Here is a 51,613-nt window from a genome sequence, read left to right as displayed (position 1 = left end):
GGTGATGGATTGCGCGCTGGCGCCGATCCAGCAGCGCAATCTCGAGAAGGAATTGCACACCAAGGTGCTCGATCGCACCGGGCTCATCCTCGAAATTTTCGGCCGCCGCGCCAAGACCAAGGAAGGCGCGCTCCAGGTCGAGCTTGCTCATCTCAACTACCAGCGCTCGCGCCTCGTGCGTTCGTGGACCCATCTGGAGCGCCAGCGCGGCGGTTTCGGCTTCATGGGCGGTCCCGGCGAGACGCAGATCGAGGCCGACCGCCGCCTAATCCAGGAGCGCATCACCAAGCTCGAGAGTGAGCTGAAGAAAGTACAGGCAACGCGCCGTCTGCATCGCGCCGGCCGCCAGCGCGTGCCGTACCGCGTGGTCGCGCTGGTCGGCTACACCAATGCCGGCAAGTCGACGCTGTTCAACCGCCTGACGCGCGCCGACGTCCAGGCCGCCGACATGCTGTTCGCTACACTCGATCCGACCCTGCGCGCGCTCAACTTGCCGCATGGCGGCAAGGCGATGCTGTCGGACACGGTCGGCTTCATCTCCAATCTGCCGACCCAGCTCGTCGCGGCCTTCCGCGCCACGCTGGAGGAGGTGCTGGAAGCCGATGTCATCCTGCATGTCCGCGACATCTCGCATGAGGATGCCGAGGCCCAGCAGAGCGACGTCGACGCCGTGCTGCGCCAGCTCGGCATCAACCCTGACGATTCCGGCCGCATCATCGAGGTCTGGAACAAGATCGACCGCTACGAGCCTGAAAAGCGGGAAGAGCTTCTGAACATCGCGGCGCGCCGGCCCGAGGACCATCCGGCGATCCTGGTCTCTGCCGTATCAGGCGAGGGCATCGACGCGCTGCTCGCTGCGATCGAAGAGCGCCTTGCCGCCAAACGCACCACGCTCGACCTCTCCATCGACGCCGCCGACGGCGCCGGCATCAGCTGGCTGCATCGCAATGCCGAGGTGCTGGCGAAAGAGCTGCACGACGGACGCTTCGACATGACCGTGCGGGTGGACGAGACCAAGCGGGATATCGTTGTGAACAGGTTCGACGCCGTGCCGCATCTGCCGGCGTGAGCGGCACGGCGTAGCTCGGGATGGAGCGTAGCGCAATCCGGGGTTCTCGCCTCTGGACGGACTGCTCGCGGATTGGGCAGGTCCGGATCAGACGGCGGAACTTATCGCCAACTCTTTCGCGGAGTGGCCCGCCAGCTGATCGCAGCGGAGGGCGAAAACAACTAGCAGATAGGCAGCTCAATCGGACAGTTCGAGACACATGAAGCGGTTGTGCGGGCTCGCTTGATAGTCGGCGAACGGCTCACAAGAGACGAAGCCTGCGCTGCGATAGAGCGCGACGGCGGGCGCGTGCAGCGGTGCTGTGCCGGTCTCCAGGCTGAGACGCGCGTAGCCGTGTCTGCGCGCTTCGGTAATGATGTGCTGCAGGATCGCGCGGCCAACGCCGGTTCCGCGCGCGGCAGGGGCGGCGCGCATCGATTTCACCTCTGCATGCACATCGTCCAGTTGCTTGAGAGCGCCAAATCCAGCTAGGGCATCGCCGTGCCAGACGGTCCAGAAAGTGACGGCCGGATCCGAGAGACCACTCGCATCCAACGCCTGCGCGTGCTCGCCCATGACGCTGCGCAACTCTTCCAAATGATGCTTCAACAGATCGGCGACGTGAGGCGCCTTCGGGTCGTCCTGCCTGATGTCCACTGCGTGTCCTTGTATCAGCTGGCGGTCTTCGCCTCGTTCCATAGCGCGTCCATCTCCGCCAGCGAGGCCTGCTCCAGCGTGCGGCCCTGCGCCTCCAGCGCTTGTTCGATATAGGCAAAGCGTCGCTCGAACTTCGCATTGGTCGCGCGCAGCGCGGCTTCCGGATCGGCCTCGACATGGCGGGCGAGGTTAACGAGCGCAAACATGAGGTCGCCGGTCTCTTCGGCGATCTCCTGCTTGTCGTTGCGGTCGAGCGCGGCCTCGATCTCGTCGGCTTCCTCGCGGATCTTTTGCAGCACCGCGCGCGGATCGTTCCAGTCGAAGCCGACGGTAGAGGCCTTGCGCTGCAGCTCCATGGCGCGCGTCAGCGCGGGCTGGCCCGCCTTCACGCCCGACAGCAGCGATTTGTGCGGCGGCTCTGCCTCGGGCGGCCGGCGCGCGGCGCGCTCGGCTTTCTCCTCGGCCTTGATGCGGTCCCAGACTTCCTTGACGTGGGAGGAGGCAAGATTGCCGTCCTTGTCGGCGAAGACGTGGGGATGCCGCCGGATCATTTTTCGCGTGATGGCTTCGACGACATCTCCAAAAGCGAAAGCGTTTTGCTCCGAAGCCATCTGGGCGTGGAACACCACCTGCAACAGCAGATCGCCGAGCTCCTCGCGCAGATCGTCGAGATCGTCGCGCTCGATAGCGTCGACCACCTCATAGGCCTCCTCGATCGTGTAGGGCGCGATCGTCGCAAAGTTCTGCTCGAGGTCCCAGGGGCAGCCGGTCACTGGCGTGCGCAGCGCCGCCATGATCTCGATCAGGCGGGAAATGTCGCGGGAAGGGGTCATTGCAGCCGGTCTCCTGGGTCTCAAACCTTATGCCAAGAGCGGCTGGCCAGTCCCAGCCGGGCGCAGCGGAACAGGTCGATTTCCACCGATTGGCGCGGTGGGCCTGTAGTGCTAAAGCCCGGCCCATGAGTGACGCATTTTCATCACAAACCGCGCTGGTGCTGTTCTCCGGCGGCCAGGATTCCACCACCTGCCTCGCCTGGGCGCTGAGCCGCTTCGCGCGCGTCGAGACCTTGGGCTTCGAGTACGGCCAACGCCACGCCGTCGAGCTCGATTGCCGCCAGCGGCTCTTCGACGGCATCAAAACCTTGCGCTCTGACTGGGCGGCAAAGCTCGGCGAGAGCCACACGCTGTCTATCCCCACGTTGGCCGCGGTGTCGGAGACCGCGCTGACTCGTGATGTCGCGATTGCGATGGGCGCCGACGGGTTGCCGAACACCTTCGTGCCCGGCCGCAATCTGGTGTTCCTGACCTTTGCGGCGGCACTCGCCTATAGGCGTGGCATCACCCACATCGTGGGCGGTATGTGCGAGACCGACTATTCCGGCTATCCAGACTGTCGCGACGAGACCATTCGCGCCATGCAATCAGCACTCTCGCTCGGGATGGCGAGAAAATTCGAGCTGCATACGCCGCTGATGTGGATCGACAAGGCCGCGACGTGGAAGCTCGCGCATGACCTCGGCGCCGAGGGACTGGTCGACCTCATCCGCGACCAGTCGCACACCTGCTATCTCGGCGAACGCGGCGCCCGCCATGACTGGGGTTATGGGTGCGGCGAATGCCCGGCGTGCAGCCTGCGGGCGAAGGGGTGGCGGGAGTATGTGGCGGGGAGGTAGGGTGTCTGGCTCCGCTGCCGCCATCGCCACAACTGTCATCCCCCGCGCAGGCGGGCGATCCAGTATCCCAGAGACCGTGCTTGAGCCGAGAAGCCGCGGCGTACTGGATTCCCCGCCTTCGCGGGGAATGACAGCGTAGGACTTGGCACGAGAGTGCCAATCACCAGCTTACCGAAAATCCTCCGCCTTAAGCTCGATCGGCTTGCCGTGCGGCGTGCGATCAGCGGCATGGTCCCAGGCATCGCGATAGCGGCGCAGCGTGTCCATCGAGGCGACGCCCTTGCGCGCGACGAGGCCTTCCAGCGTGGCGAGCCAGTGCAGATAGTAAGTCTCGCCCGTATCAGGATCGCCGGCGGCCTGGGCGCGCTTGATCTGGTCGGCGAGCGCGGCGGCCCATTCCGGCCAGGTGAACACGCCGCGGTCGTGCAGGGTCAAGGCCATCGCGAAGGCATGCGCTTCCCAGGGCGCGCGGAACACCGGACCGTCGTCATCGCGCGGGATGCTCGGAATCGCCGCGGTGGCCGCGGCCGCAGCAGCGCTGCTCATCACGCCGGATCCAGGTAAGGCTCGAACGCATCGATCGAGACCTTCAGGGTCGGATCACCGTCCGCACCCCAGAGGTCGCGGCCTTCGAACACCACCGTGTAAAGCCATTGCGGATTCTCGCCGCGCTCCATCGCCGCCGTGTCAGGAAACACGTGGCAGCCGTGGTTCAGCTCGACCACGCCGACATGGCCGCGCACGTAGCGCGGCAGCCGGGTATGCGTGGCCGGGTGAATGTTTTTCGCGCGCACGCGATCGCCGATCTTGAATTTGGCGGGCGCAGGGGCAGGGCGGGCAAACTTGCCGCGCACCATGATGCGCTCGACATTGGCGAGATCGAACTTGCCGTGCTTGAGGGCCTTACCAGGCTGCATGGCATGACCGGCGGCGACCTCCTCGCGGGTGAGATAGCCCTTGTCGATCAGCATCTCCTCCAGGCCGAGGAACCACTTTTTGTAGTAGGAGCTCGACAGGTAGACGTCCGGCGGCAGCGTCTCGCGATAGTACCGCGAGGTGTCGATGTTGAAGGCGCCGGCCGCGCCCATCGCCCGCACCATTGCCAGGACGCGGGATTCCCACGCCTCGTGGAACATCGGCTCGTTCGGCTCCGGCTCGACCTTGCCGAACCCGTCCATGCCGCCCATGTCATGCACGCCGTTCACGACGCCGCTCCGGGCGTTTTGGGGAAACCGGTGCCAATCATGGAGTCGCGCGTGACGAGCTCGGCGAGCTGCTCCTCGCTCCAGCTTTCGGTGCCCGCTGGGCGCATCGGCAGCACCAGGAAGCGCGTCTCGGCGGTCGAGTCCCAGACTCGAATCTCAGTGTCTTTGGGCACACTCACGCCGAAATCGGCGAGGACGCCGCGCGGGTCCTTCACCGCGCGCGAGCGATAGGGCGAGGCCTTGTACCAGACCGGCGGCAATCCCAGCATTTCCCAGGGGTAGCAGGAGCACAGCGTGCACACGACCATGTTGTGACGTTTGGGCGTGTTCTCCACCACGACGAGATGATCGCCCACGCGGCTGACATGGCCGAGCGTGCCGATCGCCTTGCTGCCGTCCTCCAGCAACGCCTTCTTGAAATCAGGATCGACCCAGGCCTTGGCGACGACGCGCGCGCCGTTATGCGGGCCGATCTTGGTTTCATAGGCCTGGATGATGGCGTCGAGCGCGGCCGGCTCGACATAGCCCTTTTCGGTCAGAATTGTCTCGAGCGCGCGCACGCGCAGCTCGGTTTCCGACAATTCCGAATGATCGTGATCGTGGTGATGGTGGTCGTGGTCGTGGTCGTGGCTCATGGGCGAAAGATTAAGCGCAATGGTCCTGTCCTGTCGAGCATTCGTTGCGGTGCGGTTGGTCCATATTCGTGACGCCGTTTACGCGCTACGATCAGGCAAAATTCAGCTTTGGAGATTCCCCATGAAGGACTTCATCAAGATCGAGAGAGGCCTCGGGCCAGAGGGGCGGATCGCCGTGGTGCGGTTCGATCGGCATGACGGCATCAATGCGTTGTCGCCCGAGGCGCTGCGCCAGCTCACCGCGGCGGCGCGCAGCTTCGAGGATGACTCGGCGACATCAGTCGTGGTGCTGACAGGCAATTCGGGTGCCTTCAGCGCCGGATTCGATTTGAAAGACGCCGAAGGACGATCGCGCAAGGAAATGGATCTCGGCACGCTCAGGCGGCATCTCAAGCTCGGGCCGCGCCTGACGCACGCTTGGCAGGAGATGGAGCAGATCACCATCGCTGCGATCGAAGGCTTTTGCATTGGGGGCGGCGTGGCGCTTGCGGTCGCGCTCGACTTCCGCGTGATGGGGAGCGATGCGCATTTTCGGGTGCCTGAGATCGGGCTCGGCATGAACATGAGCTGGCAGAGCATTCCACGCATGCTGCATCTGATGGGACCGGCCCGGACCAAGCAGGCGGTGATCCTGGCCGATGAGCGCATCTCGGCCGACGAGGCCTATGAATGGGGCCTGGTCGAGCAGGTCGTCGACCCCGGCCATGCCTTCGATGCCGCCATGGAACTGGCGCGCAAGGTGGCCGCACAGCCGCCGCTCTCGGTCGCAATGACCAAGCTGACCGTCAACCGGCTCGCGCATGCGCTGGACGATCTCGCCAGCCACATGGACGTCGACCAGTTCGCGCTGGCGAGCCTCAGCGAGGACCACAAGGAGGGCGTCGAGGCGTTCCTGGGCCGCCGCAAGCCGCGGTTCAGGGGACGGTAGATCCGGGCCCATTGATCCCGGCACGGACAATCCGTATACGCCGCGCGGGGGACGGCCCGGCTTACGGGCCGCGCGAAACCGGGACGATCGAGGGGAGGGCGCATGACCGCCAGTTCGCAGGCAGCTGAGGCGAAGGGCTTTCGCTGGAAACTTGTCGCGCCGCTGGCGGTGTGGTTGGCGATCTATCTGGTGCCGGTGCCGGCGGGCCTCAACGTCAACCAGTGGCACTACTTCGCCGTGTTCGCGGCCGTCATCACCGGGCTGATCCTGGAATCGATGCCGGTCGGCGCGGTCGGCCTGATCGGGCTCACGGTCGCGGGCGTTGGCGGCTATATTGATGCCGATCCCAACAAATCATTGCGCTGGATGCTGGCGGGCTTTGCCGAGAGCACCGTATGGCTGATCGTCGGCGCCTTCGTGTTCTCGATCGGCTACCGCAAGAGCCAGCTCGGCCGGCGCATTGCGTTGGTGCTGGTGCGGCGCCTGGGGCGAAACACGCTCGGGCTCGGTTATGCGGTGGCGATGTCCGATTTCCTGCTCGCGCCGGCAACGCCCTCCAACACCGCGCGCAGCGGCGGCATCGTCTATCCCATCATCAGCAACATCCCGCGCATCTACGGCTCCGAGCCGGGGCCGACCGCGGGCAAGATCGGCACTTACGTGATGTGGACCGCCTTCGCGGCCACCGCGATCACGAGCTCGCTGTTCTTCACCGCGCTGGCGCCGAACGCGGCCGCGCTCGCGATCGCCAAGAAGACGGTCGGGGTCGATGTGAGCTGGGGCCAGTGGTTCGTCGGCTTCGCACCGCTCGGCATTTTGCTGATGATTCTCGTTCCGCTGCTCAGCTACGCGATCTGCCGTCCCGAGGTGAAGCGCAGTCCGGAAATTTCCGAATGGGCCGCCAAGGAACTCGGAGCGATGGGCCCGATGTCGCGCAACGAATGGATCATGCTGGCGTTGATCGTGCTGGCGATGTTTCTGTGGATCGCGGGCTCGAGCCCGGACATCCATGTGCCGGTCCTCGGCTCCAACTTCGTCAACGCCACCACCGTGGTGTTCATCGTGATCTCGCTGATGTTGATCACCGGAGTAATCGAGTTCGCCGACATCGTCAGCGAGAAGAGCGCCTGGGAGGTGTTCTTCTATTTCACGTCGCTGCTGACACTAGCCTCCGGCCTCAACGAGATCGGTTTCATCAAATGGTTCGCCAATGAATTTGCGAAACCGCTCACCGGGCTTGCGCCGTCGACCGCGATGATCCTGCTGGTCGCGCTGTTCTTCTGGATCCACTATTTCTTCTCGAGCATCACCTCGCATGCCGCGGCCGTGCTGCCGGTCGTGCTCGCGGTCGGATCCGGCATCCCCGATCTGCCCGTCGCGACGCTGGCGATGCTGTGCATGTATTCGCTCGGCCTGATGGGCGTGATCTCGCCTTACGCGACCGGGCCGGCGCCGATGTATTACGGCAGCGGCTATATCGGGAAGGGCCAGTTCTGGGGCTTCGGCCTGATGTTCGGGGTACTCTATTTCGCCGGGTTGCTGCTGATCGTGCTTCCCTGGCTGCAAATGCGATGAGCCGGACAGGGGACTGATACCCCCGCAGACGAATTTTCTTTCCCGAGGAGGGATTGGGAAAACTTGGCCTAATCCTCCGCAAATATCTGACATTGCAAGGAAGACTGGAAAAGGCAAAGGTGTGCTGCATTGCAGCGCCGCCATCGAGCGCCTGCCTCTGTTCCATCCTCCGTCGCCTGGATAGCGACCTGGTTCGCGTGCGCCTGTCGGGCGGGCGCGCTAGATGTCGTCCATGAACGCCCTTTCCATGAATGCGCACCCATTGCTCGTGATCGGAGAACCGATCGAGACCCAGCACGCCGCGGCTCAGCCCGAGGCGATGGTCCGCTTCGAGAACATCTCGAAAACCTACCCGGCCTATCGTGGTAAGCCGGGCGTCAAGGCGCTGCAGAATGTCGATTTTGCCATTCCCCGCGGATCCATCACCGGCATCATCGGCCGCTCCGGCGCCGGCAAGTCGAGCCTTGTCCGCCTCATCAACGGCCTGGAGAAGCCCAGCGCGGGCCGCGTGATCGTCGATAACAGGGATATCTCCGCGCTGACGGGACGCGAGTTGCGGCTCGCGCAGCGCTCGATCGGCATGATCTTCCAGCATTTCAACCTGCTGTCCTCGCGCACCGCCGCTGACAATATCGCGCTGCCGCTCGAGATCGCCGGCTGGCCCAAGGCCGACATTCGCGCGCGCGTGACCGAGCTGCTTGCGCTCGTCGGCATCGCCGACAAGCACGACCGCTATCCGTCCGAGCTCTCCGGCGGGCAGAAACAGCGCGTCGGTATTGCTCGCGCGCTGGCAACGCGGCCGAGCGTGCTGCTGTCGGACGAGGCGACCTCCGCGCTTGACCCGCAGACGACGCGCGCGATCCTCGATCTGCTTGCGAACATTAACCGCGAGCTTGGTGTGACCATCGTGCTGATCACGCATGAAATGTCCGTGGTGCGCCAGCTCGCCAGGGAAGTCGTGGTGCTCGATGCCGGCCGCGTCGTCGAGAGCGGGCATGTGGCCGACCTCTTCACCCACCCCAAGCACCCAATCACGCAGTCATTCCTGTCCGAGGTGACCGGCGACAGCCTGCCGGTCTCCCTGGCGAGCCGGATCGTACAGGAGCCTGGTCGGCATGCGGTGATCCGCGTCCAGGTGCGCGGGGCAGGGGCCGGCGACACGCTGGTTGCGCGGCTTGCCCGCGAGCTGGGCCTCGACGTTTCGCTGCTGACGGCGCGCATCGACGAGATCGGCGGCCAGCATGTCGGCGCGCTGGTGCTCGGCATTCCCGGCGGGGACGGCGCCGCGGCGCGCGCGCTGGCCTGGCTGTCTCAACATCAACTCTCGGCGGAGCGTCTCGGCTATGTCGCCTGAACTCATCAACCTGATCCTCCAGGCGACGTTCGAGAGCCTGTACATGGTCGGCATCGCCGCGCTGCTCGGCACTGCCATCGGCCTGCCGCTCGGCGTCTTCCTCGCCACCAGCCGCAAGGGCGAGCTGTTTGCGGCGCCCATCGTCAACCGCGTGCTCGGCGCCGTCGTGAATGCGACGCGCTCGACGCCTTTCATCATTCTGGTCGTCGCCATCATCCCGTTCACGCGGCTGATTGCCGGCACCTCGATCGGCTCCACGGCGGCGATCGTACCGCTGACCATCGCCTCGGCGCCGTTCATCGCGCGGCTGGTCGAGGCGGCGATCCGCGAGGTCGATGCCGGCCTGATCGAGACCGCGTCCTCGTTCGGCGCTTCCCCGATCCAGATCGTGTTCAAGGTGCTGATCCCCGAGGCGCTGCCGGGCCTGGTGCTCGCGCTCACCCTCGCGATCGTGAGCCTGCTCGGCTACTCCGCCATGGTCGGCGCGGTCGGCGGCGGCGGGCTTGGCGATCTCGGCATCCGCTACGGCTACCAGCGCTTCATGCCGGAGATGATGTTGGCCGTCGTCGTCGTGCTTATCGCGCTGGTGCAGCTCGTGCAGAGCGCAGGCGACTATCTGGCGCGCCGGGTCAATCGCCGGCTGCGGCACCGCTGAGTGCAAGCTTTACCTTGGCTACCGCTGAAGAGCTCAGGCAGAGGCGTCCGCGTGCGGCTCGGTTGGTGACGATGCGATCGAGGCCGGACCTGCCACCAGACCGTCGAGATCCACCAGCAACAGGTCGGCCATGTGGGTGAGCTGGTGGAGCGGGATGCTGATCTCGCCGCTCTCGGCGCGTGAGATGAACTCGGGCGAGACGCCGACGAGATTGGCAATTTGGGTCTCGGTATAGCCACGCGCCTCGCGCGCGGCTCTGACCTGTGCGCCGATGTGGCGCCTGTGCAAAGCCTGCTCTTCCTCGGTCATCATGAGGGCCTGCTCCTCCGCGCTCGCGACGCCATCGGCGAAGGCGACGCCGAGCAGCCGCCGCTTCTGCCAGGCGATGCGGCAGGCCTTGCGCAGGCCATCGGCGAAGATCAGCGTGGCCTGTTTTGGAAACGCCAGCGACCAGTCGAGCTTCAGCCGCGCGCCCGTGCCCGAAACGTCCGCGATCGTGCAGGGGATGCTCACGACGCCCCTCGCGCCATCGAACTCGATGATCCCCGTCCTGGCCGTGGATTGCCTGGTCGCAGCGCGCAATTCGCTCATGGACGTCGCCCCCGGATATCAGGCCCTATGGAAAATTCCCCAGACGTTCTTACCGTTGGGTTTCCCAGGGCTCAATCGAACCCGCAAGCCATGGTGAAGGATTGGTTCTGAACCTTCCGGCCCGGCAACGCCACAAAGACTGGAGATCACTCCCAGCCTTCCGGACGGTCGCGATGAGATCGCTTGCCTTGCTCTGCCTGCTCGCCTTCGCCATGCCCGCGCACGCGGCATCTCCCGAGCAGCACTATCTCGACCTGCGCGATCGCTACATCGCCAAGTTCTCGAAGGCCAAGGAGGGCGACGAGACCTCCAGGCAGCACGAGGCGGCGCTCAATGAGCTGACAGGGCTCCTGCGCGGCCTCGTCGGTCCGGTCGCGATCAAGGGGCTGCCGGCCGACGGCAAGTCGAACGTCGACACGCTGTTTCGGGACGACATCGGCTTCGGCCATCTCGACGGGCTCGGCTTCGCCACCGAAGGCGACAAGCAGCAGGCTGTGGTGACCACGACCTCGCTGCTCAAGCACTGGCTGCGCGAACACGGCAAGGACGGCATGCCGCAGGAGATCGACGCGGCATTCCGGTCGGACCGATTCTACTATCAGGCGATCCAGGACGCCGCCTTCGCCAAATATGCGGAGTTGCCGATCACCAAGCCCTCATCTGCAAGTCTGGCGATGGCCGTGCTCGGCCTCCGCGGCAATGGCGACCTGAAGGGGCCGCCGCATGAAATCGACGTCGTCGCGGTCCAGGGCGAGAAAGTCTACTTCCTCGCCGTCACGGACGCCGTCAAGACGTCAGAGATTCCAACTTGCGAGAAGGTCTGGAAGCAGATGATGGCAAGAAAGACCCCGCAGGATTCGATGGCGAAGGAAGACCAGGCGATGGACGCCTACACCAAATGTTTTGCCAGGGAAGCGCCGACCCAGAGCTGGTTCGCCGCGGCCGTCAAGAAGGCGCAGAGCCAGCTCGAGCTGCTGCCGTTGCGTTGACTTGGGTCAAGTGTAAGTCACCGCTGCGCCGGTAACTTTCGACTGCGGCCGACGTCGACGGGAGATGCAGGTGGATTCCGAACAAATATCGCGCAAGCAGACCATTGCGACGGCCATCATTTTTCTGGGTGGCATGCTGCTCGTAGCGTTTCAGTTCGTCTCGACGGCGTACAATTCGATCGAGACCATCCCCTACAGCCAGTTCGAGCAATTGCTTGCCCAGGACAAGCTCGCCGAGGTGTCGGTCGGGACCGACACGATCCAGGGAAAATTGAAGGATCCGCTTCCGAGCGGAAAATCGGCATTCGTCACCGCACGGGTTGATCTGGCTTTGGCCGAGAAGCTTGCGACCAAGGGCGTGAGCGTGACCGGCATTCCATCCGGCGGCGGACTGCAAAGCCTGCTGTCCTGGATTTTCCCTGTCATCGTCTTCTTCCTGATCTGGTTCTGGCTTGGTCGCGGTGTGGCCGGCGGCCAGGGCTTCGGGGGACTGATGGCGATCGGCAAGTCCCGCGCCAAGGTCTATATCGAGAAGGACATCAAGGTCACCTTCGCCGACGTCGCCGGCGTCGACGAGGCGAAGTTCGAGCTGCAGGAGGTCGTTTCGTTTCTGAAGGACCCCAAGAGTTACGGCCGTTTGGGCGCTCACGTGCCGAAGGGAATTCTGCTGGTCGGGCCGCCCGGCACCGGAAAGACCTTGCTGGCGCGCGCGGTGGCAGGCGAGGCCGCTGTCCCGTTCTTTTCGATCTCCGGCTCGGAATTCGTCGAGATGTTCGTCGGCGTTGGCGCTGCGCGCGTTCGCGACCTGTTCGAGCAGGCCCGCAAGGCCGCGCCCTGCATCATCTTCGTGGATGAGCTCGACGCGCTGGGACGCAGCCGCGGCCCATTATCTGTCGGCGGCTACGACGAGAAGGAGCAGACTCTCAACCAGCTCCTGTCGGAGCTCGACGGGTTCGATCCAAGCGCGGGCGTCATCCTGCTCGCCGCCACCAATCGCCCCGAGATCCTGGATCCCGCGCTGCTGCGCGCCGGCAGGTTCGATCGGCAGGTCCTGGTCGACCGGCCGGACAAGAACGGTCGCGTGGCCATTCTCAAGGTGCACGTCAGCAAGATCCACACGGGAGAGGATGTCGACCTCGAGAAGGTCGCCGCCCTCACCACGGGCTTCACCGGAGCTGATCTCGCCAACCTGATCAACGAGGCTGCGATCGCGGCGACCAGGCGGAATGGCGAGGAGGTCTCGTTCGCGGATTTTGTCACGGCGATCGAGCGGATCGTGGCCGGCATCGAGAAGAAGAGCAGGGTGCTCGGCAAGAACGAACGGCGCAGGGTCGCGTATCACGAGATGGGACATGCCCTCGTCGCCGCCAGCCTGCCGGGCGTCGATCCCGTGCAGAAGGTGTCGATCATCCCACGCGGGATTGGTGCGCTGGGATACACCATTCAGCGCCCGACCGAGGACAGGTTCTTGCTCACGATCGAGGAGCTGAAGAACCGCATTGCCGTGCTGATGGGAGGACGCGCATCCGAGCGCCTGATTTTTGACGGGGCCATTTCGACCGGCGCCGCCGATGATCTTCAACGGGCCACCGAAGTCGCCATCGAGATGGTGACAAAATACGGCATGGACGAGACGGTCGGGCAACGCACCTATGCGCCAAAACCGCAGGCCTTCATGGCTGCCACCCAGGATACCATCGTTGCGGCGGCGGAAGCGACCGGCCGCGAGATCGATCTTGCGGTGCGCAACCTGGTCGAGGAGGGCGACCGTCGTGCCCGCGACATTCTGCAACGGAAGCGAGCAGACCTGGATGCCGGCGTCGAGATGCTGATCGCGAATGAAACGGTCACGGCGGAGCAGTTTGCGCCGCTGCTCGGCAAGAACATCGAGACGGCAGACCGAACATCGCCGCGGAGTGCAAGAGCGATGTCGGTTTCGGCCACTTCCACGAGTTAGGGTGCGCCGCGCTCCGTTCTCCGCGCCGCACGATCCAAGAGCCGCTACGCGGCGAGCTCGGTGGATTGGCCGGCGTCATCGATGAGGTGCACGCGATCGATATCGACACGCGGCAGCAACGATCGAATCTTCTCTTCCGGCATGAAGCTGAAGGCCGTCGACAAGGCGTCTGCCGCGGTCGCGCTGCGCGACACTGTCGTCACGCTGCGATAGCGGTCAGCGCATCCGCCGGTTCGCGGATCGAATAAATGGTTGAACTGCGCCCTGGGATCGAACCTGAAGCCGTAATTGCCCGAGGTGGACACGGCGCGGTCGACGATCGGCAGCACCGCTTTGGTCTGGCCCGAGACGTCAGGATCGGCGATGCCGACCTCCCACGGTTGTCCGTCGGGTCGCGCGCCAATCGCGCGAGCTTCCCCCATATCGACCAGGCTGTGGGAGACGCCGTGGGCCCGCAGCAAGTCCACCACCTTGTCCGTGACATAGCCTTGCGCGATCCCGTTCAACGTGACCGTCGTGCCGCGGGGCATGACGACGCGGTCGCGGCCGACCGTGATGCGGTCGTTCCCGACGCGCGCCAGCGCGGCCTGGATCGCCGCCGCTGCCGGGCCCGCCGGATCCGCGTCCTCTTGCGCGAAGTGGCTGGCATAGAGCTCCCACAGCGGCTGCACGGTCACATCGAACAGTCCGCCCGTCAGCCGTGAGTAGTGCTGCGAGGCCGATAGCAGATCGACCATCTCGGCGGCGGGATCAACCAGAATACCGGTGCGATTCAATTCGACCAGGGCGGAGTCCTTCCGGTACAGGCTGAACAGTTGCTCGAGCCGGCGCGCTTCGGCGCAAGCCACCGCGATCAATCGCTCCGCCCGGCTGCGCTCCTCGTCGTGAATCTCTAGAGTTGCGACCGCACCCAGCATCGTGCCTCGCCAGACGGTCGGCGCGACCTCGGCGCGAACGGAGCGTCCGGCGAACAACAGGCCGAGGCCCGCCGCTGCGGCACTGATCCGGATGAAGCGTCGGCGTGTCGGCATCTGCATCATGGTTGCCCTTTCGGTCGCTCGCCCGGCAGCCCTTCGGTTGCTTCGGGGGCCGCGTCAATGTTGGCCGTCGCCGACGCCAAGACATAGTCGCGGGGCACATCGTCGAAGCTGACGATCTTGCCGCCATTTTCGCCGACGAACCTCTCGGCTGCGCCGCGGTCGGAGAACGGAACGGCTTCATCGCCGCCCATGCCGCTTCTGATCCGGCTTTCGATCACGAACAGCGCCTTGTGGGCTTCGACCCAGTTGTCGGGGCCGGGCTTGTCCCAGCTCGGCGCTTTGGCCATGTCGGAGACGTAGATCGCCTGAATGTCCTTGGGTTCATCCGGCAGACGGGTGAACGCAAGCGTGTCGCGCACCGAAGAGAACCAGACGGGCTCCATCAGGCTGGCGACGAAGATATGCCCCTTCGGCCCGGGGTGCTCGAGCACGTTCATGCCGCAATAATGGCCGATGTCCTCCGCGGTCATCCGCTGCGGCGGCGGAATTGTCGCGGCCTGTTTCTCGTTGCAGCCCGCAAGCACGAGCGGCAGCAACATCGCGCAAGCGATCGCCCAATGCCTCATAGCTCTCTCCGCGAAAAAGCGAGCGCGGCCAGCGCCAGCGGAACCATGGTCCAGCAGAGCAGGGCGGCCAGAAGAACTGGTACCGTCAGCGACGTGCTCTGCGCGAGGCCGGCCATGCCGGCAAAGGTGCTGACATTGGCGAACCCGGTGAGATTGATCAGCCGGTAGGCATCGGTCGGATTCGACAGCAGCATGGCGTTGAGCGCTGTCGCGGAGATGTTGCGTCCCTGGTCGAGCGCAAGCACGCCCAGCAGCGCCATGTCGTAGATCAGCACCAACAGCAGCCACAGCCCGATGCAGATGCCGGCCGCGGTTCCCCGGTCGCGCACGAGCGCGCTGACCAGATATCCGATCGCCACGAAAGCTGCGCCCAGCAGCACGGAGGAGCCGATCATCGCCATGAAGGCCAGCAGGCTGTCGCTATCGATGTGGCTGCCCGTCGCCGCCAATGCCCCGACGGCAAGCCCATAGCCGAGACAGGTCGCGAAGGCGAGAACGGCGAGATGACCCAGGAACTTGCCGAGCAATACCTGCCATCGCGCGACCGGATAGCTCAGCAGCAACAGCATCGTTCCGCGCTCCATCTCGCCGACGATCGCGTCGTGGGAGATCAGAAGCGCGATCAGCGGAACCAGAAAGATGGTCAGGCTCGACAGGCTGACGACGACAACGTCGAGCGCGCGAACGCCGACGTTCCCGGTTGGCGCGCTGCCGAGAAAGCTCAGCGACAGCGCAAGCCCGGCGAGCAGCAGCGTCGCCGCGAGCACCCAGCGATTGCGAATCGCCTGGTGGATCTCCTTGGCTGCGACGATCAGGACATTCATGATGCCTGCTCCGATTGCCTGAGGAAGTGAGCGTAAAGCTCATCCAGGGACGGGGGGACCACATCGACGTCCTCGACCGAATTGCCCGAGGCGGTCGCGCGGTGCAGCAGCTCGATCTTCCGCTCCGGCGCGGCGTCGATCTCGACGATGTGGCCATTGAGGCGGCGGCAGGTCACATCCTGCGGGGCCCAGCGCGGCAGCTCGCTCGGGGCGAGACCCGAAACCTTGAGGCGGATCCTGGTGGGGAGCTGGGCGAGGCGGCGAAGCTCTGCGATCGATCCGTCCGCGACCTTGATGCCTCGGTTCATGATGATGACCCGGCCGGCGCGCTCCTCGAGCTCGGTGAGCGCGTGAGATGACAGCAGCACGGTCGCACCGTCCGCGGCAAGCCGCTGGATGACATCGTAGAAGGTCTGACGCAGCTCTGGATCGAGTCCGGTGGTCGGCTCGTCCAGCAGTAGCACCCGCGGGCGCCCGATCAACGCCTGCGCAAGCCCCAGGCGCTGGCGCATGCCCTTCGAATAGGTGCCGACCCTGCGGCGGCTGGCGGCTCCCAGTCCGACGGTGTCGAGCAGATCGAGCGCCCTCGCCACCGGCTCGCGCTTGAGCCTGGCGTAGAACGCCTGCGTTTCGCGGGCGGTCAGAGCGGCATCGAATGAGACGTTCTCAGGCAAGTAACCGAGCTGGCGGCGGCCGGCGAATTCGCCGGCGGCTGGATTATCGCCGAGGACCTCGATGGAGCCGCTGGTCGGCCGTATCAGCCCCAGCATCAGTTTCATGAGCGTGGTCTTGCCGGCACCGTTGTGGCCGATCAGGGCCACCAGCTCGCCCTGGCTGAGCTCGAACGAGGCGCCGCGGACGGCTTTGACGCTTCCGTAATCTTTCGTGACGTCGGAGATGCGCACCGTCTTTGTCATCGTGCCTCCTTGGCCGTGCGGCGCGGAGGCGGGGAGATGAGAGGGTGGCTATCGATCACGCCTCCCGGCAGCAGCGCCGGGAATTGTGCCTGCGCCCAGCGGATCACCTGGACGGCGGGGCTGTTGATGAGGACCTTTGCTGCCGGCGCGGTCCACAGCACGCGATCGATGAGGTCGTTCGGCCGGTATGCGGTATCGGCGATTCCATCGCCGTTGAGGTCGAACGCCGGATTGTCGCTCCAGTAATTGCCGCGCCCGCCGGTCGACCAATCCAGGTTGCGGGTGCCGACATATTTCACCTGGTTGGCGTTGTTCACGAAGGCGTTGCCCGTGATCTCGTTGCCTTCGGAGCCGGCGGTGAAGTGCACGCCGATGGCGCAGTTCTCGAACCAGTTGTTGCGGAACTTGTTGTGATTGGCGTTGTAGATGAACACGCATTTCTCAGGGCCGTTCCGAAGCGGGCCCGCCCGCACCGCGGCCGGAAGCATGCCTCGCTCGTCGTCAGGGCCGTTGTCCGTCGCGTCCGTTGTCGAGCTCAGTGGGCCGCCTGTGACACGGTTGCCGTCGATCTCGGCGTAGTTCGCATAATTGAACAGGAATCCGTGGTCGCGATCGTGATCGGAGATGTTGCCGCGGATCACCAGCCGGTTCGAATACATGATGGCGTATCCGACATGGTTGCCGATCGAGACGTTGCCACTGACTTCGCTGTCATTGGTGTACATGTAATGGATCGCGAAGCGGACCTGGTCGAAACGATTGTTGATGAAGCGGTCCTTGCTGCTGGAGACCGAGAAGATGCCGTCGCGGCCGTAGCGGAAAGTGTTGTCATCGATGGTGACGTCGGGAGCATTCCAAAGCGAGATGCCGTTGCCGGCCTCGCTGAGACGTCCGCCGCGCAGTCCCTCGATGTCGTTGCGAGCGACCCGTGAACCGCGGGCACCGTGCACGTAGACGCCGAACAGGTTCTCCACCAGCCGGTTGTCTTCGATGGTGGCGCGTTCGGCCGTCTTCTGCAGGAAAATTCCGGAGTTCATGGCCTGCAGATCGCGGCCGGACCCCCGGATGGTCACGCCGCGAACCGTGACGCCCGGCGCGGTGACCGTGACGACGTTGTCGGCGCCGTCCCCGTCGAGCACCGCGCCCGGCCTGCCGACCAGCTGCAACGGACGATCGATGCGAACCGAGCCGTGATAGTCGCCGGGGGAGAGCTCGACGACGTCGCCGGCGCGCGCGTTATCCAGCAACGCCTGCAACGGCTGCCCCGGCGTAGCGGTCAGGGTCTCCGCGCTGGCGAAGCCGGACACCCCGGCGGCGACCAGCGCCGCCGGGAACATGCGCAACAAGACGTTCACGAGCTCGCTCCCGTCAGACCGACTTCGGCTCGACCAACATCCGGCCCTTCATCTCCATGTGCATGGCGTGGCAGAACCAGGAGCAATAATACCAGTAAACTCCCGGCTTGTTGGCCGTGAACGTAACAGATGCGGTGGCCATCGGCCCAATTTCCATCTGGATGCCGTAGTTCACGATGCAGAAGCCGTGGGTGAGATCCTCGACCGCATCGATATTGGTAATGTAGACGGTGACCTCGTCACCCTGCTTGACATCGAACTTCTCGAGGCCGAACGCCGGCGCGGTCGAGGTCATGTAGACGCGCACCTTGTTGCCGTCGCGAATGACCTTCGAGTCCGCCTCCAGATTGACGCCGTCCGCCTTGGCCTGCTTGACCGCATCCGCAAACATCGGATCCGCGCGGTCCCAGATCGAGATCGGGTTGATCTTGGAACGGTGGACGATGGTCGCGTCATGCGGCTCGGCGAAGCTCGGGCCGTCGTGCACCAGCTTCATCTGGTCGCCCGAGATGTCGATCAGCTGATCGTTTTCCGGCTTCAGCGGTCCGACGTTCAGGAACCGGTCCTTGGAGAACTTGTTCAGCGAGATCAGCCATTTCCCGTCCGCCTCCTTGGTCTGGCCCATGGAGCTGTGGTTGTGGCCGGGCTGATAATGCACGTCGAGCTTCTGAAGGATGGGATTGACCTTTTCTCCCTTGAAGGCGCGCTTGGCCAGGTCGATGTTCCATTTGACGACCTGGCTATCGAGGAACAGGGTGGTATAGGCGTTGCCCTTGCCGTCATAGGCCGTATGCAGAGGCCCGAGGCCGAGTTCGGGCTCGGCGACGACGACGTCGCGCGGTTTGATCTTGTCGTCAAACAACTGGTCGAACAGCCGCACGTCCATCACTGTCACGGTCGGGGAGAGCTTACCGGCGGCGACGATGTGGATGCCGTCTGGCGCCGTGTTCATGCCGTGCGGATTGTTCGAGACCGGAACGTAACGGGTATAGGCCGACCCCTTGCGGCCGTCGATCACGGGCACGCCGTTCATTTCCTTGAAGTCGCCTTTCTTGACGGCTTCCTCAATTCGCTTGATGTTGAAGATGACAACCCAATCCTGTTCGTTGGCCGTCATTTCGGCCAAGGTGACGCCTTCCTCGCCGTTGTAGCAGGTCGAGAAGGCATACTTGCCCTGGTAGTCAGCGTCGACGTTGTCGAGGTTGCCGCTGACGATCACCTGCCAGGCGACCTTCATCGTGTCGCCGTCGATCGCACTGAAGATCGACCGATATTGCTTGGGATCGTCCAGGACCTTGCCGTCGTTGGGCAGGGGCACACCATCCTCGCCGTTGGCGAACACATAACCGGTGCGCGGATATTTCTGCACCCTCAGGCCGTGGACCGTATGCTGGTTGGGCAGCTCGATGATCTTGTCGCACTTCATGACGTCGAGCCGCACCCGCGCGACGCGCGTGTTGGCCTTGTCGTTCATGAAGGCATAGCGGCCGTCATAAGTGCCATCCGTGAAGGAGATGTGGGGATGGTGGAGATCGCCGTTCATGAACGTGCCGCCGCGAGTCTTGAGGAATTCGCGGGTGGCCGGCTGCAGGCCCTCGGTCAGAACCTTCAGGCTTTCATTGGTCAGGCCCCAGCCGGTCGCGCTGCAGCGATTGAACACCGGAACGCGCATCAGCTCGCGCATCGAGGGGAGGCCGAGGATTCGCATCTCGCCGGACTGTCCGCTCGAGAAGAACACATAATATTCGTCGAGCTCGCCGGGCGCCACTTCGGCCTTTTGGAGTCCCGATCGCGCCGGCGGCGCCGCGGGGGTCTTCGTCTGAGCATCGGCGGGCGAGATCAATCCGCCGCCGTCCTTCATCGCGACGCCGCCCGCCAGGCCGACGCCCGCCGCAGCCGCCGTCGTTCCCAGTATCGTTCGCCGGCTGACGCCCTTGACTTTGTCGTTCTCGCTCATGATTGCCTCCTCGGCTTTCGGTTTCAGGTTTCGGGTGGAGAGGTGACGGGTGATGCGCTGACAGGTTTGCCGCCGGCGGTGATGACGGTCGCGGGACCCTTGCCGCTGGCGCGCATTGAGGGCGACGACAACGCCTGACGCTTCTCGCGCTTCAGCCGCACCTGGATCATGTGCGGGCAGCGATGGTCGTCGTAGTAGAGCTCCTGGCAATGCATGCAGTAGATGCATTCATTGACGTTGATATGTCCTTCCGGATGGATCGACTGCACTGGACATTCCTTGGCGCAGCGCTGGCACGGCGAGCCGCATTCCTGCCAGCGGCGAAGCCATTCGAACGTCCTCATGCGTCCGGGAATCGCAAGCGCCGCACCGAGCGGACAGAGGTAGCGGCAGAAGAAGCGCTCGATGGATAGGCCGATCACGAGCAGCGCGACCGCGTAGAGGACGAACGGCCATTGTCGCGCGAACTTCAGGATGATGGCCGTCTTGAACGGTTCGATCTCGGCGAACCGTTCGGCCATATCGACGGAGTAGAGCGACAAGCCGAACAGACCCAGGAAGACGATATATTTGATGGGCCAGAGCCGCTCGTGCAGGCCCCATGGCACCGTGATTTGAGGCACCTTCAACCACTTGGCGACTTGGTTGGTCAGCTCCTGCAGCGCGCCAAAGGGGCATAGCCAGCCGCAGAACGGACCGCGCCCCCAGAAGAGAAGACCTCCGGCCGTCGCAGCCCACAGGATGAAGATCAGCGGAGCGGCGAGAAAGAACTCCCAATGGAAGCCGGTCACCAGCGCGTTGGTGAAGGTGACGACGTTGACCACCGAGAGCTGGGCGTTGGCGTACCAGCCGAGCCAGACCAGGACGAAGGCGAGATAGCCTCGCCGGACCCAGTTGTAGAGCACCGGACGGCGCACCAGCAGGTTTTGGAAGAAGAAGATGCCGGTGAGGGCGGCCAGCATGAACGCTGTAATGCCGACAGAGACCGTGTTGGCACGCCATATCCGCATCCAGAGCGGCTCGTCCGTCTCCGCCGGCGAGGCTGCTGCCGGTGCCTGCGCTGCAGGGACCGCGGCGCTCTCCGGCACGGTCACCGCGCGCTGCTCGCGGCGCATGTACTGATCGGGCAGGGCGTAATTGATGTCGAATGTCAGGAACGCCTTGTCGCGTCCGCCCAGGCTTCGCTGCACGAGCAATTGCAGTTGCCAGGGCTGCGTCGGATCGAGCGTGAACTCGGGCGGCGTGACGAACAGCGCGATTTCCTTGAACTCGGGCGCGCCAGCAGCGGCCAGAGCGCCCAGCCGCGTATGGTTGCGGTCGCGAAAGCGCGTGCTGTTGCCGTCCTGCAAGATCTCGATGCGATCGAAAATGCCGCCGCGAACGTAGGCCGAGCCCTTGAAAGAGTAGGCGCCGTTGCCGGCCACGATGATGGCCTGCTGTCCCGGCTTCAGCCTGTCCTTCAGCCGTTGATAGCCGTCATCGCCGAGCAGGCTGCGCCCGATCGTCGGCGCGGTGACGAGCGCCGCATACAGGTCGATGAAGCTGTCGCTCGCATCGCCCGGCTCGGGATACTGGCTCGCCGCCGCGTTGCCGGACTTTGCGAAGGCCTCGTTGATGTCGCCGATCCCGAGATGAAGCCGGCGCACCGAGCCGTCGCCGACGAGGCTGTCCCAATCGCGCACTTCGCTATGTTCGAGATCGAGGGTCTTGATGACCGGGGGCAGGGCTGCCGATGCCGCTGCGCCGTCTCCGCCACCGACGCGACCGCTCCGGATCAGCTTGGACGCGGCGCGGACGATGCTGTCGCTCATCACCAGCACCGTGACGGTTGCGCCGCTGACGATATCGACCTGCGGCGGATTCTCGGCCCCGCTTGCGACCGGCTTCATGTCCTTGCCGATCAGAGAATTCATGGCCGCGACGATTCGGGCCTCGGGAATGCCGACCAGCACGATCGGTTCCTTATGGTCGACGAGCTTGATGCCGGTGATGACGCCTTTCGGATCGATCCCTGCCAGGATGTGGATCGGCTTGCCCGAGTATCCGACCGCGTTGGCGAAGTCGGAGTTCAGGAAGACAAATCCCTGCAGTTGGTCGCCGCGGTAGACCGGAATAATGGGCGGATCGCCCTGCGGCGTCCCAAAACGATCCGCACCGGGAAAAAACGCCGCGGGCGTGAGCTTCGGCATGTATGTTTGCAAGTCGCCGGCGGCGGATGCGGGCGAGATGCACGCAAGACACAGCAAGAGCAAGAATAGTGAGCTCGCGAGCGCGCGTGCTGCACGCCTCGCGAGGCCGTTTTTGTCGTGCGGCTGTTGCGACATTTCGATTCAAACGCGATCTGCGCGGCCGAGAGGGCCGCGTGTGCTGAAAGATACTTCGTCGATGATTTGTCGCCGCTGACGTGTCACACTCATCGTCAGCGACCGCATCTGTCAACTCCGCAAAACCCCTTATGCGGAACCGAATTAGTCGTCTGCATCTGGAGCCATCGTTATGCCATTCCTGCGCACGTCATTGCTGAGTGCCGAGCCCGGTCGTGTACCGAAGTCTCTCGACGAGCTCTTTGCGCTAGCGCACGCAATGGAGCAGGAGGCGGCAAATCGTTACGACGATTTGGCCAAAGAGATGCGCAAGCAGGGGAAGAATGATCTCGCCGATGTCTTTGCGCGACTAAGTTCCGCCGAGCGCGAGCACGTCGACAGCGTCGCGCGCTGGTCACAATCGCGTCGCGGCAAGGTTCCGGATCCCGTGCTGGTGCGCTGGCAGACGCCCGAAGCGATCGATGCGGAAGTCGCCGCGGACGCGAAGACATCCCGCTTGATGACGCCCTATCGCGCGCTCGCAATGGCCGTCCGCAATGAGGAGCGCGCCTTCGCTTTCTGGTCCTATCTCGCGGCCTATTCCGATGATCCCGAGATCAAGAGGGCGTCCGAGGCCATGGCGAGCGAAGAGCTTGGCCATGTTGCCGCGCTGCGAAAGGAGAGGCGTCGCGCTTACCATCATGAGCACGTGCGGGAACCCGCCGCTGGATCAGCCGCAACATCGCAGATCGATGCGCACAGGCTTGAGCTTCGCCTGGCAGACCAGCTCGCTGATCTCGAGCGGCACATGAGCGGGCCGGCCGCAGTCCGGACACGAGACCTTCGCGACGAGACGGTCAGGATGGCCGACGCTGCCGCCGATGTCGGCCGCTTTCCGGTCTCCCTGGCAGGAAAGGGTTCGCTGGAGATCGCCGAGGCGCTGGTCGACACTTATCTCGAAGGGGCCGAGCGCTCGAATGACGCTGCTCGCACCGAAGTCCTGCAACAGATGGCGGAGAGGGCAATCGCACGACTGGCCTGGCTTCGGTCGCTTTCGGCGGATTAGCGCTTGCGCTGACCCGGGCAACGCTGGCTTCCGTCCAACCCAGACTTCCGCCGACCCCGCACGCTGCGCCAACTGAGACCCTTGGCATGTCCTGCCAGTGGGTTCGCCACGGTCGGTTTCGGAGCTTGCACTGGGCGCGAGCTGCCGTCGCGCGTCGGTCTTCTGATGGGGCAAGGGGCAATTTGGGGGAGCCATCATTTGGGCCGTCCTGATCCGCCTCCCATATCCGTAATTCGCATAAGGTATATTATGGAATATATTATATACAATCAGATCAGATGTTTAGCCGAAATTGCTATCACTGGGCTTTCGCTTCCCTGCGATTTCCGGCCCCGGGTTGGTTCAGCTCGTCAGGACTTGACCGCTACTGTGCATGGGGTTGTTTTTCAGATTTTGAATTGGGCCGATGTCTTATTGCCGCGACCTTGTCGGGCTGCAATAAGCGAGCTCCGCGAGATCGCAGATGACCTTCAGGCCCGACGTCCGTATGGTCTGCGTCTCACAACAAGAACAATCTTCTGAGGAAGCACAGACCCATGAGTTTTTCCCGCCGCACGCTTCTAAAGGCCTCCGCCGCGACCGCCGTTTTTGGCGGCGTCAGCGCACCCTATGTGGCCCGTGCCCAGGCTGCCGAGTTCACCTACAAATACGCCAATAACCTGCCCGACACGCACCCGCTCAACATCCGCGCCAAGGAGATGGCTGCGGCGATCAAGAGCGAGACTGGCGGCAAGTTCGACCTCCAGATCTTCCCCAATAACCAGCTTGGCTCGGACACCGACATGCTGAGCCAGATCCGTTCCGGCGGCGTCGAGTTCTTCACGCTGTCCGGCCTGATTCTGTCGACCCTGGTGCCGGCGGCATCCATCAACGGCATCGGCTTCGCATTTCCGGATTACGACACGGTCTGGAAGGCCATGGACGGTGACCTCGGCGCTTATGTCCGCGGCGAGATCAAGAAGGCCGGCCTCGAGGTCATGGACAAGATCTGGGACAACGGCTTCCGCCAGACCACGTCGTCGACCAAGCCCATCAACGGTCCTGACGACTTCAAGGGTTTCAAGATCCGCGTGCCGGTATCGCCACTGTGGACCTCGATGTTCAAGGCCTTCGACGCCGCGCCCGCCTCGATCAATTTCGCCGAAGTCTATTCCGCGCTCCAGACCAAGATCGTCGAGGGCCAGGAGAACCCGCTGGCGATCATCTCGACCGCCAAGCTCTACGAGGTTCAGAAATACTGCTCGCTGACCAACCACATGTGGGACGGCTTCTGGTTCCTGGCCAATCGGAGAGCCTGGGAGAAACTCCCACAGGACGTGCGCACCATCGTCGCCAAGAACATCAACGCCGCCGCCATCAAGGAACGTGAGGATACGGCCAAGCTGAACGCTGGTCTCCAGCAGGAGCTCGCGGGCAAGGGCCTGACCTTCAACCAGCCCGCGGTCGCGCCCTTCCGCGACAAGCTGCGCACCGCCGGCTTCTACGCCGAGTGGAAGGGCAAGTATGGCGAGCAGGCCTGGGAGCTCTTGGAAAAGGCCGTCGGCAAACTGTCGTAACGCGTTGGGGCCGTCATGGCTCATACCGGGGTTCAGGTGAGCGAAATGATGGGCGAGGCGACCGTTCAGTCCCCTCGCCGATCCTCCGTGCTGGCCTCGCTCGAGCGCATCCTCGGCCTCGCCGTCGAAATCCCGGCGGCCATTCTGGTGGTCGTCGAGATCGCGATCCTGTTTGCCGGCGTCGTCGCGCGCTACGGCTTGCATCGGCCGCTGATCTGGTCCGATGAGCTCGCTTCGATCCTGTTCCTGTGGCTGGCGATGCTGGGCGCGGCAGTCGCATTTCGCCGCTCTGAGCACATGCGCATGACCGCGGTTGTCGCGCGTGCGCGGCCGGCCACGCGCGCTTATCTCGACCTCGTCGCCACCTGCGCAGCGTTGGCCTTCCTCGTGCTGATCATCTGGCCGGCCTGGGACTACGCCTACGAGGAAAGTTTCATCACCACGCCGGCGCTGCAGATCTCGAACATGTGGCGCGCCGTCGCGCTGCCGGTCGGGATCTGCCTGATGGCGGCGTTCGCGCTGGTCCGGCTGTTCCGCACTGCCGATTATCGCATGGTGCTGACGGCCGTGATCTCCGTTGTCGTCGTGGTCGGTTTGTTCTGGCTGGCACAGCCTTATTTGCGGCCTCTCGGCAATCTCAATCTCGTTATCTTCTTCGTCGGCGTCGCCGGCTTCTGCGTCTTCGCCGGCGTTCCCATCGCGTTCGGCTTTGGCCTCGCGATCTTCGGCTATCTGGCGCTCACCACGCCCACGCCGGTCATGGTGCTGGTCGGGCGGATGGACGAGGGCATGAGCCATCTGATCCTGCTGTCGGTGCCGCTGTTCGTCTTCCTGGGGCTTCTGATCGAGATGACCGGCATGGCCCGGGCGATGGTGGCGTTCCTGGGAAGCCTGCTCGGCCACGTCCGCGGCGGGCTGCACTACGTGCTGGTAGGCGCGATGTACCTGGTCTCCGGCATATCAGGCGCCAAGGCCGCCGACATGGCCGCGGTCGCGCCCGTGCTGTTTCCTGAAATGAAGCAGCGTGGTGCCAAGCCCGGCGATCTCGTCGCGCTGCTGGCGGCGACCGGCGCCCAAACCGAGACCATCCCGCCGAGCCTCGTGCTGATCACGATCGGCTCGGTCACCGGCGTCTCGATCGCGGCGCTGTTCACCGGCGGCCTGCTGCCTGGTGTCGTGCTCGCGATCACGCTGTGCATGCTGGTGCGCTGGCGTTACCGCCACGAGGACATGAGCCATGTCCGCCGCGCCACGGCCTCCGAGATTGGCAAGACCTTCATCGTCGCCCTGCCCGCGCTCGCGCTGCCTTTCGTGATCCGCTACGCCGTGGTCGAGGGCATCGCGACCGCAACCGAAGTCTCCACCATCGGCATCGTCTATGGCGCCCTGGTCGGCCTGTTGATCTATCGCCGCTTCGACTGGCGGCGGCTGTTTCCGATGCTGGTCGAAACGGCTGCGCTGTCGGGCGCGATCCTGCTGATCATCGGCACCGCCACCGGCATGGCCTGGGGCCTGACCCAATCAGGCTTCTCGCGCTCGCTAGCGGCAGCCATGACCGGATTGCCCGGGGGAGCTGCGACCTTCATCGCCGTATCCATCCTGGCCTTCACGATCCTCGGCAGCGTTCTGGAGGGCATCCCCGCGATCGTGCTGTTCGGACCCTTGCTATTTCCGATCGCCCGCGCCGTCGGCGTGCACGAGGTGCACTACGCCATGGTGATCATTCTGGCGATGGGTATCGGGCTATTCGCGCCGCCCTTCGGCGTCGGCTATTATGCGGCCTGCGCCATTGGACGCGTCGATCCAGCCGACGGCATCAGACCGATCTGGGGCTATCTGGTGGCGCTGCTGGTGGGATTGATCATCGTCGCGGTCTTCCCCTGGATTTCGATTGGATTCCTGTAAGCGCGGCGTCACGGAGGGTGTCGATGAGTGATCGGCAGAACCAGTACAATATCGGCCTCGACAAGACCCCTGCCAACTACGTGCCGCTATCGCCGCTGAGCTTCCTTGCGCGCAGCGCTGCGGTGTACCCGGATCACGTCAGCACGGTCTATGAGGGCCGCAGCTTCACCTGGGCGCAGACGCATGAGCGCTGTAAGCGCTTTGCGTCATATCTCGCCGGCAAGGGCATCGGCGTCGGCGACACCGTCGCGGCGATGCTGCCGAACATCCCGGCGATGAACGAAGCACATTTCGCGGTCCCGATGACGGGCGCCGTGCTCAACGCTCTCAACATCCGGCTCGATGCGCCCTCGATCGCGTTCCAGCTCGATCACGGCGGCGCCAGAATCATCCTGGTCGATCCCGAATTTTCCGGCGTGATCACCGATGCGCTGGCCCAGATGACCGGGCCAAAGCCGTTCGTGATCGACGTTGACGATGCCGCCTTCACGGGCGCCAAGCGCATCGGCGAGATCGAATATGAAGCGGCCGTCGCGCAAGGCGATCCGAATTTTGCAGCGATCGCGCCGGGCGATGAATGGGATGCGATCGCGCTGAGCTATACCTCGGGCACGACGGGCAATCCCAAGGGCGTCGTGACCCATCATCGCGGCGCCTATCTGAACGCCGTCAGCAACATCCTCGCCGGCAATCTCGGCCAGCATCCGGTCTATCTGTGGACCCTGCCGATGTTTCACTGCAATGGCTGGTGCTTCCCCTGGACCATGGCGGCAGCTGCCGGAATCAATGTCTGCCTGCGCAAGGTCGAGCCGACCAGGATCTTCGAGCTGATCAGGCAGCACGGCGTCACCCATATGTGCGGCGCGCCGATCGTCTACAACACGCTGATCAACGCACCCGATGCACCGAAAGGAAATGCGGCTCGCCGCGTGGTCGGCCTGATCGCCGGCGCGGCCCCGCCGGTCGCAGTCCTCGAAGGCGCCGAGCGCATCGGCATCAAGCTCACGCACGTCTATGGCCTGACCGAGGTCTACGGCCCCGCCTCCGTCTGCGCCGAGCAGCCCGGCTGGGACGATCTTCCCGCCGCCGAGCGCGCGCGCATGAAGCGCCGGCAGGGCGTGCCCTACCCGCTCGAGGAAAGCGTCACCGTCATCGATCCCAACACCATGCAGCAGGTCCCGCGCGACGGCGAGACGATCGGCGAGGTCATGTTTCGCGGCAACATCGTGATGAAGGGCTACCTCAAGAACGAGAAGGCGACCAAGGAAGCCTTCGAGGGCGGCTGGTTTCACACCGGCGATCTCGGCGTGCTCGACGAGCACGGCTACGTCACGATCAAGGACCGGTCCAAGGACATCATCATCTCGGGCGGCGAGAACGTCTCGTCCGTCGAAGTCGAGGATATCCTCTACAAGCACCCGGCCGTGCTGTTCGCCGCGGTGGTTGCCAAGCCTGATCCCAAATGGGGCGAAGTGCCTTGCGCCTTCGTCGAGCTGAAGGACGGCGCCAGCGCGACCGAAGCCGACATCATCGCCTTCTGCCGCACGCATATGAGCGGCTTCAAGACACCGAAGGCCGTCGTCTTCGGGCCGATCCCGAAGACGTCGACCGGCAAGATCCAGAAATTCCTGCTGCGCAACGAAGTCGGCTCGGCCAAAGCCATTTCGGCGTGAGAGAGACCGCATAACCTTCCGCCTGAGAGATTCAGGCGGAAGATCTCGTTCGCCGTCACATCTTCTTGTAGGCGTCGATGACGGCCTGGCCGTCCGCGCCGGCCTTCTTGAGCCAGTCGGCCGTGAGCTGCTCACCGATCTTCTCGAAACCGGCCTTCAGCGCCGGGCTTGGCGGCTCAACCGTCATGCCCTTGGCCTTGAGCTGCTCGATGTACCAATTGGCCTTGTCTTCCCAGGCCTTCCAGCCGCGCGTTTCCGCGGTAGCCGCGGCCTTGAGGACGGCCTCCTGGGTCGGCTTGTCGAGAGCCTCGAATGCCGCCTTGTTGACGAAGGTGTAGTCCTTCGGGATCCAGGCTTGCACATCGTAGAAATACTTGAGCGACTCCCAGGCCTTGGAATCGTAGCCCGTGCCGCCGGACGACATGAAGGAATTCACGACGCCCGTTGCGAGCGCTTGCGGAAGCTCTGCGGCCTGGATCGTGACGGCCTGGGCGCCGACCAACTCGCCGATACGCGCGGTGCCGACGTTATAGGCACGCCACTTCAGGCCCTTCATGTCCTCGATCGAGGCAAGCGGCTTGTTGGCGTACACGCCCTGCGGCGCCCACGGCACCGCGAACAGGAGCTTCAGGCCTTGCGCGTCCAGCTTCTTGGCGATCAGCGGCTTCGACGCCTGGTACAGCTTCATCGCCTGAGGGAAGCTCGTCGCAAGGAACGGCACGACGTCGATCCCGAACACAGGGTCTTCGTTCTCATGGATCGAGAGCAACAATTCGCCCATTTGCGCCTGCCCCGTCACGACCGCACGCTTGATGTCCGGGGCCTTGAACAGCGAGGCGTTCGGATGAACTGTGATGAGCAGCTTTCCGGAGGTCGCAGCTTCGACGTCCTTGGCGAAAGCGACCAGGTTTTCCGAGTGCGGATTGTCGATTGGATATGCCGCCGGCAGATTCCATTTGGTCTGGGCCATGACGGGCGGCGCGGCCAGCAACGCACCAGCGATTAGACCTGAGAGCAACAAGCGAGACGTCATCGAACTTCTCCTCACGGTAAAACGCAAAACCCTCAGTCGGGGAACGCGAGCTTGGGCAGAAACAGCACGATTTGCGGATATTCGGTGATGATGAACACGGCAGCCAGCAGCAGCACGAAGAACGGGAACGCGGCCCGCGCGACGGTCAGGGTGTCGCGGCCGCTCATGTTCTGCAGCACGAACAGGTTGAAGCCGACCGGCGGAGTGATCTGCGCCATCTCGACATGGATGATGAGGTAGACGCCGAACCAGACCAGATCGAGCCCGGCCTGCTTGACCATCGGCAGCACGATGACGGCCGTCAACACGATCATCGAGATGCCGTCGATCAGGCAACCGAGGATGATGTACATGATGCTCAGATACAGCGCGAGCATGCCCGGCGTGAGCTGTTGCCCCTGGACCCAGGTGGCGAGGGCCGCCGGAATGCCGGTATAGGCCATCGCGGCCGTGGTGTACGCGGCCCCCGCGAGAATGAGCATGATCATGCAGGTCAGACGCGTCGCGCTCATGACGCTCTCGACGAAGTTCTTGCGCGTGAGCGTTCCGCTCCACCATGCCAGCAGCAGCGCGCCGGCGACGCCCCACGCCGCGCATTCGGTCGCGGTCGCAAAGCCAAGCACGAGTGAGAGGAAGACCGCGAGGATCAGCAGCAGGCACGGCACGAGCTTGGCCGATTCCTTCAGCTTCTGCCGGAACGGCATGGGAGGATCGCGCGGCGGAATCTTCTTCGGGTTGAGCAGCGACCAGATGATGATGTAACCGGAGTAAAGCACCATCACGAGCGCACCCGGCAGGAAGCCGCCCAGGAACACCTGCAGGACCGAGACGTTGGCCGTGACCGCATAGACGACCATCGGGATCGACGGCGGGATCAGCAAGCCGAGCGTTCCGGAGCCAGCCAGAGAGCCGAGGCTGAGGCCCTTGTCGTAGCCGCGTCCGTCGAGCTCGGGGAGCGCGATCTTGCCGATCGTCGCGCAGGTCGCAGCCGAGGAGCCCGACACGGCCGCAAAGATGCCGCAGCCGATGACGTTCACATGCGTCAGCCGCCCCGGCAGCCATTGCACCCAGGGCGACAAGCCGCGGAACATCTCTTCCGATAACTTCGTCCTGAACAGGATTTCTCCCATCCAGATAAACAGCGGCAATGCGGCCAGCGTCCAGGACGAGCTCGCGCTCCAGGTGGTGGTGGCCAGCACGGAGCCGAGTGGCAGGCTCGTGGTCAGCGCCATCGCCACGAAACCGACCAGCCCAAGCGATACGGCGATCCAGACCCCGCTCCCCAGCAGCAGGATCATCACGCCGAGCAGGATGAACGAGAGTTCGATCATACCGAGATTGGCCATGATCAACCCCCGCCGCCCTGCGATATTCGCTCGATGAATTCGTCCGGCGTTTCGTCGGGCGAGCCCTGCTCGTAGCTTGGCCGGCCGCCACGCAGCACATTGACCATCTCGTCAATCACCGCGATCGACAGGATCGCGAGGCCACCGGCAAAGCCGATTTGGGGAATCCAGAGAGGAACGGCGACGACGCCCTGGGCCACGTCGTTGAAGCGCCAGGAATCGTAAGCCATCTGCGCGGCATACCGGGTAAAATAGAGAATGAAGACGGTGGCGATTCCGAGTGCGATAATCTCGGCGGCCTGCCGGGTCCGGCCGTGCAGACGCTCCAGCAGGAGTCCGACCCGGATCATCTCACCGCGCTTGAAGGTGTGAGCGAGGCCGAGAAACGCCATCGCGGCCATGCACCAGGACGCGAAATCGTCGCCGGCGGGGATGTTGATGGCAAATTGCCTGCCGACCGACATGACCATCATGATCGCGAAGATCGCGACCATGAAAATGCCGGCTGCGTAGCCTGCGCCGAGATAGAGAAGGTCAAGGGCGCGCCGCAGCAGCCCCGGTGCCTCGATGTCCTCATGCTCCGCCAATGCGGCCCCCAATCCTCACGCGTCCCGTCTTCAGCGCGTTACCGGTTCCGGCTGATTATCGCCGCCGTCCCCCGCCTGTCTTTCAGACGTTAGACCAACACGATCAGCGCCTTGCAGGCAAGGAACATGCCGGTCTGCTCCGGATTTTCCCCAACCGGGCTTACACCGTCTCCAGCCGCAATCCGTCATAGGCGGGCACCACGCCCGCCGGCAGTGTCTGCCGGATCACCTCGTAATCGACGTCGGCCGTCATGTTGGTGATGACGGCGCGCTTCGGCTTGAAACGCTCGATCCAGGACAGCGCATCGTTAATGCTGAAGTGACTAGGGTGGCCGGTATAGCGCAGGCCGTCGACGATCCAGAGATCGAGATTTTCCAAGGCGCCCCAGCTCTCGCGCGGGATGTCGTTGAGGTCGGGCGTGTAGGCGGCGTTGCCGATGCGGTAGCCGAGCGCGGGAATGTTGCCGTGCTGGACCAGGAAAGCCGTCATCGTCACCGCGCCCCCCTTCCCCAGAATGGCCTGGGTTTCGCCCGCCTCGATCGAATGCCGGGTGAGGATCGGCGGATAGTCGCTGCCCTCCGGCGAGATGAAGCAATAGGAGAACCGCGCCATGATGTCCTTGGCGGTCGACTGATTGAAGTAGGTCGGAATGCGCTTGCGCATGTGCAGGACGACGGAGCGCAGATCGTCCATGCCGTGGGTCTGGTCGGCATGCTCATGGGTCAGGAACACCGCGTCGATATGATCGACATTGGCATCAATGAGCTGCTCGCGCAGGTCGGGCGAGGTGTCGATCACGATACGCGTGGTGCCGTGGCTCGAAGTCTTTTCGACCAGCAGCGAGCAGCGGCGACGCCGGTTCTTGGGATTGTTGGGATCGCAGGCACCCCAGCCGAGCGCCGGGCGCGGCACGCCGGCGGAGGAGCCGCAACCCAGGATCGTCAGCGTCAGCATCATGCGGCTCAGAACCTCAGGCTTTTACCTTGGAGAACAAACGGAAGAAGTTTTCGCTGGTCTGGCGCGAAATCTCCTCGAGCGAAACGCCGCGTGTTTCAGCGAGCACCTTGGCGACCTCGACCACATAGGCCGGCTCGTTGCGCTTGCCTCGAAACTTGCCCGGCGCAAGATAGGGCGAGTCCGTTTCAACCAGGATACGATCGGACGGCAATTCGGCCGCCAGCGCGCGCAAGCTATCCGACTTCTTGAAGGTCAGGATGCCCGTGAAGCCGATGTAAAGCCCGAGCGACACCGCCTTCAGCGCCAGCTCGCGCCCGCCGGTGTAACAATGCAGCACCGCGCGGAACGATCCCTTCTCCGCCTCCTCTTCGAGAATGCGGGCGCAATCCCCGTCGGCCTCGCGGGTATGGATCACCAGCGGTAGGCCGGTTGCGCGCGCGGCGGCGATGTGGGCCCGAAAGCCCCTCGCCTGCGCTTCCGGCGAGCCGTTGTCGTAGAAATAGTCGAGCCCGGCTTCGCCGAGCGCGACCACCTTGGAGTGCTGCGTCAGCGCGATCAGCTCGTCCGGCGTGATGCCGTCTTCCTCGTCCGCATGGTGCGGATGGGTGCCGACCGAGCAATAGACGTCGTCGTAGCGCTCGGCGATCGCCAGAAGCTGATCGAGCTTTCGTACGCGCGTCGAGATCGTGACCATGCGGCCGATGCCAGCTGCGCGGGCACGTGAGACGATGCCGTCGAGATCTTCCGCGAAATCGGGAAAATCCAGATGGCAGTGACTATCGACCAGCATCGTGCGCGTGTCCTACGCCGCCGGCTCGACGTAACGTGGGAACGCCGGCGTCGGCGCGGGCAGCGTCGAGCCGGGCGCGATGCGCCTATCTCCGCCCAGCACGGCAAAGTTGCGCTCGCCTTCGGGGATGCCGAGGCTGTCGAGCAGCTTGCCGCAGGCAACCGGCATCGCCGGCTGCGCCAGGATCGCGATCTGGCGCACGACTTCGGCAGTGACATAGAGCACCGTCTTCTGCCTGACAGGATCGGTCTTGGCCAGAGCCCATGGCGCCTCGCCCGCGAAATAGCGGTTGGCCTCCGCGACCACGGCCCACACGGCATTGAGCCAGTGATGGATCTGCTGGGTCGACATGGCCTCGCGCGAGGTCGCGATCATGCCGTCGGCCATCGCCAGGATGGCCTTGTCGTTGTCGCTGAACGCGCCCGGCTCCGGCAGCACGCCGCCGAGCTGCTTGGCGATCATCGACAACGAGCGCTGCGCGAGATTGCCGAGGTCGTTGGCGAGATCGGCATTGATGCGCGCGACAATGGCTTCATGGTTGTAGTTGCCGTCCTGGCCGTAGGAGACCTCGCGCAGGAAGAAATAGCGCATCTGGTCGACGCCGTATTGGTCGGCGAGATTGAAGGGGTCGACGACGTTACCGACCGACTTCGACATCTTCTCGCCCCTGTTGAACAGGAAGCCATGGGCATAGATCCGCTTGGGCAATGCGATGCCAGCCGACAACAGGAACGCAGGCCAGTACACGGCGTGGAAGCGGATGATGTCCTTGCCGATGATATGCACATCGGCCGGCCAGTAACGCCAGTTCTTGTCGCTCTCGTCAGGAAAGCCGACCCCGGTGATGTAATTGGTCAGGGCGTCAACCCAAACATACATCACATGCTCCTCGTCGCCGGGCACCTTGACGCCCCAGTCGAATGTCGTGCGCGAGATCGAGAGATCGCGCAGACCGCCCTTGACGAAGCTCACCACCTCGTTGCGGCGCGAGTCCGGGCCGATGAAATCCGGATTGTCCGTGTACAGCTTCAGCAGCTTGTCCTGGTAAGCGGACAGGCGGAAGAAATAGCTCTTCTCCTCGACCCACTCGACCGGCGTGCCCTGCGGTCCCAGCCGTACGCCGTCGTCGTTCAGACGCGTCTCGTCCTCTGCGTAATAGGCCTCGTCACGCACCGAGTACCAGCCGGAATAACTGTCGAGATAGATGTCGCCATTCGCCTCCATGCGCCGCCAGATCTCCTGGCTCGATCGATGGTGCTGTTCCTCGGTCGTGCGAATGAACCGGTCGAAGGAGACGTTCAGACGCTCGTCCATCTCCTTGAAGCGGCCGGCGTTGCGGGTTGCCAGCGCAGACGGGGTCAGGCTTTCGTTCTGCGCCGTCTGAACCATCTTCTGGCCGTGCTCGTCGGTGCCGGTGAGAAAGAACACGTCCTTGCCGTCGAGCCGCGCGAACCGCGCCAGCACGTCGGCCGAGATCGCCTCATAAGCATGCCCGATATGCGGGGCGCCATTGGGATAGGCAATAGCAGTAGAGATGTAGAAGACGTTGTCGCGGGCGGACGCAGCCGGTTTCGGGGCCGTCACGGGCTTCGGCGCAGGCGGCGTCTTGGCCTTCGCGACCTTGGGCTTCACGACTTTCGACGGAGCGACCGCGGGAGGTGGTGCAGACACCCTCGCCTTCTTGGCCGTCGTTTTCGCCGGTGCCTTCGCGGATTTTTTGACGGCCTTCTTGGCCGCTGTCTTCTTGGTGACCGCCTGCTTCTTCGCCGCCTTCTTCGTCGGCTTCGCGGCGCTCGTCTTCACGCCCTTCTTGGCGGCAGCCTTCTTGCTCTTCTTGACCTTGTTGACCTTCTTGGCCGCTTTGGACACGCGCGCCTTTACGGCCCTCTTAGCGGTCTTCTTGGTGGACTTCTTCGCAGCCTTCTTGCCGCTCTTGCCCTTGACGGTCTTCTTAGCTCGTGTTGCCACGACGAATTCCTTTACCGGCTTCCCGAAATCTGGAAACGAATTTGCGTTTGGTCATTGTTCGAGCATGATTTCTTGGAAAGCCGCTCCGCACTCTTCCGTCATGCTCTAGCGCGTTGCGTCCGCCAGCCAGCCGAACACCGAGAAAACCAAGGGCTTTCGCTCCAGATTGTAGGTTTCGGTGTCGCGCGCGGCGCGGACGATCTTTTCCCATACCTCGCTCAAGCGCGCAAGGCGCGGCAGGTTCTGGTTGGCATTGGCCTCGTCCGCGTGCAGGCGTTCCGCAATCCAGCGATCGATGCCGTCGACGAAGGCTGCAAGCGCGACGCGATCGCTGCTGCCGAGCGAATCGCCAAGCGTGTGCAATTCGCGCGGATCGACCTCCGGCAGTCGAGCCAGCAGCGCCGCGGTGCGCTGCTGGAGTTTGAGCGCATCGCCGCCGAGCAGGGTCAGCGCGCGTGCGACACTGCCCTCGGAGGCATCGGCCGCCTCGCGCAGCGCCTGATCTGATGGAGCAAGGCCTGCAGCCGCCGCGGCCGCGCCAATCACCTCATCGGTCGTCAGCGACCGCAGGCGCAGCTTGCGGCAACGCGACTGAATCGTGGCGAGGACGCGTGCGGGCGCGTGGCTCACCAGCAGAAACAGTGACCGCTGCGGCGGCTCCTCTAGGATCTTCAGCAGCGCATTTGCCGCATTCGGATTGAGCTCGTCGACGGTGTCGACGATGCAAACGCGCCAGCCTTCCGCTGCGGCCGTCGAGCCGAAGAACGCGATGGTCTCGCGCGTCTCGTCCACGGTGATCACCGTGCGCATCACGCCGCGATCGTTGGCGGTGCGCTCGAGCGTCAGCAGACCGCCATGGGAGCCCGCGGCGACCTGTCGCGCTACTGCATCATCAGGGTCGAGCGCGAGATCTCTGGCATCCTGCACGACAGGTGATAGCGGTTGGCCGTGGGCGAGCACGAACCGCGCCGCCCGATAGGCCAGCGTCGCCTTGCCGATGCCTTGCGGGCCGCCGATCAGCCAGGCATGCGGGATGCGCCCGCTGCGATAGGCAGTCAGCAGCGCGCTTTCGGCCTCGCGATGGCCGAACAGAAGGCTGGTCTCGCGCGGATGCGGTATGGCGCTCTCGCGCTCGGTCCGGCGAGGGCTCATACGGACACCACCGATGCTGGCGTCGGCAGGAGGCGCTCACGGAGTGCAGTCCAGACGCGGCCGGCGACCGTATCAGGATCCGAATTGGCATCGATCAGCACGCAGCGTGCCGGATCGTCCGTGGCGATTTTGCGATACGCCTCGCGCAGGCCCTGATGGAAGCTGAGCTTCTCGCTTTCGAACCGGTCAGGCGTGCCGCTGCCGCGCCGTGCCGCCGCGCGCGCCAGACCGATCTCCACGGGCAGATCGAGGATGATGGTGAGATCAGGCTTGAGATCGCCGATCGTGACCCGCTGCATGGCGTTGATCAACCCGACAGGGACGCTGCCGAGGCTGCCCTGGTAGGCGCGTGTCGAGTCGGCGAAACGGTCGCACAGCACCCAAATGCCCTGATTGAGCGCGGGCGCGATCCTGGTGCGGACATGGTCGTCGCGAGCGGCCGCAAACAGCAGCGTCTCGGCCTCGGGGCCGAGCAGCTTGCCCATCCCCGACAGCACCAGATGGCGCATGATCTCGGCGCCCGGCGAGCCGCCCGGCTCGCGGGTGACGATCGTACGGAGCCTGGCCGCATTGAGCCGATCGGCGAGCTTCTTGATCTGGGTCGACTTGCCCGTCCCCTCGCCGCCTTCAAAGGTGATGAAACGCCCGCGCCCGGACGACCGCTGTCCCTTGCTCTCACTCATGATCAGAGCTTCTCGGCACCTGCGCGGAACATGCCGATCACGAGTTCGCTGGCGCCGTCGATCGCGCGGCGCACGGTCGAGCCGGTGCCGATCGCTTCGGCTGTATAGACCGGCGTCTCCACAGCGATGGCCCCGCTGCGCCAGACCCTGACCACACCGACCTTCTGCCCTGCTTCAATCGGAGCGCGCACCGGACCGCTATAGACGATACGTGCGATCAGCTTGTCGCTGCCGTTCTTGTGCACCATCACCTTCACAGGCTCTTTCGCAACGAGCTTCACGGAGCGGCTATCGCCGCCGAACACCTTGGCATAGCCGACCGGCTGGTCAGCCGCGATCAGCGTGCGGCTCTCGAAATTGCGAAACCCCCATTCCAGCATCTTCTTGGCTTCGGTGGCCCGATCCTCGGAGTCTTCCAGGCCGTTGACAACAACGATCAATCGCGTGCCGTTCTGCACGGCCGAGCCGACCATGCCGTAACCGCCCTCCTTGGTGTAGCCGGTTTTCAGCCCGTCAGCGCCTTCCATCGAATTGAGCAGCGGATTGCGGTTCGGCTGCCGGATCTTGTTCCAGGTAAATTCCTTCTCGCCGAACAGTTTGTAGAATTCGGGGAAGTCCAGGATGATGTGACGGGCGAGCATGCCGAGTTCGCGCACCGTCATCTTGTTGCCGGGATCAGGCAAGCCGTTGGAATTGGCGAAGGTCGACTTGGTCATGCCGAGTTCGCGGGCGCGCTTGGTCATGAAGTCGGAAGCAAAGATCCGCTCGTTGCCGGCGATGCCTTCGGCGAGCGCGATGCAGGCATCATTACCGCTCTGGATGATGGCACCATGCAGCAGGTCGTCGACCGAAACCTTGCTGTTGATGGCCGCAAACATGGTCGAGGTGCCCGAGGGGGCCCCGCCCTTGCGCCAGGCGTTCTCGCTGATCCGGTATTCGTCGGTCAGCTTGACGTCGCCCTTCTTGATCGCATTGAACACCACCTCCGCCGTCATCAGCTTCATCATGCTGGAGGGCGCACGCAGCTCGTCGGCGTTCTTCTCGAACAGCACGCTGCCGCTGGAGGCCTCGATCAGGATCGCGGTGGGAGCATCGCCGTCGAAACCGACATCCTCGGTCTTCTTGGCGCCCTGGACGCTCTGGTTGGCGGCGTAGAGTCCTCCGCCCCAGCTCAGACTCGCCACAAGCGCTGCCGCGATCATCCCGCGCACCAGTACCCCGGCTGTAAACCCGGTATAACGGAGCGAGATGAGACGAAATGCCATGGCGAAGCCCTGAGAGCTGCGTTCTAACAGTCGGAACCGGTGCGAACAATACGAGTAGGCGCTTGCCACGGAGATTGCACGATTCGCGGCGCGTCTCTATCGTGGCACCTCATGTTTTTCGACTAAACCTCTGAAACAAGGCGGAAAAGCGATGTCCACCACCCGGGTGATCAAGGCCAATGGAATCGACCTGTTCATCCGCGAGGCGGGTCAAGGGCCGCTGGTGGTGCTGTGCCATGGCTGGCCGGAATTGTCCTATTCCTGGCGGCACCAGATCCCGGCGCTCGCGGCTGCCGGATTTCACGTCGTCGCGCCGGACATGCGCGGCTACGGCCAGAGCGCAGCGCCCCCTGACGCGGCGGCCTATTCGATCTTCGACCTTGTCGGCGACGTCGTCGGCCTGGTCCAGGCGCTCGGCGCGACCAAGGCGATGGTGGTCGGCCACGATTGGGGGGCGCCGGTCGCCTGGCACGCCGCGCTATTCCGACCTGACATTTTCACGGCCGTCGCGGGCCTCAGCGTGCCACCGCCGTTCCGCGGGCGCGGCAGGCCGCTTGAGCTGCTCCGCCAAGGCGGCATCACCAATTTCTACTGGCAGTACTTTCAGACGCCTGGCATCGCAGAGGCCGAGTTCGAGCATGACGTCGCCCGCACCATGCGCATCGTGCTTGGCGGGCGCGGATTGGCCGATCCCACTGCCGCGATGTTCGTACAGGAGGGCAAGGGCTTTCTCGGTCACGCGACTGTCGAGGAGCCGCTACCGACGTGGCTGAGCGAGGACGATCTCGCTCATTTCATCGAGAGCTTCCGCGCGTCCGGATTCCGCGGCGGCCTGAATTGGTACCGCAACATCGATCGCAATTGGGAGCTGACTGCGCCCTGGCAAGATGCGCAAATCCACCAGCCCTCGCTCTTCATCGCCGGCGCGCAGGACGCCGTCATCACCGGCCTGATCGGCGCCAAGCGCGTCAACGAGCTGGAGCGCGTGCTGCCCAATCTCACGCGAAAGCTGATCATCGAGGGCGCCGGCCACTGGGTGCAGCAGGAACGGCCGGAGGATGTAAATATTGCGCTGCTCAGATTCCTGCGCGAGGCGGCTCCACAGCTAAGCGGCACCGCGTAGTCTGGGGATCAGTACAGACCGCGGCCAGTCAGGATGCTGCGCGCTTCGGCTGCGCCGTCGTCGGATCCGGCAGGAGAATTGCCGGCATAGCGGCCGTCCTCGTCATAGGACACCTGCCGGGCATTCCGCAGCGCCCGCCCCCGGCCGCGGCTCGAGGCCGACAGTTCCGAGGTTGCGTTGATCGAGGCGACGTCCGCCGAGGTATTACCGAGGCTGTAGGGCCGCCCCTCCGGCATCGGGACTTCGCCCCGGATGGCGCCACGGCTAGAGGACGGCAGCTCCGGCACGAAGGGCCTTGCCGAGGCGACCCGGACCATCGAAGGCGACGGGGCCGGAACGCCGGTGCGCAGGGTCGCCATCAACTGGCGGTCGTCGGAGCCTTCGAGCGGCGCCCGGCCGACATATTCGACCCGGACCTTCGCAACGCCATTGCCTTTGAATTCAAGTAGTTCGGCGGCTTTGTTCGAGACGTCGATGAGACGGTTGCCGTGATAGGGGCCACGATCATTGACGCGGACGATCAGCGACTTACCGTTGGAGAGGTTGGTCACGCGCGCATAGGACGGCATCGGCAGGGTCGGATGCGCCGCCGTCAGGGAGCCCATGTCGAATACTTCGCCATTGGCGGTCAGACGGCCGTGGAAATCGTCGCCGTACCAGGACGCCATACCCTCGGCCCGGTAGTTGACGTCCTCCTCCGGCACATAGGTCCGGCCTCCCACCACATAGGGCTTGCCGACGCGATAGGTGCCGCCGCCCTTCGGGACGGGATCGCCCCAGGCCACGACGCGCGGGCTCGACGACACGCCGTATTTGGGATCGACCCGGCTGGCGAACTTGTTGGAGGAGGCGCAATTGGCGAGCGCGAGGCAAGTGCCGACCACCGCAACGCTGCGCGCGGCCCGCACCACCGAATCTGACCGTCGGATCCCCATTCGCCCCAAATACCATTTCGCCGGAGACGGCCCCAATCCGCTTGGCGGCGGAGAGCACCGTCCGGTCCTCAAGCTCCGCGGCGGCCCACCACCGTCCCAGAGGTGGTAACGATAACGCAACCCGAACACGGCGGAAATGGGGAGCTCACAGCGTTCGCGCCGGGATGGTAAACAGGACGTCTAGCATTCTCCGTTGATCTACGGGGCGCGAGGGCCTCCTCTGTGCCAGTCCCGCACAAGCTGTTGCGCCAAAAGCTCACTCCACCCCTGATATCACGCGCTTCACCGGAATTCTTTTGACTGTGCAAGGTCGCCCGCGTCTTCTCGCGTGCAGGGGCGGGATTGGAATTTAACGATGATCGAGACGGTTTCGGCACTGATGGGTCTGGTAAGCGCGGGGATCTTCCTGGCCCATGCGTTTGAAGGTTACCGCACGAGGGCCTGACGGCACTCGCGCGGGCGACATTGCATCACCTCTTCAAGACGGCGCGTTCGGACAATTTTAATCAATCCGATCGAGCATCGAAGACGAGAGCAGCAGGTGTCCCATGCGCAAACATGACCTCGTATCCGATGGCTTTCTGGCTTTGACCGCTGGCGGTCTGGTCCTGCTCTGCTCGAGCCTCGTGGCCTTGGCCTTCGGCTGATCCATCGAACCCAAGAATGCCGCGGCGTGCGCGCCGCTCAGCGCAACCCCAGCGGCGATCTGCGATAGAGGCTGCCGCGCGCTTCACCGAGGCAGACGAAGCTGCCGTCGAAGCCTTGGGCATAGAGCTTCTGCCCCTTGCGGTAATAGATGCCCTTCCTGAAGTCCAGCCATACCACGACGTCGCCGGGGCAATGCCGCTGCGCCTGCGCCTCATAGCGGAACGGCGTCAGCGGTGTCGCGGAGACCTTGCCGGCGCCGAGAACAATCGCTGCGCTCGCGAGCGCGAGCCTGCCAATCCATTCGCCAAAGCCGCCGCGCAGCACGGCCCGTCTCCCCTCAGCTCCCTGCGGTACGCCACGATAGCACGAAGATCGTACGCCGAACTAACCGGCCTGCCGCGATGCGGCCTCGAGCTGCGCCAGCGCCTGATGCAGGCACTCCTGGAGTTTCTGCGCGACCTGCTCGCGGGAAATCCCCTTGGCAGCGAGGTCGGCCGAGACCTTGTTCAGGGTCTCGTCCATCGTCTGGCTCGCCAGATTCTCCGTGACCAGCGCAGTCGCGTAAGCCGCCGCCGCGTCGCCCTCGAGTCCGAGCTGGCCGGCGGCCCACAGCCCGAGCAGCTTGTTCGACCGCGCCGCGGCCTTGAACATGAGCTCCTCCTCGTGGGCGAATTTGGCCTCAAAGCCCTGCTCGCGCTTGTCGAACGTGGTCATGGTCAGCTCCATTTGCGTTGTGCCGAGGGGATCCCGATGGGGAGTGAAATTCTCCGTGGTTCTCGTCAATTGAGGATCATTTGAAGCTTCCGACCGAAGGCAGGCGCCGTCAAGCCGCCGGTCGGACCGGGGCGGCGGCAGCGTCACGTTCGGACCAGCTCCAGCGCCTAAATGATATATTTACGATTCGTTAAGCAGACTCACGGCCGCATGATCCCGGGAAAATCGAGAGCCGATGCATGAACAGAGAGCTTCGGGATTTTCGACGGCTTGAGCGCGTGTGCCTGGAGCAGGCCGCGCTGTCGACCATGGACCTCGCGCGGTCGGGCCTGCTCAAGGTTGCCGATGATTGCCGCCTCGCGGCCGAAGCCATCGAGTCACAGCCGGTGCATCGCGGGGCCATCGGCCTCGCCGTCGAGGCCCTCAGGCTGGTGCTGACGGTCGCCCGCCCTCCCCGCCGGCACTGACGCCTGGCCGGGCAAGTCCGATCAGCCTTTCGCTGCAGCCGCCTCTCGCGCCAGCCGCTCGGCCTTCAGCCGCTCGCGATTGGCGTGAAATGCCTTCTGCGCCTCCTCATGGTCGCGCATGGCCTTCTCGGCCTCTATCCGGCGAGCCGCATCGCGGGCCTGGCGCTGTTCGGGAGTCAGGGGTTTGCGTCGGAAGGAAAGGTCTTCAGTCATGCCGAGGCAACGCGGCGGTGAGGAAAAGGTTCCACTTCGCCCAAATCCCGAAAACAACCCCATGCACAGTAGGTGGTGCACGTCGGAGCAAGGACTTACCGGCCCAACCGACCCGCCCCAGCAAAAACCCTTTGACGCGTCGGGCAAAACAGGAGCATAATGCTATTATTCCGAATTTTGAGGAACAAGGTTCTAGTCGAAATAAGTCGTATAGATCGGGTCGGTGCTCGCCTGGAATACGGAAAGCCCCTGCGGCATCGGCAGCGCCGCGTGTTGCGACAGGCTCAACAGCTGATCCTCAGCTTGTTTGATCGGCAAGAACTGCCATGGCGCGTCCACGCAGGCAAACATGCCCGACGATCGCTGCAGCAAGCGGAAACCCGATATCGTACCGTCGAAAAAGGTGGCTTGGTTGGCGTGGAATGGGCGCCATTTCTGGCGCTCGGAGTCGGTCCAGTCTGCCTGGACGATGGCACCGGAAGCTGAACCCGTCAGGTACCGGTTGGTCGCAGTGAAGCGCATGCGGAAGCAGCCGCACTGGTCGCCGGACAACCGCTCGAACGCCACACTCTGCCCGGCGTCCTTGCCGAATCCGACCGTCTCGCCCGGACCGGCCTGCAATCGATAATCGAGGGTCTCGTCATTCGCATCCGCGACGGCCACCCTCATCCAGCCAAGGTCGGTCGTGGTTGGCGTAACGTCGAAACGTCGAGCCGGAAGAGCTCGTGCTGCGCTCGCCGCCAGATCCTGCCACTCGGTTTGTGCTTCGGTGAGGCCCAGTTGGGCGATGAATTCCGGAGCGTATTCCACGTCCTGGCTCAAGGCGCGCGCGACACTGGCGGCATCGTCACCGAACGCCCTCCAGGCGCCTTCGACCTGCTCGAACACCGTGGTGGACTGAAGCATCGCCTGCTCCATCGGTCCCTGCGACTCGTAGGGGTCGACGTCCCAGATATTGTATTGTCGGTCGTATTGGACGATCCGCTGCACGATGACCTGAATCTGGGATGACAGCTGGTCGACGAGGACGGCGAGCGCCGCCCAGGTCTGCCTCTGCTCGCGAGCCTGCGAAACCAGGGCGTCGATGATCGAGACGGCTTGCTGCCGACTCTCGGGCTTGACGTCCGCGTTCGCGAGCAAGGCGCGCAGCGTTTGGCACGACGCCGAGGCGAGCGTGGAATAGCGCTGCAGGGCATTGATCGCTGCGATGGCCTGAGGCCGGACGGTGCCGAACCATCGTGCCGCCATCTGATGGGCGTCGGCACAGCAGCGTACCAGTGCCGCATCGGAGCCGCGTCCCGCAAGACGCATGTAGATGTTGACCCCCGACTGAGTGTCGGGAAGATCAAACAGCTTGAACATGATCCCGTCAGGTGCGCCGACATTGGCGAACGAGGCGACAAGTTCGGTGATGCGGGCCGGTCGCAGGCTTGAACCGGGTTGCTTGACGCCTACGTCACTCATCTCCAATCCTCCTGCTCAATCCGATCATGAAAGGGATCACGCCCCCGATCGGCTGCGGCCGCCGGGCCTTCGCTGGCCGGGTAGGCCACCTGATTTGCTGCTTCATCAGCCGGGCGTCCGGATGGGAACGACGTTTGCACCCTTTGCAGCGCTAACTGCGTATGCGGCCCAGGCCTCCATCAGCTCGCGACGCTTCGATAAGTCTTGCCAACGCCCCAAGGGCCACTCAGCAACACGGCATAATCGAAATCGCTGCCTTGATCGCAATAGTCCCTCCGCACACATTGAATCCGGGCGACACTACACAACTCATTCGCGCTTTTATGCTTCTTTCGCGGCGAGCCCTTTTTGACGATGGGCTTTGAGGGGTGCTGCACGTCCTTTGCCTGGTCACCGCCGCGACAGTTCGAATGTACCTGCCCCGTTCGGGCGAATCTTAAATTGCTAGACGCGTTTCAGAGGGCTGCTCTGGTTAGTCGACGCTGGTGAGTCAAAAGTTGAAAATGTTGAAATAAATGGATTTTTCGGCCTTGACTGGCGGAAGGGGTGGGATTCGAACCCACGGTACCCTTGCGGGCACGCCGGTTTTCAAGACCGGTGCCTTAAACCACTCGGCCACCCTTCCCTCGCGGAGCGATCAGGCACTTAGCCTAGAGGACGAACCAACGCAACGCGAACTTGGACCCAGATAGGACCCGAATGGTTCAGGACCCGGGAAACCAGTAGCGAAGGCCGGAGAGCGTCGAGGTCAGCGCCTCATCCGTCGGCTTCGCAGGCGTTCCAACTCTTTCTCCAGGCAAACGCGTCACGTCCATTCGCGGTGCCCCTCGCCTGCCGCTTCGCATGACCGCGTGATCCGCACTTTCCCGGGGGTGCGCCAGTCGCTCCATTCAGTGGAGGTTCAGGGCGGAACACCTATTCACCCCTTCAGTTGCAGGGCGGTCCGCAACGTTGTTCGTGAGGATTGAAGTGAGACGGAGTGATCCATCCTATATCGTCATCGGCGCGACGATCGTGGTCGTGCTGACGACCTGGTACGGCTGGATCGCAAGAGCAGCGGCGGGCTGAACCCGCCGACCAAACTCGGAGTCAACGTTCCCAGGAACCTCTACCGAGGTCCGTCCGCCGAGCGTCGCATCTTTCCACCCAAAGAAAACGCGGCGCTCCAAAGGGCGCCGCGCAAGACCGTTCGTCGGCTACGTCGGCTCAGTAGCCGCAGGACGCGCAGTTCATCTGCACCGGGGCGTAGTAGGAATAACCCGGCGAGACCATCTCGACGCGTTGGCGCGTGGCGTATTGCGGCGGGATGCGCTCGTACTGAACGCTCGGCGGCGCCACCATCACGGTCTGCGGCACCATCACGGTGCGGTACTGCGCGGGCGTGCGGTGCGCGACGGTCGCGCCCGGCGACACCATCACGGTCTCATCAACGGTGCGGTATTGCGGCGGGACGTATTGCTGCTGATAGCAGGTCTGGCACGGCGGCGGCGCGTAGCAATTGTAGCAGCCGGCCGAGGCTGCGCCGGTCATCGAAATCGCGGCGACGGCTGTTGAGAAAACGACAGCGAGAGTACGAGACATTGTGGTGGTGCCCCAATTGCCCAAATGGATTTGCGAAGGTCGCGCGCAATATACGCCGCAAATTCCGGGGCTGCCGAACTTCGTCGGGGCATCCTTAATGCGAACGGCCGGCTCTCGCCGGCCGCTAACAGCTTGTTGACCATGCGCTCTGCCGCGCGAAGCGGGCGGCGCTCAGTTCGAGCGGCGCTTCACCTCGCGCACGGCGCCGCGCGCGGCGCTGGTGGTGAGCGCAGCATAGGCCTGCAGCGCGGTGGAGACCTGGCGCTTGCGGGCGGCGGGCTGCCAGGCGGCCTCGCCCTTCGCCTCCTCCGCGGCACGGCGGCTCGCGAGCTCCTCGTCGGAGATCTCGAGGTTGATGCTGCGGTTCGGGATGTCGATGGCGATGCGGTCGCCGGTCCGCACCAGGGCGATGTTGCCGCCTTCGGCCGCTTCCGGCGACAGATGGCCGATCGACAGACCGGACGAGCCGCCGGAGAAACGGCCATCGGTGACGAGAGCGCAGGCTTTGCCGAGGCCCATCGATTTCAGATAGCTGGTCGGATACAGCATCTCCTGCATGCCGGGGCCGCCGCGCGGGCCTTCATAGATGATGACGACGACTTCGCCGGCGAGAACCTTGCCGCCGAGGATTCCTTCGACGGCCGCGTCCTGGCTTTCGAACACGCGCGCGGGGCCGGAGAATTTCAGGATGGAGGAGTCGACACCGGCGGTCTTCACGATGCAGCCGTCCTGCGCGAGGTTGCCGTAGAGCACGGCAAGGCCGCCGTCCTTGCTGAAGGCGTGCGCGAGATCGCGCACGGCGCCCTTCTCGCGGTCGGTATCGAGCTCGTCGTAGCGGCGCTCCTGGCTGAACGCGACCTGGGTCGGGATGCCGCCCGGCGACGCACGATAGAAGGTGCGCACCGTCTCGCTCTTGGTGCGCTTGATGTCCCAGCGCTCCAGCGCCTCTTTCATGGTCGGCGCATGCACGGTCGTCACAGAGGTGTCGATCAGGCCGGCGCGGTCGAGCTCGCCGAGAATGCCCAGGATGCCGCCGGCGCGATGCACGTCCTCGACATGCACGTCGGCGACCGAGGGAGCGACCTTGCAGAGCACGGGCACGCGGCGCGACAGACGGTCGATGTCCTGCATGGTGAAGGCGACCTGCCCTTCATGCGCGGCGGCGAGCAGATGCAGCACGGTGTTGGTCGAGCCGCCCATCGCGATGTCGAGCGTCATCGCGTTCTCGAACGCCTTGAAGTTGGCGATGTTACGCGGCAGCACGGAGGCATCGTCCTGCTCGTAATAGCGGCGGACGAGATCGACGATGGTGTGGCCGGCCTCGACGAACAGGCGCTTGCGGTCGGCGTGGGTCGCGACGACAGTGCCGTTGCCGGGCAGCGCGAGGCCGAGCGCCTCGGTCAGGCAGTTCATCGAGTTGGCGGTGAACATGCCCGAGCAGGAGCCGCAGGTCGGGCACGCCGAGCGCTCGATCACCTTGACGTCCTCGTCGCTGACCTTGGAATCGGCCGCGGCGACCATGGCATCGATCAGGTCGACGGCCTTGGTCTTGCCCTGCAGCTTGACCTTTCCGGCCTCCATTGGGCCGCCCGAGACGAACACGGCGGGGATGTTGAGCCGGAGCGCGGCCATCAGCATGCCGGGCGTGATCTTGTCGCAGTTGGAGATGCAGACGAGGCCGTCGGCGCAATGCGCGTTGGCCATGTACTCGACGCTGTCGGCGATCAATTCGCGCGACGGCAGGCTGTAGAGCATGCCGTCATGGCCCATGGCAATGCCGTCATCGACCGCGATGGTGTTGAACTCCTTGGCGACGCCGCCGGCCTGCTCGATCTCGCGGGCGACGAGCTGGCCGAGGTCCTTCAGGTGGACGTGACCGGGGACGAACTGGGTGAAGGAGTTGACCACCGCAATGATCGGCTTGCCGAAATCGCCGTCCTTCATGCCCGTCGCGCGCCAGAGGCCGCGCGCGCCCGCCATGTTGCGGCCGTGGGTGGTGGTGCGGGAGCGATAGGCTGGCATGGCGGTTTCCGTCCTCGGGTTGACCCGGCCGGGCGGAAAAATGGAAGCCGCCTCAGGCCTTTCCGGCCGGATAGCGCACGGGCCGGGCGGGCGCAACGGGAACTTGGGCCGGACAGGGCTCCCCTGCTCCCTGCGCGGGCTCTTCGTGGCTTGGATGCCCTACTGCAAGGTCGGATCCAGACGGTCGCGCAGCCAGTCGCCGATCACCGAGACCGCCAGCGTGGTCACGACGATGGTGGTGGCCGGCGCCAGCATGATCCAGGGCGCCCGGGTCAGGTATTCGCGGCCGTAGCCGACCATGTTACCGAGGCTGGTCATCGGCGGCTGCACGCCGAGGCCGAGGAAGGACAGGCCCGACTCCATCAGGATCACCTCGGGAAAGACCAGCGTGGTCGAGACGATCAGGGTAGAGGCGATGTTGGGCAGGATGTGGCGCAGGTAAATCCGCGACGGCGTCGCGCCGAGCTGGCGGACCGCGGCCGCGTAGCCCTGCGCATTGGCGGAGATGGCAAGACCGCGAGCGATGCGAGCATAGCGCTCCCAGCCGAACAGGCCCATCAGGCCGATCAGAAGCAGCAGCGAGTTGCCGAAGAAGGCGAGCACGGCAAGCGCCATGATCAGGAACGGCATGCTGGCCTGGAAGTCGGTCAGCATCAGCACGAACTGCTCGACGGCCCCGCGAAAATGCGCCGCGAGGAAGCCGAGCGTGGTGCCCACCACGGCCGAGATCGCGGTCGCGCCGAAGGCGATCAGCAGCGAGATTCGGATCGAGACGAGCAATCGCGACAGCACGTCGCGGCCGAGCTCGTCGGTGCCGAGCCAGTGCGCGACATTGCCGGGCGCCGCGAGCCGGTTGCGCAGGTCGAACTGGGTGTAGCCATAGGGCGCGATCTTCTCGGCAAGCGCCGCGATCACCAGCATCGCGACGATCCAGGCGATCGCCAGCACGACGGACACCGGAATGGCCGGCAGGCGGATGCGGCGGATCGTCGTGTCTCGCAGCGTGGCGTCGGTCATGCATGCGCTCCTTTGGCGCGCAGCCGCGGGTCGAGGAAGCCGTAGAGGAAATCGACGACCAGGTTCGAGGTGACCATGGTCAGCGCCACCAGCAAGAGAATGCATTGCACGACCGCGAGGTCGCGGTTGGCGACGGCAACGACGAGCAGGCGCCCGACCCCCGGCCACGAAAACACGCTTTCGACCACGACCGCGCCGGCGATCAGCGTGCCCACCATGAAGCCCAGAATGGTGACGGTCGGGATCGCCGCGTTCGGCAGCGCGTGCGAGGTCACGACCTTGCGCCACGGCACGCCCTTGGCCGAGGCCGTGCGGATATAGGGCTGGCCCAGCACCTCCAGCATGGCGCTGCGGGTGAAGCGCGCCAGCACGGCGGCGCCGCCGAGGCTGAGCGTCGCGATCGGGAGGATGGCGTGACGCCAGCTGTCCTGCCCGCCGGACGGCAGCCAGCCCAGCTGCACCGCGAAAACGAGGACGAGCAGCAGCGCAAGCACGAAACTCGGCACGGTGAAGCCGGCGACCGCTGTCATCATCACCGCACGATCGATCGCCGACCCCCGATGCAGCGCGGCGTAGATGCCGGCGGGAATGCCGAGCGCGACCTTGAAGACGAAGGCCGGCAGCGTCAGCGCCAGCGTCGCCGGAATGCGCTCCAGCACCAGCTCGATCGCGGGGCGCCCGTCGCGCATGGAGCGGCCGAGCTCGCCCTTGGCGATGGCGCCGAAGTAGTCGAGATATTGAAACCAGATGGGATCATCCAGGCCCCAGGCCTTGCGGAAGGCGGCGAGCACCTCCGGCGGCGCCTCCGGTCCCAGGATCATCAGCGCAGGATCGCCCGACAGGCGCAGCACGACGAAGGCGAAGGTGACGACGAGCACGATCGTCAGCGCGGCACGTCCGATGCGAATGGCCAGATATCGTCCCATCACGCCGCGTCCCGCGTTTGCGCGCCTGTCACGAGATGGCAGGCGACCTGACGGTCACTGCCGACGGCGGAGAGAACAGGCACCTCCCTCGCACAGCGCGCGATGGCGCGCGGGCAGCGCGGATGAAAGGCGCAGCCTTGAGGGCGCGCCGCCGGGTTCGGCGGATCGCCTGCCAGTACGATGCGGCCGGCGCTGCGTCGACCGGGCGCGGGCGAGGCCGAGACCAGCGCCTGCGTATAAGGATGTTCCGGACGCGCAAACAGATCGTCGGCGCTGCCGATCTCGACGATGCGGCCGAGATACATCACAGCGACCACATTGCTGATCTGCCTGACCACCCGCAGATCGTGGCTGATGAACAGCAGCGTGAGCCCAAGCTGTGCCTGGAGATCGCAGAGCAGGTTCACCACCTGCGCCTGGATCGAGACGTCGAGCGCGCTGACCGGCTCGTCGCAGACGAGGAAATCCGGCTTCGTTGCGAGCGCCCGCGCCAGCACGACGCGCTGACGCTGACCGCCGGAGAGCGCGCCGGGATAGCGCGCGCCATGCGCCGGCGTGAGCTCGACGGACTGCAGCAATTCACGGACGCGCTCCTCGCGCTCGGCCGGTGTGCCGAGACCATGAATGTCGAGGGGCTCGCGGATTTGCGTCGCGACCGGCAAGCGCCGGTCCAGTGCGCCGAGCGGGTCCTGAAAGATCATCTGCATGCGCGCGCGTTGCGCCCGCCACGCCTGTGTTCCCAGCACGGCCGTCGGCTTGCCGTCGAACCTGACATCGCCGCGATCAGGCGCCTCGAGGCCGAGCACCATACGGCCCGTGGTTGATTTGCCCGAACCGGACTCGCCGACGAGGCCGAGCGTTTCACCCTTGCGGATGCTGAGCGAGACGCCGTCGACGGCATGAACGGCCGCGGCCCGGCCGAACATTCCGGAGCGCATGGCGTAGCTGCGCGAGATCGCGGACACCTCGACGAGCGGCGGGCTCATTCGGCGGCGATCCCGAGCAGTGCATGGCGTGAGGCTTCGGCACGGATGCAGGCAACGGCGCGACGGTCCGCGATCGGCGCGAGCGTCGGAGCCGCAGCGCCGCAAGCTTCAGCAGCAAACGTACAACGCGGCGCAAAGGCGCAGCCATCAGGCATGTGCGCGGGATCCGGCACGGTGCCTGGGATCGCGGTGAGACGGCGGCGTGGTCCGTCGAGCGGCGGCAGCGCGCCGATCAGACCCTGCGCATAGGGATGCACGGGGTCGGCAAAGAGCTGGTTGCTGGGCGCCTGCTCCACTATGCGGCCGGCATACATCACAGCGACGCGGTCGCAGTTCTCGGCGACGACGCCGAGATCGTGGCTGATCAGCACCATGGCCATGCTCATCTCACGGCGGATGCTGGAGAGCAGCTCCAGAATTTGCGCCTGGATGGTAGCATCGAGCGCGGTGGTCGGCTCGTCCGCGATCAGCACGTCAGGATTTCCAGCGAGCGCCATCGCGATCATGATGCGCTGGACCTGGCCGCCGGAGAACTCGTGCGGATAGGCCGACAGCCGCCGGCCTGCATCGGGAATGCCGACAAGGTTCAGCAGCCGCAGCGCTTCGGCCTTCACAGCCGCGCCCTGGAGATCGCGATGCAACGCCAGCGCCTCGCAGAGCTGCTTTCTGATGGTCAGCACGGGATTAAGCGCGCTTGCCGGGTCCTGGAAGATCATGGCGATCCGCCCGCCCCTGATCCGGTCGAGCTCGGAGGTCGGCGCGTCAACAAGTTCGCGCCCATCGAGCCGGACAGAGCCCGTGACCTTCGCATGCCGCGGCAACAGGCCGAGCGCGGCAAGCCATGTCACCGATTTGCCGGAACCGGACTCCCCGACGAGGCCGAGAGCCTCGCCCTTGCTCAGAGCGAGATCGACGCCGCGCAGGACGGCCACGCCGTTGAAGGCGACGCTCAGGCCCTGGATGCTAACCAGCGACGCCACGGCCTAGGCCTCGAAATTGCCGGCGCGGAAATCCATCGCGAACGCCGGCGAGGCCTTCCACTTGATGGACCTCGGCTTGGCCGTGAAGGTCGCGTTCTGGTGCAGCACCGTGTAGGCGGGGTCTTCGCGCTCGGCGATCTCCAGCATGCGGCGGAACGCCTTCTTGCGCGCCGGGCGGTCGGTCGAGGTCTCCAGGAATTCGGAGAGCTGGTTCAGCTCGGTGTTGGTCCACTCCCCGATCTGCTGCTGCTGGCCGTTCGGGCCATGCTGGGCGACCAGCGACGACACCGGATCGTTGAAGGCGGCCGAGTTTGACCAGTCCCGCAC

Annotated in this window: 47 protein-coding genes, 1 tRNA gene and 1 pseudogene; 14 read left to right on the top strand and 35 right to left on the bottom strand. The window is 64.4% G+C overall.

Going from position 1 to position 51,613, the window contains the following annotated elements:
• On the top strand, window positions 1–1,069 hold a 1,069-nt coding region (gene hflX / locus IF809_RS28070), incomplete at its 5' end, for a GTPase HflX (protein WP_462839142.1).
• A 177-nt stretch (window positions 1,070–1,246) separates the two neighbouring features.
• On the opposite strand, the gene IF809_RS28065 is transcribed toward hflX, so the two are convergent.
• Window positions 1,247–1,705 (bottom strand): GNAT family N-acetyltransferase, encoded by a 459-nt coding sequence (locus tag IF809_RS28065; RefSeq protein WP_462839141.1) that lies wholly within the window; start codon window positions 1,703–1,705, stop codon window positions 1,247–1,249.
• 14 nt (window positions 1,706–1,719) lie between these two features.
• Window positions 1,720–2,538, bottom strand: a complete 819-nt coding sequence (gene mazG, locus IF809_RS28060; RefSeq protein ID WP_462839140.1) for a nucleoside triphosphate pyrophosphohydrolase — start codon at window positions 2,536–2,538, stop codon at window positions 1,720–1,722.
• A 125-nt stretch (window positions 2,539–2,663) separates the two neighbouring features.
• On the opposite strand from mazG, the gene queC reads away from it, so the two are divergent.
• On the top strand, window positions 2,664–3,377 hold the full coding sequence (queC, locus tag IF809_RS28055) for a 7-cyano-7-deazaguanine synthase QueC (RefSeq protein ID WP_462839139.1): 714 nt from the start codon (window positions 2,664–2,666) through the stop codon (window positions 3,375–3,377).
• A gap of 168 nt (window positions 3,378–3,545) precedes the next feature.
• Here queC and IF809_RS28050 read toward each other — a convergent pair whose 3' ends face one another.
• The 3 genes from IF809_RS28050 to nthA are packed head-to-tail and all read right to left on the bottom strand — an operon-like array spanning window position 3,546 to window position 5,217.
• Window positions 3,546–3,923: a nitrile hydratase accessory protein gene (locus IF809_RS28050; protein WP_462839138.1), complete on the bottom strand. Its 378-nt coding sequence runs from the start codon at window positions 3,921–3,923 to the stop codon at window positions 3,546–3,548.
• Window positions 3,923–4,582 carry a nitrile hydratase subunit beta gene (gene nthB / locus IF809_RS28045; protein WP_453978934.1) on the bottom strand — a complete coding sequence of 220 codons (660 nt, stop codon included), beginning with the start codon at window positions 4,580–4,582 and terminating at the stop codon, window positions 3,923–3,925. The genes IF809_RS28050 and nthB overlap by 1 nt, the downstream gene beginning before the upstream one ends.
• Window positions 4,579–5,217, bottom strand: a complete 639-nt coding sequence (gene nthA, locus IF809_RS28040) for a nitrile hydratase subunit alpha (RefSeq protein ID WP_462839137.1) — start codon at window positions 5,215–5,217, stop codon at window positions 4,579–4,581. Before nthA ends, nthB begins: the two co-directional genes overlap by 4 nt.
• A gap of 121 nt (window positions 5,218–5,338) precedes the next feature.
• On the opposite strand from nthA, the gene IF809_RS28035 reads away from it, so the two are divergent.
• The 4 genes from IF809_RS28035 to IF809_RS28020 all read left to right on the top strand — a co-directional run bounded on the left by IF809_RS28035 (window position 5,339) and on the right by IF809_RS28020 (window position 9,729).
• On the top strand, window positions 5,339–6,145 hold the full coding sequence (locus IF809_RS28035) for an enoyl-CoA hydratase/isomerase family protein (RefSeq protein ID WP_453978932.1): 807 nt from the start codon (window positions 5,339–5,341) through the stop codon (window positions 6,143–6,145).
• A 102-nt stretch (window positions 6,146–6,247) separates the two neighbouring features.
• Window positions 6,248–7,720 carry a DASS family sodium-coupled anion symporter gene (locus tag IF809_RS28030; protein ID WP_453990941.1) on the top strand — a complete coding sequence of 491 codons (1,473 nt, stop codon included), beginning with the start codon at window positions 6,248–6,250 and terminating at the stop codon, window positions 7,718–7,720.
• Between the two features lie 232 nt (window positions 7,721–7,952).
• The gene (locus tag IF809_RS28025) at window positions 7,953–9,074 is read left to right on the top strand and encodes a methionine ABC transporter ATP-binding protein (RefSeq protein WP_462839136.1); all 1,122 of its coding nucleotides are present in this window, start codon (window positions 7,953–7,955) and stop codon (window positions 9,072–9,074) included.
• Entirely contained in the window at window positions 9,064–9,729 is a 666-nt protein-coding gene (locus IF809_RS28020) for a methionine ABC transporter permease (RefSeq protein WP_462839135.1), read from the top strand. The genes IF809_RS28025 and IF809_RS28020 overlap by 11 nt, the downstream gene beginning before the upstream one ends.
• Before the next feature lie 33 nt (window positions 9,730–9,762).
• Here the strand turns inward: IF809_RS28020 and IF809_RS28015 are convergent, their stop codons facing one another.
• On the bottom strand, window positions 9,763–10,320 hold the full coding sequence (locus IF809_RS28015; protein ID WP_462839134.1) for a helix-turn-helix domain-containing protein: 558 nt from the start codon (window positions 10,318–10,320) through the stop codon (window positions 9,763–9,765).
• A gap of 173 nt (window positions 10,321–10,493) precedes the next feature.
• Between IF809_RS28015 and IF809_RS28010 the strand changes: the two genes are divergently transcribed.
• The gene (locus IF809_RS28010) at window positions 10,494–11,309 is read left to right on the top strand and encodes a hypothetical protein (RefSeq protein WP_462839133.1); all 816 of its coding nucleotides are present in this window, start codon (window positions 10,494–10,496) and stop codon (window positions 11,307–11,309) included.
• Between the two features lie 64 nt (window positions 11,310–11,373).
• On the top strand, window positions 11,374–13,266 hold the full coding sequence (ftsH, locus tag IF809_RS28005; protein WP_462839132.1) for an ATP-dependent zinc metalloprotease FtsH: 1,893 nt from the start codon (window positions 11,374–11,376) through the stop codon (window positions 13,264–13,266).
• Between the two features lie 44 nt (window positions 13,267–13,310).
• Here ftsH and IF809_RS28000 read toward each other — a convergent pair whose 3' ends face one another.
• From IF809_RS28000 to IF809_RS27970, 7 genes are read right to left on the bottom strand one after another with little or no spacing between them, the layout of a single operon-like run.
• Entirely contained in the window at window positions 13,311–14,306 is a 996-nt protein-coding gene (locus tag IF809_RS28000) for an FAD:protein FMN transferase (RefSeq protein WP_462839131.1), read from the bottom strand.
• Window positions 14,303–14,872 (bottom strand): nitrous oxide reductase accessory protein NosL, encoded by a 570-nt coding sequence (locus tag IF809_RS27995; protein ID WP_128966218.1) that lies wholly within the window; start codon window positions 14,870–14,872, stop codon window positions 14,303–14,305. The genes IF809_RS28000 and IF809_RS27995 overlap by 4 nt, the downstream gene beginning before the upstream one ends.
• Window positions 14,869–15,696, bottom strand: coding sequence for an ABC transporter permease (locus tag IF809_RS27990; protein ID WP_462839130.1), 828 nt, complete (start codon window positions 15,694–15,696; stop codon window positions 14,869–14,871). Before IF809_RS27990 ends, IF809_RS27995 begins: the two co-directional genes overlap by 4 nt.
• Window positions 15,693–16,613, bottom strand: a complete 921-nt coding sequence (locus tag IF809_RS27985) for an ABC transporter ATP-binding protein (protein WP_462839129.1) — start codon at window positions 16,611–16,613, stop codon at window positions 15,693–15,695. Before IF809_RS27985 ends, IF809_RS27990 begins: the two co-directional genes overlap by 4 nt.
• Window positions 16,610–17,968 (bottom strand): nitrous oxide reductase family maturation protein NosD, encoded by a 1,359-nt coding sequence (locus tag IF809_RS27980; RefSeq protein ID WP_462839128.1) that lies wholly within the window; start codon window positions 17,966–17,968, stop codon window positions 16,610–16,612. Before IF809_RS27980 ends, IF809_RS27985 begins: the two co-directional genes overlap by 4 nt.
• 13 nt (window positions 17,969–17,981) lie before the next feature.
• Window positions 17,982–19,925, bottom strand: a complete 1,944-nt coding sequence (nosZ, locus tag IF809_RS27975; protein ID WP_128966222.1) for a TAT-dependent nitrous-oxide reductase — start codon at window positions 19,923–19,925, stop codon at window positions 17,982–17,984.
• A gap of 23 nt (window positions 19,926–19,948) precedes the next feature.
• Complete coding sequence (locus IF809_RS27970) at window positions 19,949–22,114, bottom strand: 4Fe-4S binding protein (RefSeq protein ID WP_462839127.1); 2,166 nt, start codon at window positions 22,112–22,114, stop codon at window positions 19,949–19,951.
• 307 nt (window positions 22,115–22,421) lie between these two features.
• Here IF809_RS27970 and IF809_RS27965 point away from each other — a divergent pair, with 307 nt between their 5' ends.
• The 4 genes from IF809_RS27965 to IF809_RS27950 all read left to right on the top strand — a co-directional run bounded on the left by IF809_RS27965 (window position 22,422) and on the right by IF809_RS27950 (window position 28,428).
• Window positions 22,422–23,294, top strand: a complete 873-nt coding sequence (locus tag IF809_RS27965; RefSeq protein ID WP_462839126.1) for a ferritin-like domain-containing protein — start codon at window positions 22,422–22,424, stop codon at window positions 23,292–23,294.
• 536 nt (window positions 23,295–23,830) lie between these two features.
• Window positions 23,831–24,850 (top strand): TRAP transporter substrate-binding protein, encoded by a 1,020-nt coding sequence (locus IF809_RS27960; RefSeq protein ID WP_453978917.1) that lies wholly within the window; start codon window positions 23,831–23,833, stop codon window positions 24,848–24,850.
• A gap of 45 nt (window positions 24,851–24,895) precedes the next feature.
• The gene (locus IF809_RS27955) at window positions 24,896–26,755 is read left to right on the top strand and encodes a TRAP transporter large permease (protein WP_373291650.1); all 1,860 of its coding nucleotides are present in this window, start codon (window positions 24,896–24,898) and stop codon (window positions 26,753–26,755) included.
• 23 nt (window positions 26,756–26,778) lie between these two features.
• A complete protein-coding gene (locus tag IF809_RS27950; protein WP_164938684.1) occupies window positions 26,779–28,428 on the top strand; it encodes an acyl-CoA synthetase in 1,650 nt (549 codons plus the stop codon).
• 55 nt (window positions 28,429–28,483) lie between these two features.
• On the opposite strand, the gene IF809_RS27945 is transcribed toward IF809_RS27950, so the two are convergent.
• From IF809_RS27945 to IF809_RS27905, 9 genes are all read right to left on the bottom strand, one after another.
• Window positions 28,484–29,461, bottom strand: a complete 978-nt coding sequence (locus IF809_RS27945; protein WP_128966228.1) for a TRAP transporter substrate-binding protein — start codon at window positions 29,459–29,461, stop codon at window positions 28,484–28,486.
• Window positions 29,462–29,493: 32 nt separating this feature from the next.
• Window positions 29,494–30,807 carry a TRAP transporter large permease gene (locus IF809_RS27940; RefSeq protein WP_128966229.1) on the bottom strand — a complete coding sequence of 438 codons (1,314 nt, stop codon included), beginning with the start codon at window positions 30,805–30,807 and terminating at the stop codon, window positions 29,494–29,496.
• A gap of 2 nt (window positions 30,808–30,809) precedes the next feature.
• Window positions 30,810–31,406, bottom strand: a complete 597-nt coding sequence (locus IF809_RS27935; protein WP_128966230.1) for a TRAP transporter small permease — start codon at window positions 31,404–31,406, stop codon at window positions 30,810–30,812.
• 148 nt (window positions 31,407–31,554) lie between these two features.
• On the bottom strand, window positions 31,555–32,352 hold the full coding sequence (locus tag IF809_RS27930) for an MBL fold metallo-hydrolase (protein WP_128966231.1): 798 nt from the start codon (window positions 32,350–32,352) through the stop codon (window positions 31,555–31,557).
• A gap of 13 nt (window positions 32,353–32,365) precedes the next feature.
• A complete protein-coding gene (locus tag IF809_RS27925; protein ID WP_128966232.1) occupies window positions 32,366–33,142 on the bottom strand; it encodes a TatD family hydrolase in 777 nt (258 codons plus the stop codon).
• Window positions 33,143–33,154: 12 nt separating this feature from the next.
• Complete coding sequence (gene metG, locus IF809_RS27920; RefSeq protein ID WP_128966233.1) at window positions 33,155–35,110, bottom strand: methionine--tRNA ligase; 1,956 nt, start codon at window positions 35,108–35,110, stop codon at window positions 33,155–33,157.
• A 105-nt stretch (window positions 35,111–35,215) separates the two neighbouring features.
• A complete protein-coding gene (locus IF809_RS27915) occupies window positions 35,216–36,262 on the bottom strand; it encodes a DNA polymerase III subunit delta' (protein ID WP_128966234.1) in 1,047 nt (348 codons plus the stop codon).
• The gene (tmk, locus tag IF809_RS27910; RefSeq protein ID WP_128966235.1) at window positions 36,259–36,945 is read right to left on the bottom strand and encodes a dTMP kinase; all 687 of its coding nucleotides are present in this window, start codon (window positions 36,943–36,945) and stop codon (window positions 36,259–36,261) included. Before tmk ends, IF809_RS27915 begins: the two co-directional genes overlap by 4 nt.
• Window positions 36,946–36,947: 2 nt before the next feature.
• Window positions 36,948–38,210 (bottom strand): D-alanyl-D-alanine carboxypeptidase family protein, encoded by a 1,263-nt coding sequence (locus tag IF809_RS27905; protein WP_164938685.1) that lies wholly within the window; start codon window positions 38,208–38,210, stop codon window positions 36,948–36,950.
• A 151-nt stretch (window positions 38,211–38,361) separates the two neighbouring features.
• On the opposite strand from IF809_RS27905, the gene IF809_RS27900 reads away from it, so the two are divergent.
• A complete protein-coding gene (locus IF809_RS27900) occupies window positions 38,362–39,333 on the top strand; it encodes an alpha/beta fold hydrolase (RefSeq protein WP_462839125.1) in 972 nt (323 codons plus the stop codon).
• Between the two features lie 8 nt (window positions 39,334–39,341).
• Here IF809_RS27900 and IF809_RS27895 read toward each other — a convergent pair whose 3' ends face one another.
• The 3 genes from IF809_RS27895 to IF809_RS27885 form a co-directional block, all read right to left on the bottom strand.
• The gene (locus IF809_RS27895; RefSeq protein ID WP_462839124.1) at window positions 39,342–40,268 is read right to left on the bottom strand and encodes a septal ring lytic transglycosylase RlpA family protein; all 927 of its coding nucleotides are present in this window, start codon (window positions 40,266–40,268) and stop codon (window positions 39,342–39,344) included.
• A gap of 684 nt (window positions 40,269–40,952) precedes the next feature.
• A complete protein-coding gene (locus IF809_RS27890) occupies window positions 40,953–41,240 on the bottom strand; it encodes a LolA-like protein (RefSeq protein WP_462839123.1) in 288 nt (95 codons plus the stop codon).
• 60 nt (window positions 41,241–41,300) lie between these two features.
• On the bottom strand, window positions 41,301–41,630 hold the full coding sequence (locus tag IF809_RS27885) for a DUF1476 domain-containing protein (RefSeq protein ID WP_164938686.1): 330 nt from the start codon (window positions 41,628–41,630) through the stop codon (window positions 41,301–41,303).
• A 239-nt stretch (window positions 41,631–41,869) separates the two neighbouring features.
• Between IF809_RS27885 and IF809_RS27880 the strand changes: the two genes are divergently transcribed.
• On the top strand, window positions 41,870–42,097 hold the full coding sequence (locus tag IF809_RS27880; protein ID WP_462839122.1) for a hypothetical protein: 228 nt from the start codon (window positions 41,870–41,872) through the stop codon (window positions 42,095–42,097).
• Between the two features lie 21 nt (window positions 42,098–42,118).
• Here the strand turns inward: IF809_RS27880 and IF809_RS27875 are convergent, their stop codons facing one another.
• From IF809_RS27875 to IF809_RS27830, 10 genes and pseudogenes are all read right to left on the bottom strand, one after another.
• The gene (locus tag IF809_RS27875; protein ID WP_092290343.1) at window positions 42,119–42,310 is read right to left on the bottom strand and encodes a hypothetical protein; all 192 of its coding nucleotides are present in this window, start codon (window positions 42,308–42,310) and stop codon (window positions 42,119–42,121) included.
• 192 nt (window positions 42,311–42,502) lie between these two features.
• Window positions 42,503–43,774, bottom strand: a complete 1,272-nt coding sequence (locus IF809_RS27870; RefSeq protein WP_128966242.1) for a hypothetical protein — start codon at window positions 43,772–43,774, stop codon at window positions 42,503–42,505.
• A 535-nt stretch (window positions 43,775–44,309) separates the two neighbouring features.
• A tRNA-Ser gene (locus IF809_RS27865) sits at window positions 44,310–44,399 on the bottom strand.
• A 581-nt stretch (window positions 44,400–44,980) separates the two neighbouring features.
• The gene (locus tag IF809_RS27860; RefSeq protein ID WP_164938688.1) at window positions 44,981–45,304 is read right to left on the bottom strand and encodes a hypothetical protein; all 324 of its coding nucleotides are present in this window, start codon (window positions 45,302–45,304) and stop codon (window positions 44,981–44,983) included.
• A gap of 222 nt (window positions 45,305–45,526) precedes the next feature.
• Window positions 45,527–47,377: a dihydroxy-acid dehydratase gene (ilvD, locus tag IF809_RS27855; RefSeq protein ID WP_462839121.1), complete on the bottom strand. Its 1,851-nt coding sequence runs from the start codon at window positions 47,375–47,377 to the stop codon at window positions 45,527–45,529.
• A gap of 159 nt (window positions 47,378–47,536) precedes the next feature.
• A complete protein-coding gene (locus IF809_RS27850; RefSeq protein WP_128966267.1) occupies window positions 47,537–48,394 on the bottom strand; it encodes an ABC transporter permease in 858 nt (285 codons plus the stop codon).
• A complete protein-coding gene (locus IF809_RS27845; RefSeq protein WP_164938689.1) occupies window positions 48,391–49,320 on the bottom strand; it encodes an ABC transporter permease in 930 nt (309 codons plus the stop codon). The genes IF809_RS27850 and IF809_RS27845 overlap by 4 nt, the downstream gene beginning before the upstream one ends.
• Window positions 49,320–50,306: an ABC transporter ATP-binding protein gene (locus IF809_RS27840; protein ID WP_462839120.1), complete on the bottom strand. Its 987-nt coding sequence runs from the start codon at window positions 50,304–50,306 to the stop codon at window positions 49,320–49,322. The genes IF809_RS27845 and IF809_RS27840 overlap by 1 nt, the downstream gene beginning before the upstream one ends.
• Window positions 50,303–51,286: an ABC transporter ATP-binding protein gene (locus IF809_RS27835; protein WP_462839119.1), complete on the bottom strand. Its 984-nt coding sequence runs from the start codon at window positions 51,284–51,286 to the stop codon at window positions 50,303–50,305. The genes IF809_RS27840 and IF809_RS27835 overlap by 4 nt, the downstream gene beginning before the upstream one ends.
• A gap of 3 nt (window positions 51,287–51,289) precedes the next feature.
• Window positions 51,290–51,613, bottom strand: a pseudogene (locus tag IF809_RS27830) (ABC transporter substrate-binding protein); the annotation flags it as partial.

The sequence above is a fragment of the Bradyrhizobium sp. UFLA06-24 genome (assembly GCF_054967145.1).
Note: the sequence above shows the minus strand (reverse complement) of the source record. Positions and strands in the feature narration are given on the sequence as shown.

Bases quoted from the DNA above. Each gene is read 5' to 3' on its own strand.
- queC (WP_462839139.1), top strand. From the start codon at position 2,664: ATGAGTGACGCATTTTCATCACAAACCGCGCTGGTGCTGTTCTCCGGC.
- ilvD (WP_462839121.1), bottom strand. From the start codon at position 47,377: ATGCCAGCCTATCGCTCCCGCACCACCACCCACGGCCGCAACATGGCG.
- IF809_RS27900 (WP_462839125.1), top strand. From the start codon at position 38,362: ATGTCCACCACCCGGGTGATCAAGGCCAATGGAATCGACCTGTTCATC.
- IF809_RS27875 (WP_092290343.1), bottom strand. From the start codon at position 42,310: ATGACTGAAGACCTTTCCTTCCGACGCAAACCCCTGACTCCCGAACAG.
- nthA (WP_462839137.1), bottom strand. From the start codon at position 5,217: ATGAGCCACGACCACGACCACGACCACCATCACCACGATCACGATCAT.
- IF809_RS27905 (WP_164938685.1), bottom strand. From the start codon at position 38,210: ATGGCATTTCGTCTCATCTCGCTCCGTTATACCGGGTTTACAGCCGGG.
- IF809_RS28015 (WP_462839134.1), bottom strand. From the start codon at position 10,320: ATGAGCGAATTGCGCGCTGCGACCAGGCAATCCACGGCCAGGACGGGG.
- IF809_RS27885 (WP_164938686.1), bottom strand. From the start codon at position 41,630: ATGACCACGTTCGACAAGCGCGAGCAGGGCTTTGAGGCCAAATTCGCC.
- IF809_RS28000 (WP_462839131.1), bottom strand. From the start codon at position 14,306: ATGATGCAGATGCCGACACGCCGACGCTTCATCCGGATCAGTGCCGCA.
- IF809_RS27950 (WP_164938684.1), top strand. From the start codon at position 26,779: ATGAGTGATCGGCAGAACCAGTACAATATCGGCCTCGACAAGACCCCT.
- IF809_RS27940 (WP_128966229.1), bottom strand. From the start codon at position 30,807: ATGGCCAATCTCGGTATGATCGAACTCTCGTTCATCCTGCTCGGCGTG.
- IF809_RS27945 (WP_128966228.1), bottom strand. From the start codon at position 29,461: ATGACGTCTCGCTTGTTGCTCTCAGGTCTAATCGCTGGTGCGTTGCTG.
- IF809_RS27845 (WP_164938689.1), bottom strand. From the start codon at position 49,320: ATGGGACGATATCTGGCCATTCGCATCGGACGTGCCGCGCTGACGATC.
- ftsH (WP_462839132.1), top strand. From the start codon at position 11,374: ATGCAGGTGGATTCCGAACAAATATCGCGCAAGCAGACCATTGCGACG.
- IF809_RS27840 (WP_462839120.1), bottom strand. From the start codon at position 50,306: ATGAGCCCGCCGCTCGTCGAGGTGTCCGCGATCTCGCGCAGCTACGCC.
- IF809_RS27995 (WP_128966218.1), bottom strand. From the start codon at position 14,872: ATGAGGCATTGGGCGATCGCTTGCGCGATGTTGCTGCCGCTCGTGCTT.
- IF809_RS27870 (WP_128966242.1), bottom strand. From the start codon at position 43,774: ATGAGTGACGTAGGCGTCAAGCAACCCGGTTCAAGCCTGCGACCGGCC.
- IF809_RS27985 (WP_462839129.1), bottom strand. From the start codon at position 16,613: ATGACAAAGACGGTGCGCATCTCCGACGTCACGAAAGATTACGGAAGC.
- IF809_RS27930 (WP_128966231.1), bottom strand. From the start codon at position 32,352: ATGATGCTGACGCTGACGATCCTGGGTTGCGGCTCCTCCGCCGGCGTG.
- IF809_RS27925 (WP_128966232.1), bottom strand. From the start codon at position 33,142: ATGCTGGTCGATAGTCACTGCCATCTGGATTTTCCCGATTTCGCGGAA.
- IF809_RS28025 (WP_462839136.1), top strand. From the start codon at position 7,953: ATGAACGCCCTTTCCATGAATGCGCACCCATTGCTCGTGATCGGAGAA.
- IF809_RS28050 (WP_462839138.1), bottom strand. From the start codon at position 3,923: ATGAGCAGCGCTGCTGCGGCCGCGGCCACCGCGGCGATTCCGAGCATC.
- IF809_RS27850 (WP_128966267.1), bottom strand. From the start codon at position 48,394: ATGACCGACGCCACGCTGCGAGACACGACGATCCGCCGCATCCGCCTG.
- IF809_RS27955 (WP_373291650.1), top strand. From the start codon at position 24,896: ATGATGGGCGAGGCGACCGTTCAGTCCCCTCGCCGATCCTCCGTGCTG.
- IF809_RS28035 (WP_453978932.1), top strand. From the start codon at position 5,339: ATGAAGGACTTCATCAAGATCGAGAGAGGCCTCGGGCCAGAGGGGCGG.
- IF809_RS28010 (WP_462839133.1), top strand. From the start codon at position 10,494: ATGAGATCGCTTGCCTTGCTCTGCCTGCTCGCCTTCGCCATGCCCGCG.
- IF809_RS28020 (WP_462839135.1), top strand. From the start codon at position 9,064: ATGTCGCCTGAACTCATCAACCTGATCCTCCAGGCGACGTTCGAGAGC.
- nosZ (WP_128966222.1), bottom strand. From the start codon at position 19,925: ATGAGCGAGAACGACAAAGTCAAGGGCGTCAGCCGGCGAACGATACTG.
- IF809_RS27970 (WP_462839127.1), bottom strand. From the start codon at position 22,114: ATGCCGAAGCTCACGCCCGCGGCGTTTTTTCCCGGTGCGGATCGTTTT.
- IF809_RS27960 (WP_453978917.1), top strand. From the start codon at position 23,831: ATGAGTTTTTCCCGCCGCACGCTTCTAAAGGCCTCCGCCGCGACCGCC.
- IF809_RS27915 (WP_128966234.1), bottom strand. From the start codon at position 36,262: ATGAGCCCTCGCCGGACCGAGCGCGAGAGCGCCATACCGCATCCGCGC.
- IF809_RS27895 (WP_462839124.1), bottom strand. From the start codon at position 40,268: ATGGGGATCCGACGGTCAGATTCGGTGGTGCGGGCCGCGCGCAGCGTT.
- IF809_RS27965 (WP_462839126.1), top strand. From the start codon at position 22,422: ATGCCATTCCTGCGCACGTCATTGCTGAGTGCCGAGCCCGGTCGTGTA.
- IF809_RS27860 (WP_164938688.1), bottom strand. From the start codon at position 45,304: ATGACCGGCGCAGCCTCGGCCGGCTGCTACAATTGCTACGCGCCGCCG.
- IF809_RS27880 (WP_462839122.1), top strand. From the start codon at position 41,870: ATGAACAGAGAGCTTCGGGATTTTCGACGGCTTGAGCGCGTGTGCCTG.
- IF809_RS28030 (WP_453990941.1), top strand. From the start codon at position 6,248: ATGACCGCCAGTTCGCAGGCAGCTGAGGCGAAGGGCTTTCGCTGGAAA.
- IF809_RS27990 (WP_462839130.1), bottom strand. From the start codon at position 15,696: ATGAATGTCCTGATCGTCGCAGCCAAGGAGATCCACCAGGCGATTCGC.
- tmk (WP_128966235.1), bottom strand. From the start codon at position 36,945: ATGAGTGAGAGCAAGGGACAGCGGTCGTCCGGGCGCGGGCGTTTCATC.
- mazG (WP_462839140.1), bottom strand. From the start codon at position 2,538: ATGACCCCTTCCCGCGACATTTCCCGCCTGATCGAGATCATGGCGGCG.